Here is a 57,671-nt window from a genome sequence, read left to right as displayed (position 1 = left end):
ATTGGTAATAATATTGTCCAGCATACGCCGGAACCACTTCGGATTGGCCATGATCCTCAGTTCATCATCATATTCCTCATAAGAGAAGGTTGCTGTTTCAATCGTAGCGTCATTGACATACCGTAGGACAGAACGACGAACGAACTCGTTCATCTCAATCGGCTCCAGCACCATTTGCTCTGCATTATTCTTAATCTGGAAGGTTAACGAGAAATCCTGGAGCAGCTCCAGCATAAAGTCGCCTTTTTCCCGGATGACCTTGCCCATTTCTTTCAGTTCGGCTTCATTCCAAGTGAATTGTCCGCTCTCCAACAGATGGCCATATCCTTGGATCGATGATAGCGGCGTCCTCAGATCATGGGATATACCGACCATCCACTCCTCCCGAGTCTGTTCCAGCAGCCTGCGATCCCGCTGTGAGGCATCCAGCTTGGTGGCCATTTCGTAAAATCCAGCGATAACCTCTTTATAAAGTCTGTAGCGCATGCGGATCTTGCCATTACGCCGGAATACCTTTTTACGTTCCTTCTCCGTCAACGCTTCACTGTATCTCCCCTCACTCATCCGTTCGAACCAGCTGGCGAATAGGGTTAGTGGCTGCCCGTAGCGATATCCATGCCAAATCGATACCCCCAACGTCACCACCATGACACCGGCTCCCAAAATAACAAGCGCCCGGATAAGGTCATAGAAGATCGACTGTCTTTCTACAGCGCGCCCTGGTTTGCCTTGATGCAGTAGCCAGGTATAACCCGTACCGCCATCATATTGAGCCGATAATTCCGTCGGATAGTTGCCTGGCTCCGAGCGAATCGACACCAAATCAAGCGGATAATATTTGTTGATTTGGCTATTGTCCGAGTGCCCGATAGATTGCAGTATGGTCCCGTCTTTATCCACGACCTGCAAATAATCGTCATTGCCATTCAGCTGCTGCTCCAGCTCCGCCATGGCATCCTCCCGAACTAGCCCGTTCCGGTTATACTTCTGATACCATTCATCCAGCCGCTTTGTACCCAAATCCTGTCTTCCCATTAAATAAAGGACGGATTTCGAACCATCCGTTTCCGGTTCCAGCGAGGCCATCACCCGGTAGGAGTCAAGCCTCCGCGTCTCCTGAATATTCAGCAGCTCCGCAGCCCCGTATTTCGTCTTCAAATCGGCAGGTGCGTTCAGGGAATAAATTACACGCCCCTCCTCATTGACAACCTGGAGCCAATATCCCTGCTGGTTCAATAAATTTTTCCAGCGACGATTCATGTTCACTTCATCCTGATGGATAAAGGTCTCCGACTTGATCGCATCCACGGCCCCTGTAGAAAAGGTCCGCTTCAAATCGTTGTTGGCTATATAATTGAACAAGATGAGCAACAGAATCGTCATGGTCAGTATAATCAACACCCACTGCAGCAACAGCTGATAGGTAAAATGCAGGGCAAGACGAGTTTTGATCCTCCTCATAGGTTCACCTTAACCAGCTTGTAACCAAGGCCGCGAACCGTCAGCAGGCATTCGGGATTGCCCGGGTCCTTTTCAATCCGCTCGCGGATCTTGCGAATATGCACCATTACGGTGTTGTCATCCCCAAGCCCATCCATGCCCCATACCTCTTCATAGAGCTGCGCCTTCGAGAAGACGATGCCGGGATGCTTGCACAGGAACAACAGTAGCTGATAGGCCTGAGCAGGGCAAGGAACCTCCTGGCCTTCTACAAGCAGCATGCCCGAAAACTCATCGAGAACAAATCGGCCAAATTCGTAGCGGCTGCGGCTCTCCTCCAATCTGGACGGTGCAGGCGTTGCAATCCCTCTGCGCAATCTGGCCTTCACACGGGCAGCAATCTCCAGCGGATTAAACGGCTTGGTTACGTAATCATCCCCGCCCGTCGCAAAGCCTGTTAATACATCGAGATCCGAAGTTCGGGCTGTCAAATAAATAATATGAGCATCCGAAGCATTACGAATTTGCGGACATAAATCGAAGCCCGTCTGATCGGGCAACATGACATCCAGCAAAATAATATCCATCAGGTGGCGCTTAACGATCTCCAAAGCCTCTTTACCGTTATACGCCGTATAAATATGGCGGAAGCCCTCCTTGCGCAGCACCATTTCGATTAATTGAACAATCGCCTTTTCATCATCAACCAACAGAATCTTGGCATTGTACATCTGATAACCACCTCAGACAGCATTGTACCAGATGGATCTTAATTCGAGCTAAACATATTCCGGACTGTTTAACAAATATTAAGCTGAACTTTACTTCTGCTTTAATGCGCACTGTTAGACTGATTCCGAGGTGATTCATATTGACTAGCAAAAGGATACGTATGATCGATTGTTTACGCGGATTCAGCCTACTTGGCATTCTACTTGCCAATATGCTGATTTTTCAGTACGGGATGCATGGGAAGGATATGCTTCAGTTATTTCATGTAACGACCGTCGAATCAACGGCTCATCAATTTGTGCAACTGTTCGTAGAAGGAAGTTTTATGCCGATTTTTACGTTTGTGTTTGGATTTGGCATGATCAAAATGAAAGAGAGCCTAAACGCAAAGAAAAGAAAAGCCGGCTTGCCTTTGCTGCGCAGATTCGCTTTACTAGGGGGGATCGGGTTCCTTCACAGCACCTTTCTGTGGGAAGGGGATATTTTGCTCTATTATGGCATGATCGGGATTTTGCTTCTCATCTTCATGAACCGTCAACCCAAGACACTGATCATTTGGTCCTGTGTTCTGCTCACATTGGTGGGGTTATTAGGGTTATTTCCGGAAAATAAAGAAGACAAAAGCGCAAAGGAAACGAAGCAGCATATAGAGGCATATGTCAAAAGCACTGTTACGCTTTATGCTGAAGGAAGCTATACGGAGATCAAGCATGATCGTGCAACCGCTGATCCTATGGGCAAATCGCCAACAGAAATGCTGGTTCTAACCATGATTGCACCGATGCTGCATATGCCTTTATTTTTGCTTGGCATGTATGCCGCGAAAAGGCGTTGGTTTGCCGACCCCGCACAGAAAAGCGCTATCTACCGTAAATATATGCTGATTTTCCTGCCGCTTGGACTTCTGTTCAAATCATACAACCTCCTGTATCCGGCGCAGATCGGCGCGGGAACCGGGCTGCTGGTTGGAGGGAGCCTGCTGTCCATCGGCTATATGATGGCTTTTGCCTTAACCTATTCCAAATTTTCCTCGTCACGGCTATTTGAATATTTTGAGGCTGTAGGCAAGCTGTCGCTCACCAACTATTTAATGCAAACGGTAATCTGTACAACAATTTTTTATGGCTACGGATTAGGCTGGTTTGGTAAAATCGGCATCATTCTGGGCTGCGTTCTGGCGTTCTTGATCTATGCTTTACAGATGTCTATCAGTATCTGGTATAACTCACGCTTCAAATCTGGCCCGATGGAACGGATTTTGCGAATGTGGACCTATTTCTCTTTCGACGGCAAGGCCAAGCGGAACAAGCGGAAGAAGACCACTCCAGCTATAGAGATGTGAGCTTCTTTTTATGTTATATATCCTGGACTAAACTCAAAAAGGCCCTCCCTCAGCAGACATAACTGCTTAGGGAAGGCCTCTTCTTATATCCTGTTGGTGATTTATTCCCGACCGCTCTTCAGCTCAGTCCAGAAACGGTCGTACAGACTCAATTTATCGCCTACATCACCGAGCCATTCTGTACGTGACAATTCATCCTCAGACAAGTTAATCATCTTGTCAGCATTGTATTCCGCACTATGGAACGGGGTGGCATTCTTATTCGGATCGCTGTATCCGATGGATTCATAGTTCTTCGCGCTTACTTCAGGCTCAAGCATGTAGTTAATGAACTTCTCAGCCAGTTCCTTATGCTTGGCATCCTTAGGAATCGCGTAATTATCCGCGAAGATCGTGCTGCCTTCCTTCGGAATAACGAAAGCGACATCCGGATTATCCTTAGCGATAAAGGAAGCATCCCCGGACCATACAGTACCAATCCAGCCCTCTTCTTGAATCATTTTTTGCTTAATATTATCTGTATCAAAAGCGAGCACGCTTGGCAGTAGTGTCTTCAGATCGTTAACGGCTGCGGTAACTTCCGACTCGTCCTTCGAGCTATTGGAATGTCCGGCTTTCTTCAATGCCATTCCGATGATCTCACGGTTATCGTCGAGCAGAATCACCTTGCCTTTATATTTAGGATCCCATAGATCCTCCCAGCTATTGATTTCATCCTTAACGTATTTGGTATTGTAAGCAATACCTGTTACGCCTGACATATAGACGATGGAATATTTGTTTCCAGGATCAAAAGTAGGATTCTTATAGGCTTCAGCCAGATTCTCAAAGTTCGGAATGTTGTTCATATCGAGTGGAGCGAGCAAATCCTGCTTGATCATCGTCTCAACCATGTAATCGGAAGGCTGAATCAGATCATACCCCGTACCCCCTGCCTTAATCTTGGCCAGAAGGTCCTCATTGTTCGCAAACACATCATACTTCACCTTGACATCGTATTGCTTCTCGAAATCCTTAATGACGTCCATATCGAAATTGTCAGCCCAACTGTAGATATTCAGCGTCTCCTTCGACGATCCGCAACCGGACAACAAACCAACTACCATCATTACTGCCAGCAACAAGCCAGCCCACTTCATTCTTTTCAATTCCTTTATCTCCTCTCTTTCATGAAACTTTATTATATTTAAACCATTTTCTTACTTCGTAATCAAAAGTAGCTTTGGGAACTTCCTCTTCAAAATATAGGTTCAAAAATTGGTTTTCAGCACCGAAGCCGATACTTCTGACGTGCGTTTTTCAAACGCTTAAGTTGAATGAAACTTAAGGCATAAGGGAGCGTAGCTACGTAGTTGGTACATAAGCACGGAAAACCCGGCTGAATTCAAGATTCGATGTCGAATAAACCTTCAGTGTTGCTTCGTGATCAAAAGCGACTTTTTGAAATTCCCCCTCAAATAAAGGTTCAAAAAGTCGGTTTTCAGCACCGAGAAGGTTGAATGAAGCCTAGGGCGTGAGGAGCGCAGTGTACGTAGTTTGTACATGAGCACCGGAAGGCCCGGCTGAATTCAAGATTCGATGTCGAATAAACCTTCAGTGTTGCTTCGTGATCAAAAGCGACTTTTTGAAATTCCTCCTCAAATAAAGGTTCAAAAAGTCGGTTTTCAGCACCGAGAAGGTTGAATGAAGCCTAGGGCGTGAGGAGCGCAGTGTACGTAGTTGGTACATGAGCACCGGAAGGCCCGGTTGAATTCAAGATTCGATGTCGAATAAACCTTCAGTGTTGCTTCGTGATCAAAAGCAACTTTTTGAAATTCCCCCTCAAATAAAGGTTCAAAAAGTCGGTTTTCAGCACCGAGAAGGTTGAATGAAGCCTAGGGCGTGAGGAGCGCAGTGTACGTAGTTTGTACATGAGCACCGGAAGGCCCGGCTGAATTCAAGATTCGATGTCGAATAAACCTTCAGTGTTGCTTCGTGATCAAAAGCGACTTTTTGAAATTCCTCTCTAGAAAGGAAGTACGGATTGCTTCTTTTGGCCCTTACCCTTATTCAAAATAAACTGAGCCAGGAATATCAATGTCACGCTGACGATAATCAATATCGTACATAATGCGTTAATTTCCGGGGAAATACCCCGTTTGACTTGTCCATAGATATAAATCGGCAAAGTTGTCGAATTCGGGCCGCTAACGAAGAAGCTGACCATGAAGTCATCGAGCGACATCGTAAAGGCAATAATTGCCCCGGAGATGATGCCCGGCAAAATCTGCGGCATCGTTACAAAGCGGAACGTCTGCCATGCTCCAGCGCCCAGATCCTGCGCTGCTTCCTCCAGACCATCCTTCATTCCGGCCAGACGTGTAGAGACAACGACATGCACATAAGAAATACTGAATGTAATATGGGCAATAATGATCGTCAATCTTCCGAGCGGAATATGGAATTGGGTGAACAGCATTAATAGCGACAAACCCATGATAATATCCGGAATAATGATTGGCAAGTATATTAAACCGCCCATTCCTGCCTTTATTTTCTTGCTCACCTTGCGCATCGACAACGCGGACATCGTTCCTAGCAGAGTAGATACCAAGGTAGATACCACTGCCACAATCAAAGTGTTCGTCAAAGCTTCCATCACATAGCTATTGTCGAACAAAGAGATATACCAATCAAACGTAAAGCCGCTCCAGTTCGAAGCCAGACGAGAGCTGTTAAATGAGTAAACAATGATGATAATGATCGGGATGTAAATAAAGATCATCATCAGTAAGGAGTGGATGCCGAGAAGCGGATGATTCTTGCTTTTCATTAGCTCTCCTCCTTCACTTTCAAATGTCTAGATGTCATCGCCCGATTAAAGAGAGCGATCATAATCAGCGAAGTAATGACGAATATCACGGACAAGGCTGACCCGAACGGCCAGTTCCGAGCCCCTAAGAATTGACTCTGAATGATGTTGCTGATCATCGCCGATTTGGCCCCGCCGAGAATGTCGGTAACGACGAACATCCCAGTTGTTGATACATACACGAGCACCGCACCTGTCATAACTCCCGATTTAGTCTGCGGCAGAGTAATATGCCAGAACGATTTCCAAGAGGTAGCCCCCAGATCGCTGGCCGCCTCCAGCAGCTTCTTATCCATTTGCTCGAGCGCCACATAAATTGGCAGCACCATAAACGGGATAAAGGTATACACCATCCCGAGCAGCACGGCCCCTTTAGTATACAGCATCTGCAACGGCTCATGAATGAAGCCCAGATCAAGCAGCAATGAATTCACAACGCCCTGAGTTCTCAGCAGCAGGACCCAAGCATACGTACGAATCAGGAAATTAATCCAGAATGGAATCGTAATGAGTACGAGTCCCCAGGTTTGCATTCTCGGGCCCGCGTTCGCGATATAATAGGCAAGCGGATAGCTCAGCAGAAGACATATCGCCGTTGTCACGACCGACAATACGATCGTATCCCAATAGATACCCAGATATAATGGATCGAAGAACGTCGCATAAGAGTCCAGATTGAAATGATAGACTACATTCCCGAGCTCATCGCGGTCCATGAAGGAAATGCCTACCACCATCAGCATCGGTAAGATCAGGAACAGGGATAACCATAAAAATACCGGCAGGAGGCTTAGGTTTGACTTCCTCATGATCCGATATTCACCTCATCCCGAATGTTCCAATGAACTCCAATTCTCCCCCCGACTTCCCACATATGGTTGTCTTCAGAATCGAGTACAATCGACACGGTCATTGGTTCCTCATCAAGCTGGACGATGACTTTATGGACACTTCCCAAATACTGTACATCAATAATCTCACCGGTACGCTTCGCACCATTAAGATCAGGAGTACCGTGAAGCTTTTCCGGCCGCACGGCGAACAGGCGTCCATCCTCGGAAAATATGTTGTTCTCCCCGATGAAGGTAGCCGAGAAAAGTGTCGTTGGCGTAGCATACACCTCGCGAGGTGTGCCAATTTGCTCCACTTGCCCGTTATTCATAATGACGATCCGATCTGACATCATCATCGCTTCATCCTGATCATGCGTTACATATACAAACGTAATCCCAAGGCTGCGCTGCAAATGCTTCAATTCAGACTGAAGATTCTTACGCAGTTGCAAGTCAAGTGCACCTAGCGGTTCGTCCAGAAGCAGTACCTTGGGTTTATTTGCAATCGCGCGGGCAATGGCAACACGCTGCTGTTGTCCGCCCGATAATTGATGGGGATAGCGTTTCGTAAGCGGGGTTAATTGCGTCATCGCCACCGCTTCTTCTATTCGTTCACGCCGCTCTTTAGCAGGCAGCTTTTTCATTTTTAGTCCAAAATCAATATTATCTTCCACCGTCATATGCGGAAATAGAGCATAATGTTGAAAGACAAGGTTCAAATCCCGTTGATTTGGAGGCAGCTTCGTCAGATCTGCACCATCGAGTAATATTTTGCCTTTCGAAGGTTGCTCAAATCCTGCGATCATGCGAAGAATCGTCGTCTTGCCACAGCCGCTCGGACCCAACAAGGTCAGGAATTCCCCTTCCTTAATCGTAAGCGATAGCGGATGCACTACAACTTGTCCTGCAAAGTGCTTCTCAACCCCAGCCAGTTCAATCATGTATGCATCAACTCCTTTAGAAGTAATGGAATGTCTCAAAGTCCTCTTTAAATGGACAATCAGATATCGAGATTTAGTGTTCTGAACTGCCTCATTAAGAAAAAAAAGCCATATCCATTGGTATGGCTTTTACAGGTCTATTGATTCATTTTTGCAATATACACTATACCTTTTTTTAGACTGAGTTACAACACTTTTCTAAGCTATCGGACAGGATTTCCCTGAATCATTGCCCGAATCGACAAAATATTTGCCCACATTATGCGCAAAATGGATTTACCCCTCTCGTTTGCTAATAATATCCCCTGTCCGTTCAAAAAATAAGCGGAAAAATAGCGAAATAGCCAAAACATAAAAAGGAGCATGCCGCGTTTTCATCGCCGCATACCCCTTTTTAAACTCGCGATAGCTTCTTATTTCATCTCATAAGTAATACTTAAAGAAGTAGAAACCGTAATCTCACCTGGCTCGACAGATGTCCCTGCGTCCGAAGCCGGCATCGCCATATCCTTCATGACATAATTCTGTGCGTACATCGATACGTTGCCACCCGATTGAGTGATATTCAACGCCGCACCCAGCTGACGGTTTGCTGCCTTAGCAATGGCGTTTGCCTTCATATTGGCATTGTTCATCGCCTTCTGGATTGCCTCGGCCAAATACTGGTCCGAATTTTCTACACTGAAGTGGATATTGTCGATACGGTTAGCTCCTGCCTCTGTAGCTGCGTCGAGCAATGCTCCGACCTTCTCCAGATCACGATAAGTCACGCTCAAGGTATGCGTGGCCGTATAACCCGTCAATTTCTGACCGTCCTTCTCGTTATACGTATAATTCGGCTGTACATAGAACTGCCCTGTTTTCAGATCCTTGCTATCGATCTTCCAAGTTTCTTTGAGCAGCTTATTCACTTGAGCAACCTTGGCAGCATTGGCGCTTTGCGCTTCTTTGGCTGTCTTGGCCTGCGTCTCCACACCGATTGAGAGGTAAGCAACATCCGGCTTCACCGTCATTTCTCCATTGCCGACTACATTAATCACGTTCTTCTGCACCTCGTCCGCATAAGCTGGAGTGGCCTGGAATACTCCGCCGAACACCGGTCCTCCAAGCAGCAGCGCTCCTGTAATCATAACTACTCCTACGGGCTTCAACCATTTTCTCATCATTATACCCTCCATTACTTGGTGAATTCTAACTACTAAACGAAGATGGCTGAGAAATGTTGCAGGATTATAAATTTAATTAAAAAGACCTCCATTCAATAGTTATGAACAGAGGTCCTTCTAGTTCTTGTCGTAGCGAAAAGGCGATTATTGGTTCTCCAATTCTTCCTTGCTAACCAGGTTGATTAAAGCGTTTGCAGCCTGTTCGGCGTCCGCACCTTCAGCACTGATGTAGATTTCCGTACCGGTACTGATCGCGAGACTCATAATGCCCATGATACTTTTAGCATTCACTTTTTTATCGTCTTTCTCAACGAAGATTTCAGAAGAATATTTATTCGCTTCCTGAACGAACAACGCCGCTGGACGGGCGTGCAGACCAGTCTTCAATTTTACAACAACTGGGTTCTTGATCATAAACCTATACCCCCCTATTACATTATCAATCAACAGTTTTTATTATATTATTATAGCATACAGACCAGTAGCACACTAGCAGAACAAATTCAGGCGTTGCGAATTTTTTCCGCCATCTCATCAATTTTGCGCAGACGGTGATTTACGCCGGATTTACTAACCGTTCCTTTGAGCAATTCACCGACTTCCTTCAGATTCATATCCGGGTGGGCCAGCCTTACCTCGGCTACCTCACGCAGCTTGTCCGGCAGATTCTCCAGACCGATCTCCCGCTCCAACAGCTTGATATTATCGATTTGTCTTACCGCTGCCCCAATCGTCTTGTTCAGATTCGCCGTCTCGCAATTGACGATTCGATTGACCGAATTACGCATATCTCGCATAATTCGCACATCCTCGAACTTGAACAACGCTTGGTGCGCGCCGATAATATTCAGCAGCTCAATAATCTTCTCACCTTCCTTGATGTAGAAGATGAAGCCTTTCTTGCGTTCAATACAGCGCGCATTCAGATGAAATTCATTAGCCAGATCGACCAGCGCCCGGCAATGCTCTTCATACATCGAAGCAATCTCCAAGTGATAGGAGGAGCCCTCCGGGTTATTCACCGACCCGCCTGCCATGAAAGCGCCTCGCAAGTAAGCTCTCTTACAACAGTTTTTCCGAGTAAGCTGCGGATTAATCCCCTCTGTGAAAATAAAACCCTCAGATACGATGTGCAATTCCCTCAAAATCTCTTCGACTCGAACTGGAATACGTACAATGTATACATTGTTCTTCTTCAACCGCATCTTCTTGCGGACCAGCAGCTCCGTATGGATCTGGAAGTGCTTCTTCAACAAGGAATATATTCGCCTAGCAATCGCGGCGTTTTCCGTAGAGATATCCAAAACAACCTTTTTATTCGAAACCTGAACCGAACCGTTCATGCGAATCAGGGCGGATAACTCAGCCCTCTCGCAGCAGGGTTCTGCCTCGACCAAGGTTAATTCTTTTTTGGTTTGCGCCGCAAACGACAAGGAACTCACCCCTTCCGTGTAATCCAGTCCTGTACAAGCTGATATATATGATGGCTTAGTTTGTCCGCATCATGCCTTAAATATCTGCGGAACATGACTAGCGTATCAGCAATCACCTTATAGCCGCGGCTCGTGACGACATCCCAGTCGATCTGAACCGGCTTGGCGCCCTTCTCGGCGTAATAGTCCTGCACCTGTGTAGGAATCTCGCCGTCATTCACGATGACATAATCGAACAAATGATGTCCGACATGCTCATATACGGCCTTCAAATGGTCGCTGACCGTATAGTCATCCGTCTCGCCTGGCTGGGTCATCACGTTACAGACAAAGATCTTGATCGCATTCTTGTTCTCCAGCACCGCCTCAGCCAGCTTCGGTACGAGCAGATTCGGAATAATACTCGTGTACAAGCTGCCCGGGCCAATCAATATCGCATCGGCATCCCGAATCGCCTCTACAGCCTCCGGCAGAGGCTCAACGATTTCCGGCTCCAGGAAGATTCGTTTGATCTTGCCTCCAGCTTCGGGAATCTTCGATTCCCCAGTAACGATCGTACCATCTTCCATCTCCGCATGTAAAATGACCGCTTGGTCCGCCGCCGGCAGCACCCGTCCACGGACGGCAAATACGCGGCTAAGCTCGCGTACGGCCGTTACGAAATCACCGGAGATGTCCGTAATAGCAGCAAGAATAAGATTTCCCAAACTGTGTCCTGCAAGTCCGGAGCCTGATGAGAAGCGATAATTCAACATTTCAGACAGCAGCGGCTCTACATCGGCCAGCGCCGTTAATACGTTGCGAATATCCCCTGGAGGAGGCATATGCAGCTCGTTCCGTAAAATACCGGAGCTGCCCCCATCGTCGGCGACAGTTACAATCGCTGTTATATCTATAGGTTTGTGCTTTAATCCGCGGAGCATGACAGATAGGCCAGTTCCCCCGCCCATCACCACAATTCGTGGAATTCTTCCTTCATTCTTTCGATTGGCCACTAATTGACTCACCTCTTACTGTCGGTCCCTGCCTGCATCGCGATGGCTGACACGAACCGTCTCTGTCTCACTCGCTCCAAGCATACGGCCCAGATATTCGGCTATTGCTACAGAACGATGCTTGCCTCCGGTACAGCCAATCCCGATAATCACCTGACTCTTTCCCTCTTTACGATACTGAGGCAGCAAGAAATGCAGCATGTCTAGCAGTTTCGTTAAGAAAGCTTGCGTCTCCGGCCACTTCATAACATAATCATATACATCATCGTCTTGTCCCGTGTGTGGACGAAGTTGCTCAATGTAATGAGGGTTAGGCAAGAAGCGAACATCAAACACAAGATCGGCATCGATCGGTATCCCGTATTTAAACCCGAATGAGGTCACGTTCACCGATAGACTGCCGTCCTCCGAATGTGAGAATCTGGAGATTATCTTCTCCTTCAATTGCGAAGGCTTCATATTACTGGTATCGATGATTTGGGTCGCTGATACCTTCAATTCATCAAGCATTTTGCGTTCAAGCCGGATCCCGTCAAGCGGCATGCCTTCCGGAGCAAGCGGATGACGCCGCCGACTCTCCTTGTACCTCTGTACAAGCACCGAGTCCGTGGCATCCAGGAACAGAATCTCACTGTTCATGGTGAAATGCTCCTTGATATAGGCAAGCGACTCCGACAATGCCGTGAAAAACTCCCGGCCACGCAAATCAATCACAAGTGCGACCTTGGCGATCTTGCCTTTGGATTGTTCAATCAACTCAGCAAACTTGGGAATTAACACTGGAGGTAAATTGTCCACACAGAAGAAACCTAAATCCTCCAGACTACGGACAGCAAGTGACTTTCCTGCCCCCGACATGCCAGTGATGATTACAAGATTGGCAACGGAAGCTCCTTCTTTATCCGACATAAAATTCCCTCCTCGCAATTCTCCATTCCCTTATCTATATTTAACTTTTATAGCACAAGAGCACAAGAAAACCTGCCGTTGAATTACGGTCGCTCGTTCTTGGGGTAACTTCGATCGCTTTCTTATCAAAAGCGGACCTCTTGAGCAACCTCTATATGAATCTCTGCTTCTTGTAATATTTTATGCAGCTGATAGATGCATGTTGCCCCTATTTCTTATGAACGGAGAAATAGACCGGCTGCACCGACCATACCCGCATCATTGCCAAGTGTAGCAGGTTCAATCCTTAGTCCGGCCTGTACAGGCTCCGGTGTAAGCTGTGCAAATACACTGCGAACTTCATTAAACAAAATATCACCGGCTTTCGATACCCCGCCACCGATAATAAATACTTCCGGATTAAGCACTACAGCTACAGCTGCAAGAGATTTGCCAAGATAGAAGGCTGCGCGATTAACGATTCGCATGGCAACCTCATCACCAACCTTAGCTGCATCAAATACATCCTTCGCCGTGATGTTCTCAACCAGCGCCAGTTCTGTACGGTCGCCACGAGCTACTGCATCATTGGCCATACGGATAATTCCGGTCGCCGAAGAGACCGTCTCCAGACAGCCCATTTTGCCGCAGCCACACTGAATCGCTTCCAGATCCGGAACTACGGACATATGGCCAAGCTCCCCAGCCAAGCCGGAGAAACCTTGATATATTTTACCATCGATAATAATACCGCCGCCAACGCCCGTACCAAGCGTATAGCACACACAGTTATCAATTCCTTTGCCAGCGCCGCCCCAGGCTTCACCGAGAGCCGCTACGTTAGCATCGTTGTCTATTTTAACAGGCTTGTCCAGACGCTCCTCTAATATTTGGCGAATATGGAAGTCTTTCAAACCTACATTCGGCGCAAAAATAATGATCCCTTCGCGTACATTGGTAAAGCCAGCTACACCAGCACCAACACCTGCTACCTGTTCCCAATCGAATGGAGATTGCTCTACAACGAGACGCACATAACGCTCGATATTATCTACAATCGTCTCCGGGCCCTTATCCACTTCAGTCGGTCCCTCATACGTATGCAGAAGCTGTCCTTCTTCATTACAAATTCCGACTTTAATCGCCGTTCCGCCCAGGTCCACGCCAATGTAGATTTTTTCAGACATGATACAAGCCACCTTTTCCTCTATAATGTTCCTTAAGATTTAATTAAAATTATGACTTTTATGAAGATATACCTACGTACCAACTATAAGCGAACCCTTCTTTTCGGTCAAGAAGGGGACCACCGTAAGAGCCTATAAGGACAAGGCTTTTTACGGACGTGATCCGATTCACATATTGTGGAAATATAAAAAACCGCCTTGGAATTCACGCTTGTGAACTCTCTAAAGCGGCTCTTCATATGATCCAGTCCATCGGTTCAAGACATGATTCTTTTCTGTCCGGAAATAGCCTGGATCGGCGCGATATTCTGGGTAAACTCCAAGGTTCCCATGTACTCCCCAGCCTCGCTGCGCACGGCAAAGTAACGAATCAGAACGAATTTATCCTTCAATGGAATCCAGAAATCCTCGGCATCCTTCTTCCCGGATTTGAAATCCTCCAACAATTGATTGACAACATGTACACTTTGCGGCGGATGGCAATTCTGGACCGTACGACCGATTACCGCCTTCGTGCGAGCAAAAATCCGTTCCTTGCCATGCGAGAAATAACGAACCACATCGTTCTCGTCAATAAAGGTAAGATCTACTGGAAGATGATTCAACACCGCTTCAAGCTGTTGTACAGAGAGAATCCCTGTCTGGAACCTTACATAACCCTGGGGGATTTCGTTGCTCTGTTCTGGCTCTACAGCTGTATTCTCTATTTCCAGAGGAACCCGCTCGGGAATCCACTCCTGCTCCGGCGCCGTCAGACAGAATCCAATCTGATCGCTCTCCCGGGCGATCTTCAGCCATTCATCCTCGGTCAGCTTCTCCAAAGCCATAGGAAGCAATATATTCTCTTCTTTAAAGATCATCTCATTAACTTCCCTAATAACGAGCTCCAAATCGGTAATCAATTCCTGCTGATTGCCTTTATAATCGCTTAGCTTGCCTTTCACTTCTTTGATCATGGCGCGAATGACATCATCCACTCCCCACATCACCTTCGTCGGGCCGAAAATCCCGTATTTCTCCAGATAAGGGAAGAGCAAATTCTCCTTGCGGCTATAATGCTTGTCAAGATCAAGCAGCAGCCCCAAATCCTCGAGCAGCTTGATAATCGTCCCGGGAGCATCCTCCTTGCGGAACTGATCCAGATGCAGCTCCAGCTTGAAGTTAACGAGCCGTTCAATCTCCCGATTCTCTAATTTGAAGGTATGCACAGGATGGCCTGGCTGATCCTCAGGTCTGCTGGAACGGTGAATCTCCTCGATCGATCCTTTGAATATTGCCGTATGAACCGAACACAGCCGCTGTACCTCCGATACCGGAATACCTTCTTCCTCCATAAGAGCATGCTCCATAGCCGAGATCTCCGCAACCGTTACGTCGCCTACCGCCTCTTCAAAGCGGGCCTTCACTTCCTCGACACTCTTGCCCTGATGCAGCTGCTTGATGATCTCTTTCAGCATCTCCTGCCTCTTCGTCTGCTCCGATATTCCTTGCTCGCGATTATTAATGAGTTCGCTCACGATTCTTCCCCTCCGATTTATACTGATCTAGGCCTATTGGTTTAGCGCTATTCCTCTATGCTATAGCCTCTGTCTAAAAAGGCCTTCTTAATTACATCCATATCCAGCTTTTTCAATCTGGCTCCCTTGGGAATGGTCATGAAGCGACCGGCACTCTGCAGCATGCCAGGCTGGGTAATTTGTTCAAAGCCAAGCTCCGCCATAACCTCGATTACTTCCGGATCGGATGAGCACAGCTCGTAGACCGTCTTGCTTAAATCGATAACTTTGCCCATGTCTCTATCCCACCTTAGTCAATGTAAATAGAAGCTTTGGTGCTGGAAAATAAGTCTTCTTAAACGCAAACCTATTATCAAAAATCATTGAGAACTGTTCTCAGCTAAAACTTAACATACCTTACCTGGCCTCCTTGTGACTGGGATCACAAATTGTTTTATAATGATGTATGTTTATTTTTAGGCTTTGTTTTGCCACAATAGAGGCGGGAGGGATTTTACATGTCAGTATCAAATGCAAACTTACTATATATAGAAGATGATCAGGAGATTGGAACCTTTATTAGCGGTGAATTAAGCAGCCGGGGCTATGAAGTTACCTGGTTAACTAGCGGAGAGCGTGCCATGGAGCTAGCAGAGACAAGCAATCTGGTTATTCTCGATGTCATGCTGCCGGGGCTTGATGGATTCACCGTCGGACAACGTCTGAAGAAGCAGTTCCCGCATCTCCCGATCCTGATGCTATCGGCTCGGGCCTCGATCGATGACAAGCTTCATGGTCTGCAGTTCGCTGATGATTATTTGACGAAGCCGTTTCATCCTGAAGAATTGGCAGCCCGGATTGAAGTATTGCTGCGCCGCAGCGGGGCTCCATCGGCTGCGCCATTACAGCTGCGCCACTTACTCATTCACGAGAAGGAGAATATCATCGTGAATCAGGATACCGGAAAAGAGATTATTTTGACCGGTAAACAGTTTCACATCTTTCAATTCCTACTGCAGCATCTCGGACAAATTTTAACCAAGGAACAAATATACGAAGGCGTCTGGGGAGAGCCCTATCTGGACGGAGACAAGACATTAATGGTGCACATCCGCCATCTGCGGGAGAAAATCGAACGCGACCCAGCAGCCCCTGAGATTATTGAGACGATTCGCGGCATCGGTTACCGGGTGCGGTCATGAGACAGCATCACTGGAACAAGCCGAAATTTCGCAATTCGCTGCTATCCAGATACGTTCTGATCATCGCGATTGCTTTTCTATTCATTCCGGTGGCGGTTCCTGCCGGTCTCGTTCTGTCCTTCACTGTGAATTACTATTTCTTCCCTGAGCACCAGGTGGAACAGCCTCTAGGATACAATTCAGATGATCTGGAAAAGATGTGGCATAACGAAGCCAAGCAGCTTGGCGGTCATAAAGCTCCGGAAGAGATAGATGCCAAGCTGCGTGAGATTAAGGAGAAATATCCCCAGGCCTCTCTATTCTGGGTGGATGGTGCAGAGAGAACGCGTCTGCAGTTACCCGAACAGAGCGATCTGCCCGCAAAATGGTCTACCGAGAATACGATTCAATTCATGAAGACGGTATCCAATAAAAAAAACTTTGGCGTCGTTGCTTTTATTGGTGATGATAAGACTGGAGGGGAAGGGTTCATGGTTTTGAAGATTCCTCGCCATTATTTGATGCAGGGCAGGGAATTCGAAAACCGTTTCTATGGTCTCTTCTTGCTGATCTTGCTATCGATATTCCTGCTCCTCTCCTATCTCTTCTTCCGGAATATCCGCAAGCGGCTGCTTAACCTGGAGTCAGGCATGATGCGTACGAATAAGCATGGATTGCCAATACGAATTGATGAAGGGCGCGCGGATGAAATCGGCAGCCTGGAGAAGGCTTTCAATCATATGGTTGGCAAGCTGGAGGAAGGTAAACGGCGGGAACAAGAGGAAGAGAAGCTGCGCAAGAACTTGATCAATAATTTATCGCATGATTTACGGACACCGTTAACCGTACTGTCCGGGCATATCTATGCCCTGGATAAACAACCGCTGCCCGAAGAGGCACATGAGTCCGTACAACTCATGAAGACGAAGATCAGCGACCTCGATCATCTGATTGACCATCTGCTATCCTACAATCTGCTTACTAGCGGACGGTATGCCATGTCGGCGAAAACTCAGGATATACTCCGCATAGTCCGGGTAAGCGCCGCCGCTTGGTATCCGATCTGGGAGAAAGCAGAGCTTACGATCGACATTGATCTTCCCGATGAACCGCTGGTGTGGGAAGTGGACGAGCAGGCATTCCGTCGGATTCTGGACAATCTGTTCCAGAACTTGTACCGCTATGCAAGCTCCGGTAAATATGTAGGCATTGCTACTGTACAGAGATATGGACGGATGGCCCTGGTCATCGCCGATCACGGCCCCGGCTTTCACGCGGACGCCCCTTCCAAGGGAGCGGGACTTGGACTGGCCATCGTTGACCTCTTAATGAAGCAAATGAAACTAGTTCTGGATATAGACTCCACAGATTCAGGCACGCGCATTTATATTTATCCGGTCAGCCACTCATCTTAGGCGGTTTAAAAAATCCACTTTAATAGCAAGGTAATCATGAAGCCATTTAACATCGGAACCTTAGTTCAGCCGGACCTTTTAAACACGCGCTTATAAGGATCTGGCGGCTTCCAAATAATTAAACCATTCTTAAACTTCGGCCTTCTTTCATTTAAACTTGCCCCGGTAATATGATAGCCGAGGTGATTAATTGTGAATGATATGGTCATTCAAACCAAGGGACTAACGAAAAAATATCGCGCACGAGCCGCAGTCAATCAATTGAACCTTGAAATCAAAAAAGGGGATATATATGGCTTCCTGGGACCCAACGGGGCTGGCAAGACAACGACGATTCGAATGCTGCTCGGTCTGATAAAGCCGACATCGGGCTCCATCTCCATCTTCGGCCGCGATTTGCGTAAAGATAAATTGGCGATTCTGAAGCGGATCGGCTCTTTAGTTGAATATCCTTCCTATTATGGCCATCTAAGCGCTATCGACAATCTGGAAGCACTGCGCCGGATCCTGGACGTACCCAAATCCCGGATCGACGAAGTGCTGGAGATTGTCTCATTAACTTCAGAAGCACGCCGACCCGTTAAAGGCTATTCACTCGGGATGAGACAGCGCCTTGGCATCGCCGCTTCCCTGCTGGGCAACCCGGAGATGCTTATCCTTGACGAACCGACGAACGGCTTGGATCCATCGGGGATTCATGAGATCCGTGAGTTAATTAAAAGAATGCCGGAGCAGTATGGCATTACCGTTCTGGTCTCCAGTCACTTACTGAGCGAAATTGAGCAAATGGCCGGAACGGTTGGCATTATTCGGGAAGGCCAAATGGTGTTCCAGGATACAATCTCTAATCTCCAAATGAAGGCTTCCCATCATATCAAGCTTGTGGTTTCCGAGCCGGAATCGGCGCTTTGGCTTGCCCGGGATCTCGGTTCTATCGGCGGCCTTGAGGAGAATACATTGGTCTTCCCGGATATGCAGGACGCCAGGATCGCTGCGTTAGTCAAACGTCTGGTAGAGAATGGCCATGATATATACAGGGTAGAGCAGGAGAGAAAATCACTCGAGGATATCTTCATGCAGGTTATCGGGGAGGGGAATTAGCCATGATGCTTCGTTCGCTATCGGCTGACTTCCTGAAAATCCGCGGCAAAGGAATTTGGCTTCTCATCATTCTTGCGCCGCTCGGAGTGGTAGCTATTGAAGCGCTGAACTTCGGGCTTCGCTTCGACTACCTGGGTAAAAGATATGCCGACGACCTCTGGGGAGGTCTTATCGGGGAAACCGCCATGTTCGTTCCAATCTCCTTATATTTAGGCTGTACATTAGTCAGCTCGCTTATCGCTAATGTCGAGCATCAGCTCAATTCCTGGAAGCAACTGCTCGCACTGCCTATCTCGCGTACAGCGGTATTTGCCGGTAAGTTTACACTTAGCGTGCTTCTCCTATTTGTATCCTGTATTGTTCTGTCGATCGGAACGATCATACTCGGGATGTCGCTGGGATTCGATGCACAGTTGCCTTGGAAAGACCTGCTTACCATGGGCTTCTTCCCATTCCTGGCGACTATGCCGGTCTTGTCCCTGCAGCTATGGCTTTCACTTACGTTCCAAAATCAGACGTTGCCGGTATCGCTAGGCGTCCTAATCTCATTGATGTCGCCCTTCCTCATGCAATTCTCCGAATGGTTCCCGTTGAACTGGCCCATAATGGCCCTTCGTTCCGAGCATCAGCTCTGGTTCATCGGTACTGGCATTGGGGTAGGGATGATTATTATGCTGATTGGCCTTGTTCATTTTAATAAAAAGGACGTGGATTAAGATGCAGACTTATGCGCGAATACTATCTTCCGAACAGCTTAAAATGTCGAAGTCGCGTCTGTGGCTTATTTTGATCGTCAGTCCCATCCTCGCCGGTCTGATCGGGATCTTCGCCAATCTGCCGCCAGGTCCGGTAGCATGGCCGATGTTAATTGCCTCCATGGTTATGCTCCATGGCATGCTGATCCTGCCGATCATAACCGGGGTACTCTCAGCCTCTATTTGCCGCTATGAGCACAATGGCGGAGGCTGGAAGCAGCTCTTGGCCATGCCGGTATCACGCGCATCCGTATATTTCGCCAAGCTAACTATCGTTGCCGGCTTGTTAGCATTCTGCCAGTTGCTTATGCTCGGGGCTTTCCTGATTACCGGAGCGTTCCATGGCATATTGGGCGATATCCCCTGGGGAACCTTGGCTATCAGCCTGATCGGCGGATGGATCGCCTGCTTGCCGCTGGCTACCCTACAGCTTGGTGTCTCCCTGGGCTGGGCCAGCTTCGCTGCTCCACTTGCCGTGAATGTCTCATTAACAATACCGAACATGCTCATCGTGAATTCACCGACATATGCTCCATTTTATCCATGGGCACAACCTTTGTTAGCCATGATGCCTACGGGGCAAAAGGAATTCGGAGCCTTCAACCTCCCGTTAGAGAGTCTGATGATCACCGTGTTAGGCAGCTTGATCGTCTTCATGATCATTGGCCTCGTCCATTTTCAGCGTAAAGAAATCTAATCGTCGGGGTTGTCCGATAAGTCGCCAGAGATGACTTGGGACAACTCCGTTTCCCTATATAAAGAGATCAAAATAACGTAGTACCTGCTTTAATATTTAATGAGCACAATGACGGCTTATTTAAAAAGATCGCTTCTACATGCTTGTTTTCGGCATAGTCGCGGCAAGCAAAGCCCCCTTAGATACGCAGCATAGTACACATAAAAAAGGCTACCCTACACCAAAACTTTGTGCAGGATAGCCCGTTTTATTTTTAGCGTTTGGCGTATTTCTTTGTCCGTTCGTCCTCGATTACGCCGCTCCAGTTCAGCCCATAAGCGAAATCATATACATGCTGCTCATAATCCACATGGCACTCCATATCATGCGCCACATCCTCAAGCTGCTCCTCCACCGTCTTCATATGGGCCGGCATCTGCATCGGCAGCAAGCCGGAAGGTTCAAAGACCCCGCTTATCACATCCATGATCGCTTGATCCTGCAAGCCGAAGTTGACCAGAATCGCCTCGACCTCAGGCTCAAACTCCGCCACAACCGCCGGGTTAGAGAGGCGCAGGGATACGATGACAGGCTTGCCATTCATCCGTTTCTTCGTCTCCAGCACCATATCCAAATCCGACTCATTTTTAGACGATACCGTCTTACCTTTATAGGAGCGATTCAATACATCGCCATCACGAGCATCTCCCGCCAGACTCGTCTCGCGTGCATGTTCGGCTGTATATGGACGATATTGAAGGCTTAATGGCACATATCCGTTGCCCCCCTGCTCCACATCCTCACGGCTGTATCCGGTCATCCCGGAGCTTGGGCCTTCGATAAACACTAACGCGAAGTCCGCTTCTTCCGGATTCTCCGTGACTGTAAAATAACGACTCACAATATCGAGATTCACCGGGTCCACCAGCTTCTCTGCAACCGGGTTTCCGAACCAGTCATGGCCCGCTGCGATATACCGTTTTGGAATATACACTTTGCTCTTTGCTGCTAATGGCAGCACACTCTCCTTATTCTTAAGCATAACAACGGATTTCAACTGTGCATCATAACCGGCTTGCATAAATTCAGGTCGGCCGACCGTCTTGGAGCTTAACACCGGATCCAGGTACGGATTCTCAAACAACCCCAGGCGGAAAATATTAAGCAGCAAACGCACTGCGGATTGCTCAAACCGTTCGCGCATATAGGCTTCGCCGTGCTCGGCCACACCCATCCGGTAAGCCTCCAGCACAGGCCCTTTATCATTGTTTCCGCCGAATTGATCTGCCCCCGCCATCAGCACCTTATAATGACGCTCAGCTACCGTAAGACCTTCAACCCCCCATGACTTACCGCTCAGGAACTCATCGCGACTCGTCTCATCGCCAGTAATCATCCAGTCCGTACATACTACACCTTCGTAACCATACTTATCGCGCAGCAAATCCTTGATCAGATAACGGCTATATGAATTGCCGACATTCTCATAATAGACTGGATCCTGATCCGTCGAAATCGTATAATACGGCATCACCGCGGAAGCTTGCCCTGTCTTGCCATCCAGCTTAAAGGCTCCATCTACAAAAGGAAGCAGATGCTCTTCAAAGTTATTGCCCGGATAAACTGCATACTTCCCGCTGCCGAAATGCGCATCCCGGCCGGACTCGCCAGAACCGCCGCCAGGCCAATGCTTCACCATCGCATTAACGCTATCATAGCCCCAGCCTTCGACCAGTTCACTCTCGCCTTCGGAATTCTGAAAGCCATCTACATAGGCCCTGGCCAAATCCGTCGAGAGTTTAGAGTCCTCGCCAAAGGTACCGTTGAAGCGGAACCAGCGCGGATCAGTCGCCATATCGATCTGCGGCGACAATGCTGTGGTCAGACCAAGCGCTCGGTACTCCTTGGAAGCAACCTCGCCGAACTGCTTCACGACGTCCGAATCGAAGGACGCCGCCAGGCCCAACGTCTCCGGCCACATGGAGATCGTGCCGCCTGAACCGGCATTGAACTCGGAACTCGTCTGTGTCCCATGCCGCGGATCAGAGCTATTGTTGGCCGGAATCCCCAGGCCCACTCCCTCAACAAAGGCCTGAACCTGGTTGTTCCAACGGGCCGCCACCTCCGGGCTCTCTACCGCAGCGACGAGAATATGACGCAGATGATCCTTGGCGAGAAAACCCATCTGCTCATCTGTCATCTCCCAAGGCTTGGCACCGCTCTCCTCGTAACTCTTTCCTCCATAAGTGCCTGAGAACCAACCGCCGCTGGCTGCCGGCACATTCTGGTGACTGCTGTACAGCATCAAACCGGCGATTTGCTCTATGGTCATTTTTGAGGCAAGGTCCTTGGCCCGCTCTTCCGCTGGCAATCTCCAATCCTCATATTTATCCAGCTTGCCGTCCTTGCTCAGGTCCTTGAATAAGAGACCGTCCTGTTCCAGAATCCGGACACCCGACGAGGTAGAATACCCAAGCGTTGGCCCTCCCGAATTTTGTACATACCTAATTTGCTTGATAGTATCCTCTTGCTCTCCCATCGTTTAAACTCCTCCTATCACGTATTTATCTATTTTGTCGACGGGCTCAACAGTTGGCCCGGATCATTTGCTTACAGACCTAGCTTCTGATTCAAATCATCAATGAGCTTCTGAAAATCCGCTTCCGATGTACCTGAGCCAAAGAAACTGATCATGGAACGCAGTCCGTCATATTTCTTCCATTTCGCTACTTCTTCAAATAATAGAAGCAAACCTCCGTCCTCCATACTCTCCGCGAAGAGTGCTCCCATATGCTTAATGCTCTCGAGACTGTCATTCATCGCTTTCTCGGCAAATTCAACGGTCTCTGGGATAGCCAACAGCTCATAGAACTTCGTATTACGGGTCACCTTGCGGAATGGAACCATCGTGGATACCACTTTGATCGTCGCTCTGAGCGGCGTTACAGCAGAAGAAGAACCGATGACGATATCATAGGAGCCCGTTTCCGCGAACCAGTCATGGATTTCCGTGTTGAAATAAGCAAAGGAGCGTTGGTCGAGCGTAAAGCTTACCTCTGTAGATTCTCCCGCTTGCAGTTCCACCTTCTCGAATCCTTTGAGCTCCTTCACAGGTCTTACCACCGTGCTGTCCAGCGGCTGTACATAGAGCTGCACGATTTCTTTCCCCGCGCGATCTCCGGTATTGCGTACAGTAACGATAACCTCAGCCGTATCGCTATCCTTCATAATCTCTTTGCTTAATCTGATATTTTCGTAAGCGAAGCTGGTATAACTAAGGCCATAGCCAAATGGGAACAACGGCTGCTCCTCCTTGGCCTCGTAATAGCGGTATCCCACAAACAAGCCTTCGCCGTAATTAACCTCGCTCTTCCCTCCCGGGAAGTTCAAGTAGGCCGGAGTTTGCTTCAGGCTGGCCGGGAAGGTCTCAGCCAATTTACCGCTAGGGTTCACCTTGCCGAAGAGAATATCCGCTGCGGCGCCTCCGCCGGCTTGCCCGCCCAAATACCCCTCAAGAACCGCTTTGGCGGAATCCAGCCAAGGCATAACTACCGGTGCGCCGTTGGATAGTACCACGATCGTATTCGGCTGTACCTCGGCAACCCTGCGGATCAGCTCGCAATGGGATTCCGGCATATCCAGATGCTTACGATCAAAGCCCTCTGATTCGAAGCTGTCTGGCAGCCCCGCGAATATAATTGCTGCATCCTTGCCGGCTGCAAGTTGAACCGCTTCAGCGATTAGAGCTTCATCAACGACATCTTGATTCAAATGATAGCCCTCTGCAAACCCGACCCCGTCGCCGACGATTTCACGGATTGAATCCAGAGCATCGTCCAACTGCGTCGGGGAAATATGCGAGCTTCCTCCGCCTTGATAGCGAGGTTTTGCTGCAAAGGCGCCGATCACAGCCACCGACCGCTGCGGATCAAGTGGCAGCAGCCTATCTTCATTCTTAAGCAAAACCATACATTCAGCAGCCGTTCGCCTTGCCAGCGCGTGATGCTCCTGTTTGTTGTAAGAGAAGCCTTCCTTCCGGGCATCATAGGTCTTGAAGATGACGTTCAGTAGCCGTTCAACCGCTTGATCAAGCACGGCTTCATCCATCTTGCCTGATTTTACAGCGTCAACGATCATCTGATCGCGATCCGGCCCGCTATAAGGCATTTCCAGCTCAAGTCCCGCTTCAAGCCCTTTGACGCGTTCGTTAATAGCGCCCCAATCGGTCATCACAAACCCTTGATGGCCCCATCTTTTCTTCAATACATCCGTCAGCAGATATTCATTCTCCGAGCAGAACTCCCCATTCACGAGGTTATAGGCGCACATAACCGTCCAGGCAGCGGCCTTGGTAATCGTCCCTTCAAAAGCCCGTAAATAAATCTCGTTCAAAGTACGCTCATCCACAATCGTATTGATCGAGTTGCGCAGCGTCTCCTGGTTATTAGCTGCAAAATGCTTCACAGAGGTGCCTACGCCTTGCTCCTGCACACCCAATACATGATGGGCCCCCATTTCCGATGCGAGGAACGGGTCCTCCGAGAAATACTCGAAGTTGCGTCCGCAAAGCGGTGAACGCTTAATGTTTACAGCCGGGCCGAGAATGATCTGAACGTCCTCCGCCTGACATTCCTCGCCGAGCGCGCGTCCGACTTCTTGAATAAGCTCACGGTTCCAGGATGAGGCCAATGCCGCACCGCTAGGAAAACAGGTTGCCGGTACGCTCTTGCTGGACATATCGCCCGGATTTGCCTGCTTGCGAAGACCATGTGGACCATCGGTCATCACGATGGAAGGAATACCAACCCTTTCCACCGCTTTGGTCTGCCACATATTCAGGCCGGAGCAGAGACTTGCTTTCTCTTCTGTTGTCATTTGAGAGATGATCGCCTGTATATTTCTATCTAAATTTTGTGTCATAACTTAAGAATCCTCCTTCATAATTTACTCTGGTTCCATCGATACGGAATAATCGCCGAATTACTTCTGCCCAATTTCAGGCAATGGCTTAACCGCCATCATGCTAAGCACTACGCAGAGCGCCAGTACAACGTAGAAGAATGACCAACCGCCGATGCCCAGCAGAACCGGCGCGATTGCAGGCACAATCGATTGCGGCAAGGCATTAGCGACATTCATTAAGCCGAAGTCCTTGGCCGAATCCTCTTTGCGAGGCAAAATGCGAGCGACCAGAGCCATATCGACTGCCGTAAAGCAACCTCCGCCTAAACCGATAATCGCTGCAGCGATAACAAACATGATGTAGTTCGGAACAAAGGCAAACATCAGCAGGCCGATAATCATAATAAAAGCGGAGCCATACAGGAACGGTTTCTGCTTGCGGTATTTATCGGATAGAACACCGCCGAAGATACTTGTTAACGCCATAGCCAGCATGGATATAATGTTGATTGTCCCCACGCTATTCGTTGCTTGTGTCTCCGAGAAGCCCATTCGATTCACCAGCATGACCGTCAAATAAAGAGTGCTGCAATAGCCCATCATAAGCAGAAACTTCGAAACCAGCGCCCAGGTGAAATGCGGAAACTTCCGCGGACTTGGATAAATTTTGCTCAGCTTCTCACCCAGGGGAATCCGCTCTTTAGGAGCCCGTTCGATCTCTATCTTGCCATCGCGGATGAAGAAGCAGCTGATTACCGGTCCGATAATTCCCAGAGAACCCAGCAAAGTCCACTTCGTAACCGAGGATACGTTAGGCATCAACATCATCAGTACCATGCCCACCGTCATAGCAATTGGCAGAATCAGGCCAATAAGGCCCGAGATTGTCCCCTGCTTCTCCTGCTTGACCTGGTCAGGTATGAGCGCGGTATAGGCCGCCATAGCAAAGTTGAAGAACAATTGCGCAACGGACCAGCCAATGATAATCTGCCACACCTGAGTAGCTGTGCCTACCCAGAGCAAGGCCAGACTACCGATCACGGAACCGATAAAAATCCAGGTGCGGCGGCGGCCAAACCCGATATTCGTCCGGTCGCTGATCGCACCGCCAAGCGGATTGCCAATCAGGGCAAAGAAAGCACCGATACCGGCGACCAGGCCGTAGGATGAGGTATATCCATCGGGGTCAATCTCTATCATTTTAAAAGTAAGCAGCAGAACTGCCGGAGTCATTAGCGCTAACATCATTAACCCGTAACCCAGCATGATGCCGGTTGTTAATCTTCCTAACGGTGTTACGACCTGCCCTTTTATTTTGGACTCAGCCATTTGAAGGACCTCCCTTATGATAAATAAATATTTGATAGCGCTTTCATACTTCTATGATATAAAACAACGCCCGTCTTCTGACAGGCGCTGAATTAGCTTCTTGTATGTTCATATTTAATCATTTTTATGCAAGCGCTTCACTCTGATTCGGAAAGGACATTAAATAACGACATACTCCCGATAAACCTCCTTGTCCGTTAAAGCAGAGGCGTCAGCACCATCAATTCTATTGCATGCGGCTCAAGCTGCGCTATATAAGTCATTCCGCCATGAATTTCAAGCTCTTGTACATGCCTCCGGGGACGTGAAGCGGCGGTCAAATAGATACGATCCTCTTCCGTTACATAATCCGGCGCTCCCATCCTGACCCATTCATCATAGCTGCTGCCTTGCTGACGTGATACCGAGTAGGTTTCCATCCGGTATTTGCCTTCCGGAACCCCTTGAAGATCCAGCTCCAGCTTAATGACCTTCTCATGCTTAAATCCGTTATAACGATTCGTTGCGTTAATAAATGAGTTATCCCCCATCGCATACAGATCATCGAAGTGGCAGTAATTATAGCTTAACACTTGATAACTGCCGCTAGCTTCGGTTACGACATAACCATTGCCTTGAACCAGCAGCCGATCCCCCAGCCTGGCCAAAAGCTCGTAAGCTGTCATCGCAGCCTTGGGAATTCCGTATTGGGCAATCAGACCAAGACCTCCATGGAACAAATGCTCCGAGGCCGGCGTCTCTTCGATATTATCACTAAGCACCCAGTACCCGAAGCCTTCGATACTATCCAGATTCTCAACGATATTCTTCGCGATATAAGCCGACTTATATAGCGTATCATTCGTGAGCTCACGATGGTATGCCGTAGAGTTCCACTCTGTCAAATAGAGATCGAGGTGAGATAATCCCAGATCATCCAGCATCCTCTTCTCATGCTTCAACATATCGCGGAGAATATCCGGGTTCGGTGATATCGACACAAATTGCTCCATGACAACGCGGAAGGACAAGTCGTTTACGGTATACAAATGCTCTAATTTGCGATGGTCATTCTCGATCAGATCCTCATGGGGGTAGAAATGAACCGGAAGAAAATCAGGCAAACAATCATGCTCCTGGCAAAATGAAATGAAATTGTGAAAATACGCCGCCGTGTCCATCGAGATAATCCGCCCTGGAGCACCGATCTGCAACCTGTCTGAGACCCGTTTTAATGTACGATACGAATGCAGGTAGAATTCATTGTACTCGTCCACCGTCCCCGGCCAAAATACGGCCAGCTCCGGTTCATTCCAGAATTCCAGCTTCCAGCTCTCCACTTCTTCACGGCCATACCGATTAATGCAGTGGCGCAGAAATCGATCCAACAGCTCACACCAGCGTATTATGGAGCTTGGTCCGCTCACGAAGCTGGGGATGAAGAATACCGACTTGCTCTGTTCAGCCGCAAGCTCAGAAGGCATAAACCCTAACTCGATAAACGGCTTCAAACCGATGGATAGCAGGAAGTCAAACAGCTGGTCTACAAAGCGAAAGTTATAATGAGGCTGCCCCTCATCCTCGCGGTAAATCATCATGCTGTCATCAAAAATCCCGTGGAAGCGAATTTCTCGAAAAGGGCAGCGCTGCTGTAAATAACGCAGCTGATTCTGTACATCCTCATGCAGCCCTTCCTTGGCCTTTCCGATCGTAATGAGATTCCTCCAGGTATGCCGCAGCTGACGCCCCTGTACCGACAGGTCAACAGTCTGGTTCATTGCTTCGATTCCCAGAACCTGCAGCTCCTGACCGGATTGGCTCCGCTGCAAATACTGGTTGATGATGCCCAGCGCGCTGGCCCTATTGAAGGCGAGATAGCCCTGCGATATTCTCTCATTCGCCTTCCCCATGGCTGGATTGTACTGCTTGCGGTATTCGCTTGGGGTCATGTGATAGCGATTCTTGAACACAGTATAGAACGATTTCGAATTGGGGAAGCCGTGCTCCAGCGCAATTTCATGGACCGGCGTCTCCATATGATTAAGCATGTCGTCCACCGCATTTTTCAAGCGTATTCCACTTACGAAGGATTGGAAATTGAGGCCGATCTGCTCGCTCAGGAACTTCGATAAATACGGCACCGATAAAAATTCCTGCTCCGCAATTTCCTGCAGCGTAATCGGTTCTTGATAATGCTCTTCTATGTAGTTGATAATGCGCAGCATGCGATCCATATATTTCTCCTTAATCGCACCTTCCCCCTCCGACTCTTCTGCCCGGAAACGCTGCATCAGAATCGAAAACACACTCAGCATACGAATCCGCATTTCCAGCTCGTATACCTCGCCTCTTTTATATGTCATCTGTACCATCTCCGCCAGCAGCTGACGAATACGATCCAGAGCAGGGCGCGATTCCTTGCCCGCTGTACTGGAATCACAATCGAAGTAAACATGCTCCACGCCTTTGATATTCCCCTTAATAAAGGTATCCGGAATTAAAAAGGTCGCGATGATATTGTTATGGAAGCCAATGACCTCATGCACATGCCCGGAATTAATCAGCTTTACATCGCCCTCTGACAATGTCTGCTGCTTATGACCTACCGTCACTTCCAGGCTTCCGCGGAGGACAAAGATCATCTCCACACTGTTATGCCAGTGGCTCGGTACATAATTCACACTATGCAAGGAGACATCAAACGGTAAAGTATCGCTTGTCTCCACCAGTTCGTAGATCGATTTTCTCGTCTTCATCATTAGCCTCCTCGAGAATCAAGTTAAAATAGAGCATCCGATTCATATTTATGACATCTGTCACTTTGAAGTCATGACAAAGCTTACTACTAAGGTTTTTGAAAAATCTATATCTTTAGATTATAGAGATTAATCAAAACGAATGCGTTATGCAAAAACGCACACCGGGGGCATACAATTTTATGCTGAAAGCCTGATTTGAAACAGGCATGCACAGGCATCAAAGCTAAACAAGTACCATAAATGATGGAGGCGAATATCTTGAATCCTATTATTGAACTGCATCACACGAGCAAAACCTTTAACCATAGAATAGCGGTAAATGGTGTATCATTTCAAATCGAACCGGGCTCGGTTACGGCGATCCTTGGCCCTAATGGAGCCGGCAAAACGACCACTCTCTCGATGATGCTCGGCCTGCTGGAGCCATCCCGGGGAACGGTCAAGCTGTTTGGCCGCTCGCCCAAAGAACGGTCCGTCAGAGAACGGATCGGAGTCATGCTGCAGCATGTCAGCATCATGGATCGCTTGAAGGTGCGAGAGATTCTCGAACTGACTCGCAGCTATTATCCGAATCCCATGGACATGGAATTCCTTATTCACCTCACCGGTCTAACCACCGGCGACCTGAACCGCTATACCGAGAAGCTGTCCGGCGGACAGAAGCGCAGCCTGGGCTTCGCCATGGCATTGGCCGGCGATCCGGAGGTACTGTTCTTCGATGAGCCTACCGTGGGTCTCGATACCATGGCAAGACGCCGTTTCTGGGAGACGGTGCATAAGCTGGCCAAGCAAGGTAAGACGATTCTGTTCACTACCCATTATTTGCAGGAGGCCGATGATACGGCGAACCGCATCATCCTGTTCAACCAGGGCTCGATCGTTGCTGATGGAACTCCAGGGGAGATTAAATCAAGGATTATCCATAGCTCTCTATCTTTTCTATCTGACCAGGACGGACCGGAACTTCGGTCCAAGCTCAGCTTATTGCCACCGGTTACGAACTGTTATGACCGGGACGGAAGAATTTATGTATCCGCCGACAACACCGATGCCGCGCTTGCAGCCATTTTTGCAGCCAAACTGCCTGTCCGGGATATAAAGATTCATTCAGGAAGCCTTGATGAAGTATTTGAACAGTTAACGACGACCCAGGAGGAGACCGCTATATGAAGCTGGTAATTACGCAATTTAAAATGGAGCTGCTGCGGATATTTCGCAATCCCTATTATGTATTCTGGTCGCTGGCTATGCCGATCATCTTCTATTTTCTTTTTACACGTATTATAAGCACCGGAGCTACCGATGCTGCGGCCTGGAACAATCACTACCTCATGTCGATGGCCACTTTCAGTGTCATGGGCTCGGCGATTATGACCTTGGGCATACGCATCGTCCAGGAACGCAACCATGGTTGGAGCACCTATATGCGTGTAACTCCGCTGCCGGGAGCGATATATTTCCTGGGCAAAATGTTCGGACAGACGATTATGCATCTGACCTCGATTATCTTCATTTTTGCAGCAGGTTACCTGATCAACGGCGTCTCTTTGCCTGCATTAACCTGGATTTATTGCGGGCTGTGGATTCTCATTGCCTCCCTGCCCTTCCTGGCGCTGGGTACGCTTGTCGGCTGTATGAAGCGGGTCGATACCGCTTCTGGTATAAGCAATGCCATCTATCTGGTGATGGCCCTTCTGGGCGGAATGTGGATGCCGCTCGAGATATTGCCCAATATTATGCAAAATATCGGTAAATGGCTGCCTTCCTACAACTTCGCCAATGGAGCCTGGGAGCTTGTTCAGGGAAATCCACCGGAATGGAGCAATATCCTCATATTGGCAGGTTACTTCCTCCTATTTATGATAATATCCATATATACAAGAAAGAAGCAGGAAGCCATCTAATCGTAAATGCTGCGGTAGGAAGGAGTTCTCTGAATGTTCCCCAGAAAATATGGATTCTTCCCTTATATATGGCTCATTTATATCATTCTGCCGGTCATCAACATTCAGAATGAATCCGGGATCAAGCTGATGATCGGTTATATGATGATCGGCTTGTTCGTCCTGACGTATCGTCAATTGTATTTCGCCACGGGGAGAAGCTTCTCCTTTTGGCTTGCACTGCAGATGCTGATTATCGCCATTATGAGCGGATTCTACAGCTTCTATAACCTCTATATGGGCTTCTATACCGCCAATTTCATCGGCTGGTTCACCGATAAGCGAAAATTCAAGATCGCAATGATCGCCTTTGCCGCCGTAGAATTAATACCGGTAGCCCTTCTAGTGAAGCAAGTTCATCTTCAAGAGCTGGTGTTCAGCCTCCCCTTCTTCCTTATTATGCTGGTCTCTCCGTTTGGCATTCGCTCCATGAACCGGCGGCAACAGTTGGAGAAAGAGCTGGATCAAGCCAATGAGCGAATTAAGGAGCTTGTCAAGCGGGAAGAACGGGTTCGTATCGCTCGTGACCTGCATGATACATTGGGGCATACCTTGTCGCTAATTATATTGAAGAGTCAACTGGTTGAGAAAATGACGATCAAAGATCCACAGCGTGCCCAAAATGAGGCGAGGGAAATCTATCAGACCTCACGGGCCGCGCTAAAGCAAGTGAGGGAGCTTGTCTCCGATATGAGAGCTATCACCGTTGTCGAGGAACTGGCTGAAGCGGCTGAGTTATTAAAGGTGGCGAATATTAAGCTGGAGATCGAAGGAGATGCAACGCTGGAGGATGTCGCCCTCTTGAATCAGAATATCATTAGCCTCTGTATCAAGGAAGGGATTACGAACATCGTCAAGCATAGCCAAGCAACGCATTGCCAGATTACGATAACAAGAACAGAGCGGAAAATTACAGTTCAAATCGAGGATAACGGAGTTGGTCCTGTACAGCAGGATGTTGCAGAGATCAGATATGGCAATGGACTGAATGGCATGTGTGAGCGGCTGTCTCTTATTGAAGGCTCCCTGTCGGTCGCATCCGGAGCCGGACAAGGAACGATTATGACGGTGACGATACCGCAAATTATTAAGGAACGGGAAGATGGTGAGACCGCATGATTAAGATCCTTATCGCAGAAGATCAGCGCCTTCTGCGCGGCGCCCTGGCTTCACTACTTGACCTTGAGGACGATATTGAGGTTGTTGGACAGGCATCGGACGGCGCAGAGGCGCTGGAGCTGATCTGCCAGCTTCAGCCGGACATCTGTCTCATGGATATTGAGATGCCGCAGCTTAGCGGTCTGGATGTCGCAGAAAAGATACAGGCCAAGGCTCTGCCCAGCCGCGTTATTATTCTAACAACCTTCGCGCGCCCGGGCTATTTCGAGCGGGCCATCAAGGCGAATATCCATGGCTACTTGCTTAAGGATGAGCCCAGCGACAGAATAGCTGAAGCGATCCGCCGCGTTATGGCAGGGCATCGCGAGGTCTCGCCAGAACTCATCTTCGGCAGCTTGCACAATGAGAATCCATTAACAGCCAGAGAGATCGATATTCTCAAATTGGCTGCCCAAGGAGGCAGCGCCGCGGATATTGCCAAGTCGATGCATCTATCCTACGGTACGGTGCGCAATTATATATCCGAGATCATTAATAAACTTGAGGCCAAAAATCGCATGGAGGCTGTCCGAACCGCAGAAGAAAAGGGTTGGATATAAAGCTCCTCCTTCATTTTTGCAATCCCTCTTATCGCACTAGAGCATCTTGCTCCAGTCATGGACCATATCTCCTTCCAGGTACTTCTCGCAATCCATTGCAGCCATGCAACCTGAACCTGCGGCCGTAATCGCCTGGCGATAGTGGGTATCCTGTACATCGCCGCAAGCGAATACCCCCGGACTGCTTGTTCTGGTTGTGCCTGGCGCAACGATGATGTAACCTTGTTCATCCGTCTTTACCGCACCCTCCAGGAACTTTGTATTCGGAGTATGACCGATGGCGACAAATACTCCTTCCGCTTCAATCAGCTCCTCCTGCCCGTTCGCGTTATTACGCACCTTTAAGCCAATCACGGCGCCTCCAGCATCTGTAGCAACCTCGAGCGGTAGTCGGTTCAGCGCCCATTTCACCTTCTCATTCTTCCGTACCCGTTCCTGCATAATCTTGGAAGCGCGAAGCTCATCGCGGCGGTGAACCACCGTGACGCTCGTAGCGAACCGAGTCAGAAATCCCGCTTCCTCCATGGCTGAATCACCGCCCCCAACGACGATAATTCGCTTGCCGCGGAAGAAGAAGCCGTCGCAGGTCGCACAGGTGCTTACTCCACGTCCGACATTATCCTGCTCTCCGGGGATGCCCAGATATTTGGCTGAAGCCCCCGTAGACACGATTACCGTCTCCGCAGTAAGCTCTTCTCCACCTTCCAAAGTCAGTTTTAATGGCTTATTTGAGAAATCCACCTTCTCCACCCACCCATTTCTGAACTCTGCGCCAAAGCGCTCAGCCTGTTTGCGCATCCGTTCCATCAGCTCCGGTCCCAGAATGCCCTCGGGAAAGCCGGGAAAGTTCTCTACCTCTGTCGTCGTCGTTAACTGTCCTCCAGGCTGAACCCCCTCGATTACCAATGGATTCAGATTGGCTCGCGCCAGATAGATCGCTGCCGTCAGGCCGGATGGACCTGTGCCAATTACAATTGATTTATACATGGTTAATCCCCTCTCGATCAAGAGATATATTCATTTGGCATACATAGACTCAGATATAGAATAGGATTGTTCCGCCAGGCGTTTTATATTCTGCCCGGACATAAGTTTCATCCCATTCTCCCTCATGGATACATGGAGACGTAAAAAGCCGATCCTTCGCTCCCCATAAAATCAGGAGGAAGAAATCGGCTTATATTAGGATACAGAATGATTTCAATTGTTATTTACACATCGGGAAGATCGTCTTCAATGCGTCCTCTGCCCCGCATACCTCATCAATCCGGCGGCAATATCTCCTCACCGTCGAAGATGAAATACCGTACCGTTCCGCGATCTTCTCATAGGACATCGAACGGTGATTCATTTTCGCTGTGAGATATTCCAACGCGGCGGCCCAGCCCTCAATATGTGAAATCGATGGGGTATCAGGATAAGATAAGTTCAAATATTGCACCCATAATGATTCCAAGTCATGCTGCTGCTGGATATCTGCGCTGCTGCGCATATGCTCACTAGCCAAGTCCAATACGGCCTGCCACTCGCGCTTCCAGATTGGAAGCTGCGGCGAAGTTCGGCTCGGGTCTATCATAAGCGTGGCTTCCCCGGTACATACGGGCAATTCATAATTAACGCCGAGACTACGCAGTACATAAAGCGCCAGATCCTTTAGATACAGGTCTTCATTCGGCTCCAGCAGGAACGACTTCAGCGCCTCTTCCACTTCATGATCACCTATAAGTCCAAAAGCTTGAATCACTTGAAGCTTGGTTCGATTATCTCCATAACGCAGGGCCCAGAAGAAAGAGGATCGGACCAATGGATTATCGGCTAGATCTGCGGGAACCCCTTCCCCCGGCAGCTCCCATTGCTTGATCTGCTCCTCAAACGGGAGATGATAATGATAATGGGTCGGTATCGGTATCGTTCCTGCCTTCATCTCTTCCATCTGGCTTAAGTAATACTCGGATACTCCACTGTCCGGGTCAAGCCTGTCTACGTGACGCCATAACACCCTGGCCTCCGTAAACCGCCCGATATTGCAGGCGGCTACAGCGGTATAATGATAAAGCGCAGGATCCAGCCTTAAATCCTCGTCCTTGAGTAGACGCCGAAAATGTCTGTATGCCACATCATGTGAGCCAAGCACTCCCATCGTCGTCGCTATTTTAAAGAGATGCTCTTGATGGAAGGGAATAATCTTGCGAAGCTTATGCTCAAGCTCCTGCAGCAATGCAGTCTCTCCCTCATGCTGATACAGAATAGCCAAATTGCATAAAGCGTGCAAATTGCCAGGTTCCTGCTCAAGCACCCCGTATATTGTCTCAATCGCTTTAGAACATTGCCCCATATAGTAATAGCCCAGAGCCAGGTTATTGCGCGCCGCCCAGAAATCGGGCTGATCCTCCACGATGCTCTCCAGCAGCTTCACAGCTTCGGTGAATTTCCCCTGCTCTAACAGATCGCGGGCTCGGTCATGCTCCAGAACGCCGGCCAATGACTTGATCTTCGTCACTTTTGCAGGACGTTCAAGCTCGTACTGAAGCAGCTCCATCATTTCCTCAGCTTCGGCCAGAAATTGTCCGTTCGGGTCCTCTTCCAAATAAGTAATCAGGGCGTTCTCCGCTTCTTCAAACATATCCATATTCGCATAATTATTTGCCATATAAAAATAGCACTCTGTCATCGCAGGATCGATCTTCTCCAATATAACGGACAAAGCATCGTTTGAAGCCTCGTAATCGCCCATCTCCGACAGGATGCCTGCCATATTGCAATGATTGACCGGATTATCCGGTTCATACTCTACTGCTTTGCGAAAATACTTCAATGCCTTGTCATAGTGAAAACGATCCAACGAAGAGACAGCTCTCTCAAAGAAAAAGCCAGCATCCATAGATATAGGCAGCACTTTGGACCTGTTGCTTCTCCCAGGTTGCCTGGTCTCCTTCAAACAAGGCACCTCCTTCTTCATTCATTCTTGTAAAATACTTGTTCAAAATGACCTATTCTTATAACTATCCATTTCACAGTATAACACAGCCAGCCCCGTCCTCCCATGATAAATACTGCTGGAGAATTACGGGTGTTAACTGAAAAGGCATGATAAATCTAATATTTAAGCGTTGTAGCCCAACCTAAATGGGAAAATAATTATTAGCCATAGATTTATAAGAAAGGGTGGAATAATTTGTGGTAGAGGTCTTCTGGGGAAATATAATTATTATTCTAATCGCAATCGCGTTCTTAGTAGCATGTATGGGTGGCTTGGTATACTGGCTAGTAAATATTTAGAAATATATGGGGGTTCCAAAAATAGCGGGGATTTTTACGGCAGCGATATTGCGATAATCAGGCACTATTGCTACGGCCCGGATTCTATACGATTCCAAAGAGGAATGAAGTCCACTAAGTCCGGGAATCGAATACTCTACAATACTTGTATTCGATTTCATAATAGAACATGCCAGATTTTACTGCAAAGCCCAGGGTAGGCTTATATGTCAGCTTATTATATGCCCTGGTCTTTGAACAGCGTAGCGATCGAACCGCCATCAAGAATATATTGCGTTGCCCGCGCCAGCATGGGAGCTACGGATAGGACAGTAACATGCGGACCATGTTGATCCGGTTGAGCAATCGAGTCCGTAACAACCACTTGGGAGATCCAAGGATGACGCAGCCGCTCCTCCGCATGGTCTGAGAACAGGCCGTGCGTCGCACACACTATAGCTTCGCTTGCTCCGCGATCCTTCAATCCCTGGGCCACATTGACAATCGTTGTACCCGTATCAATCAAATCCTCGATAATGATGGGCGTATAGCCCTCTACATCACCGATGACATGCGTAATGACCGACTCGTTATGAGCTGGACGCTTCTTGATCATGATCGCAAACGGAGCATCAAGACCGCTGGCCAGTTTCTCTGCCATCGAGGCTCGTCCTGCATCCGGAGATACGACGACCGGGTTAGCGATATTTTGTGACTTCAGATAATCTGTCATTAAATCCAGCGCGGTTAAATGATCGACAGGAATGTTGAAGAAGCCCTGGATGGCCGCCGCGTGCAGGTCGATAGTTACAACCCGACTTGCTCCGGCTGTAGTAAGTACATCGGCTACCATCTTGGCCGAGATCGGCTCGCGCGGAGCCGATTTGCGCTCCTGCCTCGCATAGCCGTAATAAGGCATAATGATATTGATCGTTCGGGCCGATGCCCGCTTGGCAGCATCTATCATCACGAGCAATTCAACAAACAGCTCATTAATCGGATGTGCCAGAGATTGGACCAGGAACACATCGCAATTGCGGATGCTCTCTTCATAATGAACATAAATCTCGCCGCTCTTGAAGCGGGACAAAGTGATTCTACCTGGTTCAACCCCCAGCCGCTCGCAAATTTGCCGCGTCAGTACCGGGTTGGAAGAGCCTGCAAAAATCCGTAACTTGCCTTCCATAATGCCCTCCTAAAGTTCATTGAATTGCTTGCTCCATGTCCTTAAGCTGTACCACTATTATATCACTACTGCCGAACATTATTATGGCCGTTCTTGAGCTGCAAGGGGACCATCACCCTCTGCCGCTGTTCGAATGTCGCCAATTCGCGGACTCCCAGCTTGCACAATGTATTTCGAGCGATATCCAGGTTCTCGCTCAGCTTCTTCGGATCGTGGGCATCGGAGCCGACCGTTAACGGAATGCCTAATTCTATCGCAGCCTGCAATATTGTGTTGCTAGGAAACATCTCTGCGCACGGCTTCGTTAATCCCGAAGCGTTCAATTCCATCGCTATCCCCGCCTCAGCGATAGCGGTGAGGGTCTTTTGCTCCAGTTCAACTATCTCTGACTGATGCCCCTCCGGCTTATAATTGAACCGCTTAATCACGTCCAAATGCCCCATGATATCATAGAATCCCGTTTTGGCCGCTTTTTGCACAGCGTCATAATAGGTCTGGTATACCTCGAATATGTCCCGTCCTTCCCAATGATGGACTTGGCGAAAATCCGAGACATCCCATTCCCCAAGGAAATGCACCGAGCCAATGACGTAATCCCACGGGTAATCATTAATGATCTTCGCAATCTCGTTCTCCCAGCCTTCAATATAATCGGCCTCAAGCCCAACTCGAACTGAAATCGAAGAAGCGTATTTCTGCTTCAGCTCAAATGCTTCCTCCACATAGTTGGGCAGTTCCTCCATTGGCATAGCCATCTCCGGATAATAAGTCTGCGGGTTCACATGCAGAAGCGGCATATGATCGGATACGCCGATCTGGGACAAGCCGATTTGGATACCGCGCCGGATGTACTCTTCAAGTGTTCCAACGGCATGCCCGCAGCGGGCATGATGCGTATGGTAATCTATAAGCATATTGCCTCACCTCTGCCTTTAGTCGCGGCGCGGACGCTCATGTCGGCGTTCCAGCTCAGTCATAATATCATCCAGGGGCAGATTCCTCTCCCGCAGCAGCACCAGCAAATGATAGATGAGATCACTGACCTCGTATCGCAGCTCGTCGTTATCCTGATTTTTAGCGGCGATAATCGATTCCGCGGTCTCTTCGCCTACCTTCTTCAGAATCTTATCAATCCCTTTTTCAAATAAATAAGTCGTATAAGCCCCTTCAGGACGTTCCATATAACGCTGGGCGATCAGGCCTTCCAATTCAGCTAATACGGCAAAGCGGCGATCTGCTTCTGCTTCGGAAATGCCTGAGGCTGCCTGTGACAAAGCATTTGAGGTTGGTCTGGCCGACGGATTCAAGCTCCCCCTCATCGAACCCTCTGTTGCTATTCCCTCTTGATCTGCAACAGCCAACGACCGATAGAAACAAGTTGTCTCCCCCGTATGGCAAGCCGGACCTTGCGGGTTCACAAGTGCCAGAAGGGTATCCCCGTCACAATCATAATTCAGCGAGAGTATTTGCTGCGTATTGCCTGAAGTAGCCCCTTTATTCCACAGCTCGGAACGAGAACGGCTCCAGAACCAGGTTTGGCCCGTCTCAATGGATTTCTGCAATGACTCTTCATTCATATAAGCGAGCATCAGCACTCCCTTTGTTGCAGCGTCCTGGACGACCGCAGGGACAAGCCCATCCGCATCCCATTTTATATTTTGCTTCAGCTCCGTGTAGGATAACGCCAATTGCAGCGGCTGATTCATCGTCATCTTACTTCCACCCCTCTGGCCTTCAAGTCTGCCTTAAGCTCAGGTACTGCTATTTCTTTATAGTGAAAAATTGTCGCTGCCAGCGCAGCGTCCGCCTGCCCTTTGGTGAATACATTGAAGAAATCCGCCAGCTTGCCAGCTCCGCCGGATGCGATCACCGGTATGCCAACCTGGCTGCTGACCGCCTTTGTTAGCGCAAGATCGAAGCCATCCTTAGTACCGTCCGCATCCATACTCGTCAGCAGGATCTCGCCCGCTCCCTTCGCCTCTGCCTCCTGAATCCAGGCTAATGCCCTCATCCCTGTAGGCTTGCGGCCTCCGTGAGTGAATACTTCCCAATCTCCCCAATCTGCATTGTACTTGGCGTCTACAGCTACTACAATGCACTGCGAGCCGAATCTTCTCGCTCCGTCCGAGATCAGCTCGGGATGGGTTACAGCGGCGGTGTTGATGGCAATCTTGTCAGCTCCAGCCCTCAAAATTCGCTTCATATCGTCCACATGCGATATGCCTCCGCCGACCGTGAAAGGAATAGCGATCTCGCCAGCGGTCTGACGCACTACCTCAATCATCGTAGCCCGACCTTCATGGGAAGCGGATATATCCAGAAATACGATCTCATCGGCTCCCTCCCGGTCGTAGAGAGCAGCCAGCTCCACGGGATCTCCAGCATCGCGAAGATTCACGAAATTAACGCCCTTGACTACCCGGCCATCCTTCACGTCGAGGCAAGGAATAATACGCTTTACGAGCATGTTCATCGCTCTCCTCTCCAAATTTTACGGTGTATCAGCCAGCCTTGTTGAACACGCACTTACAATGCAGAGACTGCCTGAATGGCCTTGGCCAGATCAATATTGCCGGTATAAAGCGCCTTGCCGACAATGGCCCCGCCGATACCTTGCTTGGCATAAGCTGCGAGCTTCAGCAGATCATCCTGTACCGTCACCCCGCCGGAGGCGATCACCGTCCGTCCTGATACTTCAGCCAGGCGGCGAATCGCTTCTACATTCGGTCCCTGCATCATACCGTCGCGCGATATANGTGCACCACGCGGCGTTGTACACCACTCTTAAAAATCGCAGCGTCTGAGTGAGTTGTTTTGGCAAGATAAATCTGGCGGATAAAACGCCCCTGGCGAACAAGGCCCCCGCCGATACCTTGCTTGGCATAAGCTGCGAGCTTCAGCAGATCATCCTGTACCGTCACCCCGCCGGAGGCGATCACCGTCCGTCCTGATACTTCAGCCAGGCGGCGAATCGCTTCTACATTCGGTCCCTGCATCATACCGTCGCGCGATATATCGGTAAAAATAAACGTCTCGGCTCCTTTGGAGGCCAATTCCTTGGCCAGTTCCTCTGCCTTAACCTCCGATGTCTCCAGCCAACCGCGTGTGGCAACAAGTCCGTCCCGGGCATCGATACCAATCGCCACTTTATCGCCATAAGCACCCAGCACCGACTCGGTAAACTCCCGATCTTCAATCGCTGCCGTCCCGATAATGACCCGGCTAACCCCAAGGGACAGCAGGCGTTCCACATCCTGAACCGAGCGCAGCCCGCCTCCAACCTGAACCGGAACCTGCACCGCCCGTGCGATCTCGCCGATCAGCTGGTCGTTCACCGGATGACCGGCCTTAGCTCCATCAAGATCAACCAGGTGGATGAACTGTCCGTCCTGCTTCTCCCATGACTTGGCCACTTCAACCGGACTATCGTTATATACCGTCTCCTGGTTATAATCGCCCTGAATGAGGCGAACGCATTTCCCGCCACGGATATCAATCGCCGGGTAAATTATGAATGATGACATTTTCCCTTCCCCCTGCACTGGTTAGTAGATTCTAAGCAACAATATAAGTTCAACTTGACCCTTCGGTCTCCGCACCAATTTACCTCTTTAGCTTATCGCTGCACCTGACGCAACCAGCGCAAGGAAATTGCGCAGCAGCGCCATGCCGAGCTCACCGCTCTTCTCGGGATGGAACTGCATCCCGAACACATTACCGCGACCTACAATCGCGGTAACTGGCTGGCCGTAATCGGTCACGGCCAGAAGATCCTGCTCCCGCTCTGGCAGTACATGATAGGAGTGAACGAAGTACACATGTCCTTCGTCCAATCCTGCCAGAAGCGGGTGCTCCGGCTGCTTGAACTGCAGCCGGTTCCAGCCCATGTGCGGCACCTTCAGGCCGCACTCCGGGCTGAAGCGCACGGCATGGCCGGGCAGCAGGCCCAGGCCGTCATGCAAGCCATGCTCTTCGCTGGCGGAGAAGAGCAGCTGCATGCCGAGGCAGATACCGAGCAGCGGCTTGCCGCTGTCCGCAGCCTGCCTCAGCGTGCCATCGAGCCCGGAGGCGGTTAGCTGCTCCATCGCGTCGCCGAAGGCGCCGACTCCAGGCAGCAATATGCCGTCCGCAGCCAGAAGCACAGCTGCCTCGCCGCTCACGACGGCCTCGTAGCCAAGGCGCTCGATAGCTTTGGCAACGCTATGCAAGTTGCCCATCCCATAATCGACAATCGCGAGCTTCATAACTAGAGGACTCCCTTCGTCGAAGGCACGCCGCTTACGCGCGGATCGATGCTCGTCGCCTCATCAAGCGCCCGTCCCAGAGCCTTGAATACCGCCTCAATCATATGATGGGTGTTCTGTCCATAATGTACGATGACATGCAGCGTAATCCGCGCTTCCAGAGCCAGCTTCCACAGGAACTCCTGCACAAGCTGTACATCAAAGCTGCCGACGCGATCCGAAGGATATTCGGCCCGATATTCAAAGTGCGGGCGGTTGCTGACATCGATGACTACCTGAGCTAATGCCTCATCCATAGGGACGAATACACTGGCATACCGTTTGATCCCCCGCTTGTCACCCAGCGCATGATATAGACATTGGCCCAGACAAATTCCGATATCCTCCACCGTATGGTGATCATCGATTTCAATATCCCCCCGGGCCTGTACTGACAAATCAAACTGGCCGTGCTTCGTGAGCAAGTCCAGCATATGGTTCAAAAACGGAACATCCGTCTCCAATTCGGACTTGCCGCTGCCATCCAGGCCAAAGCTCAGCTGAATCTGCGTCTCATTCGTGACACGGCTGATCTCCCCTTGCCTTACTGCTACCTTCTCTTTATTTGTCGCCATCGTATGCCCCCGCCTTTCCTTCTAATGCAGTGTCAGATTGTATTTCTTCCTTGCGAAGCCGGACCTCAATTGCTCGGGCGTGGCCCTCCAGCCCTTCGCGACGCGCCAGCTCCATAATGGTCTCTCCGTTCGCAAGCAGAGCTTCCTTGCTATAGTAAATCAAGCTTGATTTTTTCATATAATCATCCACATCGACTGGCGACGAGAAGCGAGCTGTACCATTGGTCGGAATAATATGATTCGGTCCGGCAAAATAATCTCCAACCGGCTCCGAACTGTACGGTCCCAGGAAAATTGCGCCCGCATTCTCTATCTTGCCGAGGTGAACAAGCGGGTCTTCCACGATCAGCTCAAAATGCTCCGGTGCGAGCCGATTTATGACCGCGATTCCCTCATCGATCGAGTCTACTATAATGATCGCGCCGTAATCCGTGATGGAGGCCGCCGCGATATCCCGGCGCGGCAGCTCTGCCAATTGACGTTCCACTTCAGCCTGGCAGGCGGATGCGAACGAAGCGGACGGTGTGACCAGAATAGCTGATGCCATCTCGTCATGCTCTGCCTGGGACAGCAAATCCGCGGCAATATACGCCGGATCGGCGCTGTCATCGGCCAGCACAGCAATCTCGCTCGGACCAGCGATACTGTCGATATCTACGACTCCATACACTTCCCGCTTGGCCAAAGCTACGTAAATATTGCCTGGTCCACAGATTTTATCTACCGGGGCGATCGTGTCCGTACCGTAGGCCAATGCAGCGATCGCCTGTGCGCCGCCAATCCGGTAGATCTCATTTACACCAGCCTCAGCCGCAGCAACGAGAATGTAGGGGTCAATTCCTTCCTTTCCGCCTGTTGCAGGCGGAGTTGCCATGACGATCTCGGGAACGCCGGCGACCTGGGCAGGGATGACGTTCATCAGTACAGAGGATGGATAGGCCGCCTTGCCGCCAGGGACGTATACGCCCACCCGCTTCAGCGGGCGGATGATCTGTCCAAGCAGACTGCCATCCGGCTGTAGATCCATCCAGGAGTTTCGCTTCTGTCTGGCATGGAACGCGCGGATATTTGCGGCAGCCGCAGATATCGCCGTGACGAACGAAGGCTCAACGTGATCGTATACGGCCTGCAGCTCAGCTTCAGTAACCCGCAGCGCTCCCGCGTCCAGTCTCACCCTATCAAACTGCTCCGTATATCGGAGCAGCGCCGCATCGCCTTGCAGCTTCACATCCGCAACGATTTGACGCACCGCAGCATTCTGCTCTGCTGAGCCATACTCCACTTCCCGCTTCAAATCAAAATCCTGTGCCCTTACGATCTTCATCCTGGCTCCTCCTCATCAATACTGCTTCGCATTCATCCTGCCCATGGGGCTGAAAGGTCTCTGTTACTATCTATCCCAATCGCTCGAGCGGCTTCCTATTCCCGTTCGATCACCAAGGCCAAAGCATCACATAGAGCCTGGATCTCGGCGTTTTTCATCCGATAACTGACCCGGTTAGCAACAAGCCGACTCGTAATTTCAAATATACGCTCCATTTCAAGAAGTCCGTTCTCTCGGAGCGTCTGCCCCGTCTCTACCATATCCACAATCCGGTCGGCCAGTCCGATCAATGGAGCAAGCTCAATCGACCCGTTCAGCTTAATCACTTCTACCTGCTGCCCCTGTTCCCTGAAGTATCTCGAAGCTACGTTTGGATATTTGGTAGCCACCCGCTGATGGATACCCGGCTTCCAGTCCGGCAGCCCGATAACCGACATCCGGCAGCGCGCAATGCCCAGATCGAGCAGCTCATATACGTCACGATCCTCCTCCATCAGCACGTCTTTGCCAACGATACCGATATCTGCTACACCGTACTCTACATAAGTGGGCACATCTACCGGCTTGGCGAGAATAAACTCCATACCGATCTCCGGCAATGGAATAACCAGCTTCCGGGTCTCATCCACATCGTTCGGGATATGGAAGCCCGCCTCTCTGAACAGTGCCGAAGCTTTTTTATAGATACGCCCCTTAGGCATGGCAACCTTAATAATCTCACTCATGAAGACCCGCCTCCTCTCATCAGTACTGCCTTATCTCAAATTGATATTATCTCAACCTGGTCAAGTTCTACTCTAACCTGAAATGCCAGCCTGTTTAAAAATCTACCCATGTTATAACGTCGTCCCCAGTCCTTAATTCATCAGGCCCAGATACAAGCCGCATCCGCACGCTTTTCCCCTCACTGCGCAGTCGCTCGGCCTCTATATAAGCCCTTCTGCGATTAGATGCATCATACTGCATCAATAAAGGCAGCTCGCGTCCAACCTTCAAACCATCGACCCCATCCAGAATCCGGTTCGTCTTAAGAGAGAAGCCCGTGGCTGGGGCTGGGCGGCCAAATTGTTGCAGCAGCTTATCATAACGCCCCCCGCCACAGACAGGGAAGCCGATATCGGCCGCATATCCCTCAAAGATCAACCCTGTATAATAAGAGAAATCCCCAATCATCGTCAGATCGATGATGACATGTCTGGCCACATCGAAGTCCTCCAGAGCCTCCCACACCGCACTCAAATATTCAATCGAGCTCCGAACGAGTGAATTATTGCTTAGCTCCAGCGCCTCACGGCAAACTTCCTTGCCGCCGCGCAGCTTCAGAATGCCAGTCAACTCGTCACGCTGGCCTGCCGATAGATCAAGCCGGGCCAAAATCTCACGATATCCTACGAAGTCCCGTCCCAGCAATCGATCCTTTAGCTCCTGCTGCACATCCTCACGCCCCGGAATCGCCTCTTCCAGCAGACCATTCAAGAAACCAACATGCCCGAGGGCAATCTTGAAGGAAGATACCCCGGCAGCTTGCAGGGATGCTACGGCAAGCGCCACCACTTCGGCATCCGCCTCGGCGGAGTTATCCCCGACCAGCTCAACCCCGGTCTGATAGAACTCCGCTTCCTTGCCCGCTTCTTCTTCAATAGAGCGGAAGACATTCGCATGGTAGGACAAGCGCAGCGGCAAAAGCTCCTCCTTTAACAGGGAAGATACAACCCGGGCAATCGGCGTTGTCATATCGGAACGAAGAACCATCGTCGTCCCCCGATTGTTAAGCAATTTGAACAGCTTTTGATCCGACGTAGAGCTAGCTACCCCAACCGTGTCATAGTATTCCATCGTTGGCGTCATGATCTGACGGTAACCCCAGCCAGCCATGCAATCCAGCACGCGACGCTCAATCTCCCTTAGCTTCTCGACTGCAAACGGTAAATAATCCCGTACGCCAGCCGGTTTCTCAAAGCCCTTCGGTTTTGACAATGTCCTCACCTCTCACTCGCTTAAAATAAAGCCATTATAAGTTCATTTATTTTATCGCATTAAAGTACTACCATACTACCAAAATAAAGAATATGGCATATCTTATCATACTTTATCTGGAACCGTCAACGATCAATCCCCTGAGTATTTTAGCGTCAGGCCCCTAGCATATTATTGCAAAATCCATTAAATTTGCAGGTATTTTATCCTTATCAGATTATAGCGGTTATAAATAGATCATTAACTCCGAATATATCAATTTTACATAAATATAGTGATATATGCTCATTATTTTTCATCTGTATAAACAAATAGCCGGCTGGGATTTCCCCAACCGACTATTCTTTTTATCCATTCATCTTCACTGTACGGTCCTGGCCAGGTCCGTGCATGCCCGGTGCTTTCTTCTTTTTCTTGAGTGAATATGGAACACTGCCCAAGAAAACAGACGCAAAAGGAAGCCTTCTGAAGCAAACCTGGGTAAAAACCCATGAAATGGCCAGCGCACACGCCGAACCACCGATGATGTACAGGAAATACATCGCAGAGTCGCCAGGGATCGTAAAGTGATCCCTTAGTTTCCGGTAGTAGAGCAGCACAACCGGATGGAATAAATAAACGGCGAAGGATAACTCGCCCAGGCGAGTCAGCGCCTTATTCCAGAATGCTGAGCCCTTCCGCTGAATCAAGAAGGAGGCTCGCATCAATACTAGTGCCGACAGCAGGGTATGAACATTCCACAGCACTTCAAACCAGGTAGAGTTCGGACTGCTCCAGTGCTGGCGATAAGAGAACCAGATCTGGACATGGGTAAAGGCGACAATCAGCCAGCTCCCCCATAGCAAGCCGGTCCACATTTTCTGCTTTCCGGACATATCCTTCCAGTCGCTCTTCAGCCAGCCTTTGAGATGTTCAAAATAGATAGCGATGCCCGCCCCCATGAAATAGTAGGCCATATAGGACGGAGCATAGCTCCCTTTATTAGGAATATGGAGCTCAACCTTGTTCCAGAAATAGAAGCCGTACTGAATTGCCAAGCCAAGCGGTATGATTAAGGCTAACAGTATCTTGCTCTTCCGGAACGATTGGAATAGCCATAACAGCAGCGGGAACAGGATATAGAATTGAATGCTGATGAATACGAAATACAAATGCGTATAAGACGTACCCGTGAGCAGCTTCATGCCAAGCTGCTGCAGCTCATACATTTTGGAATTGCTGGCCAGCTCCCCGCGCTGCCAAGCGACCAACAAGAAATAACAGCAAGAGACCAATATATAAGGGAGAATAATATACGTAAGACGTTTCTTATAGAAATGTCCAATCAGTTCCTTGTTTACAGGTCGATCATAATAGTTATAGAACAATACAAAGCTGCTTAGAAAGATAAAGCAAGGGGTACCAATTTTGAAGAAAATATTCATCCAATTATAAAAATAATAGATTGGTGAGTTCAAGGCTTGCTCCGCTGCCGCAAAGGAAGAAGAGTGTACCTGAATAACACAGAAGATAGCCATCGCCCTAAACAGATCAAGCTGAGGCAGTCTCTCCTTTTTGATGCTTTGACTCACTGTATCAACTCCCGGTAATCATAGTTTCCATCGTCTTGCTACCATCCTTTATGATACCTTATCTAGGACGAGTTGGGGAGAGCGTTTGCAATATTACCTCATTTCCCATTTCTTCAGCACGCTGAAAATCTCAGTAAAGCCTAATAAAAATAAGCAATTAGAGCGCCTGTTCAGACTGCTCCAATTGCTTATTTATTGCAAGTATCTGTGCCTTGTAACATTCATCTGGATATTCTATCCGTTATTCCTGACCTCGGATTCACGGACTCCCTCCGGGCTTTTACGCTCGATTTCTCGCAGCGGATTCCCGCCAACGAAGCTTCCGGGCGCTACATCCTTGTGAACCACCGAGCCGGCTGCGACAACTGCACCATCTCCAATTGTTACACCCGGCAAAATCGTCGTGTTGGCCCCGATCATCACTTCATTACCGATATGGACCTCCCCAAGCCGATACTCGCGAATTAAGTATTCATGGGCCAGGATAGTCGTGTTATAGCCGATGACCGAATTACGACCGATCGTCAGCTTCTCCGGGAAGAAGACATCCACCATAACCATCAGGCCAAAGGCCGTATGCTCTCCGACCTTCATCCCGAGAATATGGCGATAAATCCAGTTCTTCAGCGATAAAATCGGACAATATCTGGCGATTTGTATGAAGATGAAGTTTTTGACGCCCTTCCAGGGGCTGACGGTCCGGTACAACTGCCATAACGCATTTGGGCCGTTCACTGGATAACGCTCCACTTTCCTCACTTAGTTCCTGGCTCCCATCCTCACAAGATCATATAGATCAGTCATATCATGAAGGATATAATCCGGATCATACTTCTGCAGCTCCTTAGCGCCTTTCAGCGACCATGCTACCGCCGCAGAGCGTACGCCTGCCGCGTGAGCAGACTTCAAGTCCGCGGCGCTATCTCCAACCATCAACGTGCTGGCTGGATCTGCATCCAATTGACTCATCGCCGTTAGAATGGGTTCCGCATGCGGTTTAGGATGCTGGACATCCTCCACAGTAATGATCGCATCCATATATTGTCTCAGATCGAACATCTCCAAGGCACGCATCGCCGTTCGCCGAATTTTCGTCGTCACCACGCCAAGCTTGATGCCCTTCTCATGCAGCTCGCGGATCACTTCCAGAACATGAGGGAACTCCTGGATCAATTCATCATGATGCTCGCTGTTATAGGTACGATACTCCTTCACCAGATGGCTTACTTCCTCGTTGCCTGAAAATATCTGCAGCTGCTCCTCCAGCGTCATCCCCATGTAAGGAATAATCTGCTCACGCGTATACGGCTTGTCCAGATGCTTGTCTATTACATGCATAAAAGTCTTAATAATTAACTCATTTGTATTTACAATTGTTCCATCCAAGTCAAATAATACTGTGCGTATCATGCAGTCTTTTTACTCCTTTTTATCCTCTGTACTCTCCGGCTCATTCAGCGTATTCGCTTCTTTAGCCGAGGTTGTACCGTTGTCTTGCTCAGCAGCAGTCTTAGCTGCCGGAGCAGGCATTTGCAGGGTAGCGCTATCGATTTCCGCAGCCTTGATCGATACAATCGGGTCAAGATAATGCGGCAAATTCGGGATCGTCTTGCGTCTAACAATGATGAACAGGGCGGCAGCGACTACAATTAGAAGGGCCAGCAATTGCGATATCCGCACATTCCCATAAGACGGTGCCAGATATCCCTGTTCAAATCCGATCCATTGCATCGGAGCCCACAGGCCGTTCACAAAGGATGCCAGCCAAGCGGCACCTTGGAAGGCCAAGCTGTCCGTACGGAGTGCCTCAATGAAGAAGCGACCGATCGAATACCATATAAAGTAGGAACAGAACAGTTCTCCGGCACGCAGAAATTTGCGTCTGCGCAAGACTAGAAGCAGGAGCAAGCCTACCAGGTTCCATACTGATTCATAGAGGAATGTTGGATGACGGAAGATGCCCTCCACATTCATTTGATTTACAATAAATGAAGGCAAGTGCAGATAATCTCTCAGGAATGCCTCTGTTGTCTCGCCGCCATATGCTTCTTGGTTGACGAAATTCCCCCAACGGCCAATCAATTGACCGACGAGCAATGACGGTGCGCAAATGTCCGCTATCCGCCAGAAGTTATAACCGCGCTTCTTCACGAAGATCAAGGCGCAGATAATGGCCCCGATCAGCGCTCCATAGATAGCTATGCCACCGTTCCAGATTTTAAAGATATCCCAGAGATTATGCTTATAATCCTCCCATTTGAAGGCAACGAAATAAATCCTTGCCCCGACAATCGCCGATGGAACCCCAAACAGAAGCAAGTCCATGAAGAACTCCTGCGGGATTTTGAATCTCTTCCCTTCCCAGATGGCGAAGAGCAAGCCCATTAGCGCACCTGTTCCCAGGATCAGACCATACCAATGCACTTCCAATGCACCGATAGAAAAAGCTATCGGGTTTAATAACAAGGTACCCATCGTTCACGCTCCTAATCTAAATCATCGATATCTTCAGCAATCGTCTCTGTCAGCTTTGATGTAAACTGCAAGGCCGCATTATAGCCCATTCGCTTCAAGCGGAAGTTCATGGCTGCTACTTCGATAATGACCGCGAGGTTACGCCCAGGACGTACAGGGATCGTTACTAACGGTACGTCCGTATCGATGATGCGCGTCGTCTCTTCATCCAGTCCAAGCCTGTCATACTGCTTCTCTTGCTGCCAGGCCTCGAGCTTGACGACGAGAGTAATTCTCTTATTGTTGCGGATGGCTCCTGCACCGAATAACGTCATAACATTAATAATACCGACGCCGCGAATCTCAAGCAGGTGACGAATCAATTCAGGCGCTGTACCATGCAGCTGATTGTCCGATGTTTGGCGAATTTCAACGGCATCATCCGCAATCAGTCGATGGCCACGCTTCACCAGCTCAAGCGCTGTCTCGCTCTTCCCGATTCCGCTGCTGCCTGTAATCAGCATACCTACGCCATACACATCGACCAATACGCCGTGAATCGTGGCGGTAGGAGCCAGCTTCTTCTCCAGGAAGCTCGTAATGCGGCTAGACAAAATTGTCGTAGCCATACTGCTGCGCAGTACAGGAAGATTCTTCTCTGCACTGATCTCGATCAGTTCCTCAGGCACCTTCCATGCTCTCGTTACAATAATACAAGGTGTCTCATCGTTGCTGCACAACAGCTGCATCCGTTCCCGACGCTGTTCCATCGTCAATGTCTCGTAAAAAGCGAGTTCCGTCTTACCTAAGATTTGAACGCGTTCTGGTGGATGGTATTCAAAATAACCGGCCATTTCCAGACCCGGACGATATAAATCGTCAACCGTAATCACACGTTTTAGCCCTTGTTCACCGGAAATGACCTCGAGTCCAAATTGACCCACCAATTCCGATACCTTAACCTTTTTTGCCATGGTGTTCTTCCTTTCCTATCAGGCATCCGGGCCCAGGGGATCTACCTCTGAACAGGATGTCTGCCGATTATGTTAAGCTGTAAACAAAATCCAATTTATACCGTGCTAATGTATTCATCGTAAATGAAAATGCCTCGTAAATCAATCACAGCTGCGGACTGAACTTGTAACTATAAACAAAAAGCCGCCCTAGGGGACGGCTCTTTGAGAGATAATCCGAGGATTACCTTATTTGTTAAAGAATTAGTTGTAGAAAACGTTTTGTTCTGTTTCCTTGTCAAAGATATGAATCTTGTTCATATCGATAGCAAGTTTAACCTTGTCGCCTTCACGAGTGTTGGAACGACCGTCAACGCGAGCGATCAGGGAGTCAGTACCTACACCGTTCAAGTACAGTTGCATTTCATGACCAAGGTTCTCAGTCAAATATACGTCTGCAGTGAATGCAGTATGTGGAGAAGCTTCCAAGAATACTGGCTCTTCATGAATGTCCTCTGGACGAATACCCATAATTACTTCTTTGCCAATAAATCCTTTTTCTTTCAATACCGTAGCTTTGCCTTGTGGAACCACTACGTTCAGGTTAGAAGTCTTGAAGCGAACTTCTCCGCCTTCTTCAGACAATGTACCATTTACAAAGTTCATCGTAGGGGAACCGATAAATCCAGCTACGAAGATATTATTTGGTTGGTTATACAATTCTTCCGGAGAAGCAGCTTGCTGAATGATACCGTCATGCATAACAACGATACGGTCACCCATGGTCATAGCCTCGATTTGGTCATGTGTTACGTAAATGCAAGTGGTTTCCAGACGTTTAACCAGCTTTGTAATTTCCGCACGCATTTGACCACGAAGTTTAGCGTCCAAGTTGGAAAGAGGTTCGTCCATGAGGAACACTTGAGGATCGCGGACGATCGCGCGGCCCAAGGCAACCCGTTGACGCTGACCACCGGAAAGAGCTTTTGGCTTACGATCAAGCAAATGCTCGATATCGAGGATCCTAGCAGCTTCGCGTACGCGTTGGTCGATTTCTTCCTTCTTCACTTTGCGAAGTTTCAGACCGAACGCCATGTTTTGATACACGTTCATATGCGGATACAAAGCGTAGGATTGGAATACCATCGCGATGTCACGGTCTTTCGGAGCTACGTCGTTCACGACGCGGTCGCCGATGTACAATTTACCTTCTGTAATTTCTTCAAGACCAGCGATCATACGAAGAGTTGTGGATTTACCGCAACCGGAAGGACCTACGAGTACGAGGAACTCCTTATCTGCGATATCAAGGTTAACGTCCATAACGGTTGCTTTATCAGCACCTGCATATTTCTTGTAAATGTGTTCTAAGCGTACGCCTGCCATTTGTTTTCCTCCTAATATAAATGATTTATAAACTGTCTTTGCTTAAATGTAATCGGATACAACTTCTGTATATATAGTAACCCATAAGCCCAATAGACTACCATCCACAAACTGCACAAAAATACTATAGCCTTTTCGTAACTTTATACAATAGGATCCTCAGCTTCACCAGAACCGCATCCTGAAAGCTTCTGACATCAAGCCCCGTCTCTTGTTTGAACTTATCCAGCCGGTACAGCAAGGTATTGCGATGGATATACAGGCGCTTTGCTGTCTCGCTTACGTTACAATCCAGCTGAAAGAAAGTCTCAAGTGTAATCAGCGTCTCTTCATCCTCAAGCAGATGGGAGCCAACCCCGCTCTCCTCAATAAATTGCTGTCTCCGGTCGTCCGGTATATGGTATATAAGCCGCTCAAGCTCCAAATCCCAAGGCAGATAGATATGCTCTGACACCTGGAAGATCCGCCCGAGCAGCATTGTCTCTTGCAGGGCGATCGCCGCCGATACAAGCCGCCCCTGGTTGATCAGCTTGTCCCCTACTGTCAAGCGGAATCCTCCTCCGCCCCATTCGTTGGCGATTAGCTCGTACAATCCCTGACAAAGCGCACCTAACATATCGCGTTCTGTCTCAATCCCCTCATTGCTCTCATCCTGCACATCCAGCAGCAGAGCCTCCCGAACCAGGACAAGCCATGATTCCGTCATCGGAACGAGGACAATCTCGCCCCCAAAATAACTGCGCAGTAATTTGTTTAGCTTGGAATATTGGACATCCTGACCCAGGCGATCCTCGCAGCTTAACAGAAAGGGGAATAAGTTCTCCGCTAGTTTAGGCTTAATCGCCATATCCTCCGGGATAGCACTTTGCAGGTTGCCGCTACTGATCTGTTCCCTCAGCCATTTGCCCAGCTCGATGCAACGGGATTCATCATCTCGTTTGGACGAAAAAGAGGGATGGTTCGATTTCTCACGGGCTGCTGACAGCAGAAGATCAATTAATCTAATTTCCCGTTCGCTTAACGGTGTCTCGGCCACAAAAACATGGACCTTGGAGGAATCTGTTTTCCATAACCATCGAGGCTGGTCGTGCAACCGAGCCATTCCGGAAGCGGGTTGATCCAAGCTATTGTCATTTGCCAAGCCAGTCCAAATCTCTGGATCCATCTCTAATAAAGTTAAGGAGGATCCTATAATCTCCTCTAACTGTTGCTTCAGCTCTTTTATATCCATACCTCGATTGCCTCTCTGATCTATAGGTTTTGGTTGTATAAATTCATTGTATCACAAACAAGGCGGCAAAAATTTTCTCCGGTTTGTAATTGAAATCACAAAACACCCTCTAGCTCAATCCTATGCTTGGAGTGAAAAGATGAACGAAAGGAGAAGGAGCATGAAGAACAATAAAGCTCAAAACTCATTTTTAAAAGGTGTATTGATATCCACCCTAATTATATGCTTCACTGTACTGATTGCCGGCGGATTCTGGATTTTCAAATCCCAGGCCCCTATCCCGCTAAAAGTAGTAAATAGCCAAGGTGATGTGCTTACTACGCAGAAACAAATCACCGGCGGTCAGGCAGTATTCCAGAAATACGGGCTGATGGACTATGCTACGGTGCTTGGATATGGTTCCTATCTCGGCCCGGATTATACTGCAGAGTCACTTAAAATTATGGTCGATGCAATGCATGATCAGCATGCCCAAGCCGAATACGGGAAACCTTATGCAGAGCTCACTCAAGATCAACAAACCTCGATATTCGATCAAGTAAAGCACGAGATGAAGCAAAATCGCTACGACAAGCCAAGTCATACCTTAACCCTGACAGATGGCCAGGCAGGAGGGCTAGCCCAAATAAGGGCCTATTACGAAAAAATATTCACGCAGGGAGACGGACTGGGCGTTCCAGCGAATCTGATTAAAGATGTTGATGCTTCTGAGGACAGCGCTGCCTATATTGCCGCTGGCGATATGAAGCAGCAAATGGCCGACTTCTTCTTCTGGACAGCATGGGTTTCCGGTACAGAGCGGCCAGGCGATACCATCACCTATACGAACAATTGGCCTTATTTTGAAGACGCGGGAAATACCATGTCCTACTCAGCTCTCTTATGGAGTGGCGTTAGTGTCACCTTGCTGTTATTAGTCCTGGGCTTTGTACTGTTTGTATATAACCGGTATAAGCTTCATATGCATGAGGCGTATACGCCGGATCGGTTCCCGGTCTTCAATCTTGATAAGCAGCCAGTTACACGAAGTCAGGTGAAAACGGGCAAGTTCTTCTTGGTTGTTGTGCTGTTGTTCCTGATTCAAGCTGCTTTTGGCGGCCTGCTGGCCCATTATTATTCTGAACCGAATAATTTCTACGGTATGAACTTTATCGCCGATCTGTTCCCCTTTAATATCGCCAAGTCATATCATCTCCAGCTGGCTATTTTGTGGATTGCTACTGCTTGGCTCGGGATGGGGATTTATGTTGCTCCACTGGTAGGTGGCAAGGAGCCTAAACGTCAGGGACTGCTCGTTGATATTCTTTTCTGGGCTTTGGTTGTGCTCACTGCCGGCAGCTCTATCGGTGAATGGCTGGGTGCAAAAGGCTATCTCAAAAAAAGCTGGTTCTGGCTTGGTCATCAAGGCTGGGAATATCTTGAGTTAGGCCGTTTCTGGCAGATCCTGCTTGTGATCGGAATGTCCATCTGGTTATACATCGTTTATCGGGCAATTCGTACGGCGCTGAAGAAAGAAACGGATAAAGGCGGTTTAACACACCTGCTGTTTTACTCCGCAATCGCTGTTCCGTTCTTTTATATCTTTGCATTCTTTTTCAATCCGAATTCATCATTTACTTATTCTGATTACTGGCGTTGGTGGATTATCCACCTTTGGGTTGAGGGCATCTTTGAAGTGTTCGCGGTTGTAGTCATCGGCTTCTTGATGGTACGAATGAATCTGGTTACGAAACAATCGACGGTACGCGCCCTATTGTTCCAGTTCACATTGCTTATGGGCGGCGGTATCCTTGGTATCGGTCACCATTACTATTACAACGGTTCCTCCGAAATTTGGATCGCCCTTGGTGCGGTGTTCTCCGCACTGGAGGTTATACCGCTTACCCTTTTGATCATGGAGGCGTACGATCAATACAAAGTCATGAAAGACGGCGGAACGAACTTTCCGTATACTTCGTCCTTCCGTTTTCTGGTTTCAACTGCGGTTTGGAATCTACTCGGCGCCGGAGTGCTGGGCTTCCTGATCAATCTGCCTGCGGTTAGCTATTTTGAACATGGATCAACGTTAACCACTGCGCATGCCCACGGCTCCATGATGGGGGTTTATGGTATGTTTGCCGTTGCCGTCCTGTTATATTCACTGCGCAATATTGTGAAGTCGAATGAATGGAATGATAAGCTATTGCGTCTCTCCTGCTGGGGGTTAAATATCGGATTGACCGGCATGATCGTCATTACCCTTTTGCCTGTCGGATTTATGCAACTCAAGAGAGCTTTTGACTTCGGCTTCTGGTCTGCGCGTGACATCTCATTCTATCAAGATGGGACAGTTAACCTGCTGCTCTGGATTCGGATGATTCCGGATACTATCTTTATCGTTCTTGGAATTTTGCCATTGGTGTATGTAGTTGCGCGCTCCATGTTCCATTTACGCAAGCCAAATGTTAATGAAGAAGAGAACTTTTAATAGAAATCCAAATAAACCACCTTTCCTTGTAGTCAAAATGGAGGGGTGGCTTTCTAATATTTAAAAATGTAACCATTTTGGATTATTTGCTGTGACCCCCCTCACGATTCACTCCCTTTCTACGTTTTTATAATGAAGTAGTAAGGTTCTTTTTAGCAAAAATACATTTGTTGAGGGGGTATCCTCATGGATATTACTATAGATGCACTTCGGTCGGTCAATCTACTCCATGACCTTAATTCTGATGAATTGGAGCGAGTCCGAAGCATGGGTGCTACCCGTACCCTGCCTAGAAGATCTACCATCTTTCGTGAAGGAGAAGAGGTCACCTCCATCTACTTCATTATTCATGGACTCATTAAAACCCATAAAATTGATGAAAAAGGCAATGAACAGATTCTCTCTTTATTAAAAACAGGAGATATGTTTCCCCATACCGGGCAATTTGGCTCTAACCCTTACCCTACCACGGCTACTACTGTCATTAACACAGAACTGTTTACATTGCCTATTTCTTCTTTTGAGCAAATTTTGGCGGGCTCGCCGGGTATTGCCTTCAAAATGATGGCGGTTATGGCCAGTGAAATTAGAGAGTTGCAAAATAAACTACAAGGATTTACTTCAAGAAATCTAGAAGATCGAGGCATCTCTTTCTTGATTAAATTAGCTGAGGATTTTGGTATCAATATCGAGGGAAAGGTGCTGATTCATGTTCCTATGACGCATCAGGAAATTGCTAATCTGATCGGATTCACCAGAGAATCGGTCACCCGTTTATTAAGCAGCTTGTGTAAAGAAGGACTACTGGCCGTTAATCGCAAAGGTTTTCTGATCCACAATCTTCAAGCTTTGCGAGAGCGAGTATGTGTCAAGGAGAACTGTGCCTACTGCCGCGAACACAAACTATATGAGCGATCATAAGCAAAGAACCCTTTCCTTGTAGCATAATAGCTACTTGGAAAGGGTTCTTGTTGGAATGAGCCATGAAGGACTCGAACCTTCGACACCCTGATTAAAAGTCAGGTGCTCTACCAACTGAGCTAATGGCTCATAAAATGGTGGAGGCTGATGGATTCGAACCACCGAACTCGTAGAGAGCAGATTTACAGTCTGCCGTGTTTAGCCACTTCACTAAGCCTCCATATATTATGCCAGCTTTAGGCTTGTCCTAAAACTTGCAAAGTGGCTCGGGACGGAATCGAACCGCCGACACGAGGATTTTCAGTCCTCTGCTCTACCGACTGAGCTACCGAGCCATATGTAATTTGGTCAAAAAAATAATGGGTAAGTCTTGATAACTTTCCCACTTCTTGGTGGAAACATTCATTTAAAATAAATGGCGGAGCCGACGGGATTCGAACCCGCGGTCTCCTGCGTGACAGGCAGGCATGTTAGGCCTCTACACCACGGCTCCGCGCTGTGATACAAATGGTGCCGGCGAGAGGACTTGAACCCCCAACCTACTGATTACAAGTCAGTTGCTCTACCAATTGAGCTACACCGGCATATAAAATTAAAATGGTGGAGGCTAACGGGATCGAACCGCTGACCCTCTGCTTGTAAGGCAGATGCTCTCCCAGCTGAGCTAAGCCTCCAGGTAAATATGGTAGCGGCGGAGGGGATCGAACCCCCGACCTCACGGGTATGAACCGTACGCTCTAGCCAGCTGAGCTACACCGCCATATTATAATTTATAGCTTGTATACTAATGGCGGAGAGAGAGGGATTCGAACCCTCGCACCGCTTACGCAGTCTAACCCCTTAGCAGAGGGTCCCCTTATAGCCACTTGGGTATCTCTCCAAAGCCATAAATTCAAGGTTAATCCTTGAAAACTGGATACGAAACTCATTTTGCATATTTAGATGTTTTTTGGATAAGCCCTCGACCGATTAGTACCTGTCAGCTCCATACATTGCTGCACTTCCACCTCAGGCCTATCAACC

49 protein-coding genes, 8 tRNA genes and 1 pseudogene (1 of these 58 running past the window's edge) are annotated in these 57,671 nt (G+C 48.8%); 12 read left to right on the top strand and 46 right to left on the bottom strand.

Features of this window, described 5'->3' with window-relative positions:
• Both BN1360_RS07130 and BN1360_RS07125 read right to left on the bottom strand, forming a co-directional pair.
• Positions 1-1,461, bottom strand: partial view of a HAMP domain-containing sensor histidine kinase gene (locus tag BN1360_RS07130; RefSeq protein WP_068779191.1) — the 5' portion only. The gene continues 330 nt to the left of window position 1, outside the view; only the first 1,461 of its 1,791 coding nucleotides appear in the window; it begins with the start codon at positions 1,459-1,461; its stop codon lies beyond the left edge, outside the window.
• Positions 1,458-2,171, bottom strand: a complete 714-nt coding sequence (locus BN1360_RS07125; RefSeq protein WP_068779190.1) for a response regulator transcription factor — start codon at positions 2,169-2,171, stop codon at positions 1,458-1,460. Before BN1360_RS07125 ends, BN1360_RS07130 begins: the two co-directional genes overlap by 4 nt.
• A gap of 248 nt (positions 2,172-2,419) precedes the next feature.
• Here BN1360_RS07125 and BN1360_RS07120 point away from each other — a divergent pair, with 248 nt between their 5' ends.
• Positions 2,420-3,514 (top strand): DUF418 domain-containing protein, encoded by a 1,095-nt coding sequence (locus tag BN1360_RS07120; RefSeq protein WP_229520876.1) that lies wholly within the window; start codon positions 2,420-2,422, stop codon positions 3,512-3,514.
• A 101-nt stretch (positions 3,515-3,615) separates the two neighbouring features.
• Here BN1360_RS07120 and BN1360_RS07115 read toward each other — a convergent pair whose 3' ends face one another.
• The 12 genes from BN1360_RS07115 to BN1360_RS07060 all read right to left on the bottom strand — a co-directional run bounded on the left by BN1360_RS07115 (position 3,616) and on the right by BN1360_RS07060 (position 15,600).
• On the bottom strand, positions 3,616-4,653 hold the full coding sequence (locus tag BN1360_RS07115; protein WP_179013277.1) for an ABC transporter substrate-binding protein: 1,038 nt from the start codon (positions 4,651-4,653) through the stop codon (positions 3,616-3,618).
• 866 nt (positions 4,654-5,519) lie between these two features.
• A complete protein-coding gene (locus BN1360_RS07110) occupies positions 5,520-6,326 on the bottom strand; it encodes an ABC transporter permease (RefSeq protein WP_068779187.1) in 807 nt (268 codons plus the stop codon).
• Positions 6,326-7,174 carry an ABC transporter permease gene (locus BN1360_RS07105; protein WP_068779186.1) on the bottom strand — a complete coding sequence of 283 codons (849 nt, stop codon included), beginning with the start codon at positions 7,172-7,174 and terminating at the stop codon, positions 6,326-6,328. The genes BN1360_RS07110 and BN1360_RS07105 overlap by 1 nt, the downstream gene beginning before the upstream one ends.
• Positions 7,171-8,139, bottom strand: coding sequence for an ABC transporter ATP-binding protein (locus tag BN1360_RS07100; RefSeq protein WP_068779185.1), 969 nt, complete (start codon positions 8,137-8,139; stop codon positions 7,171-7,173). The genes BN1360_RS07105 and BN1360_RS07100 overlap by 4 nt, the downstream gene beginning before the upstream one ends.
• A 413-nt stretch (positions 8,140-8,552) precedes the next feature.
• Positions 8,553-9,302 carry an SIMPL domain-containing protein gene (locus BN1360_RS07095; protein ID WP_068779184.1) on the bottom strand — a complete coding sequence of 250 codons (750 nt, stop codon included), beginning with the start codon at positions 9,300-9,302 and terminating at the stop codon, positions 8,553-8,555.
• Between the two features lie 147 nt (positions 9,303-9,449).
• Positions 9,450-9,719: an HPr family phosphocarrier protein gene (locus tag BN1360_RS07090; RefSeq protein WP_068779183.1), complete on the bottom strand. Its 270-nt coding sequence runs from the start codon at positions 9,717-9,719 to the stop codon at positions 9,450-9,452.
• 89 nt (positions 9,720-9,808) lie between these two features.
• Positions 9,809-10,738 carry a DNA-binding protein WhiA gene (whiA, locus tag BN1360_RS07085; RefSeq protein WP_068779182.1) on the bottom strand — a complete coding sequence of 310 codons (930 nt, stop codon included), beginning with the start codon at positions 10,736-10,738 and terminating at the stop codon, positions 9,809-9,811.
• Positions 10,739-10,743: 5 nt separating this feature from the next.
• On the bottom strand, positions 10,744-11,688 hold the full coding sequence (locus tag BN1360_RS07080; RefSeq protein ID WP_068779236.1) for a gluconeogenesis factor YvcK family protein: 945 nt from the start codon (positions 11,686-11,688) through the stop codon (positions 10,744-10,746).
• A 60-nt stretch (positions 11,689-11,748) separates the two neighbouring features.
• Positions 11,749-12,642, bottom strand: coding sequence for an RNase adapter RapZ (gene rapZ / locus BN1360_RS07075; protein WP_068779181.1), 894 nt, complete (start codon positions 12,640-12,642; stop codon positions 11,749-11,751).
• Positions 12,643-12,857: 215 nt separating this feature from the next.
• Positions 12,858-13,808, bottom strand: a complete 951-nt coding sequence (locus tag BN1360_RS07070; RefSeq protein WP_068779180.1) for an ROK family glucokinase — start codon at positions 13,806-13,808, stop codon at positions 12,858-12,860.
• Positions 13,809-14,065: 257 nt separating this feature from the next.
• A complete protein-coding gene (locus tag BN1360_RS07065) occupies positions 14,066-15,325 on the bottom strand; it encodes a DUF438 domain-containing protein (protein ID WP_068779179.1) in 1,260 nt (419 codons plus the stop codon).
• A gap of 47 nt (positions 15,326-15,372) precedes the next feature.
• On the bottom strand, positions 15,373-15,600 hold the full coding sequence (locus tag BN1360_RS07060; protein WP_068779178.1) for a DUF1858 domain-containing protein: 228 nt from the start codon (positions 15,598-15,600) through the stop codon (positions 15,373-15,375).
• Between the two features lie 222 nt (positions 15,601-15,822).
• Here BN1360_RS07060 and BN1360_RS07055 point away from each other — a divergent pair, with 222 nt between their 5' ends.
• From BN1360_RS07055 to BN1360_RS07035, 5 genes are all read left to right on the top strand, one after another.
• On the top strand, positions 15,823-16,506 hold the full coding sequence (locus BN1360_RS07055; RefSeq protein ID WP_068779177.1) for a response regulator transcription factor: 684 nt from the start codon (positions 15,823-15,825) through the stop codon (positions 16,504-16,506).
• Positions 16,503-17,900, top strand: a complete 1,398-nt coding sequence (locus tag BN1360_RS07050) for a HAMP domain-containing sensor histidine kinase (protein WP_068779176.1) — start codon at positions 16,503-16,505, stop codon at positions 17,898-17,900. The genes BN1360_RS07055 and BN1360_RS07050 overlap by 4 nt, the downstream gene beginning before the upstream one ends.
• Before the next feature lie 192 nt (positions 17,901-18,092).
• Entirely contained in the window at positions 18,093-19,001 is a 909-nt protein-coding gene (locus BN1360_RS07045) for an ABC transporter ATP-binding protein (RefSeq protein WP_068779175.1), read from the top strand.
• A gap of 2 nt (positions 19,002-19,003) precedes the next feature.
• Entirely contained in the window at positions 19,004-19,717 is a 714-nt protein-coding gene (locus BN1360_RS07040; RefSeq protein ID WP_068779174.1) for an ABC transporter permease, read from the top strand.
• 1 nt (position 19,718) lies between these two features.
• Positions 19,719-20,453 (top strand): ABC transporter permease, encoded by a 735-nt coding sequence (locus BN1360_RS07035; protein WP_068779173.1) that lies wholly within the window; start codon positions 19,719-19,721, stop codon positions 20,451-20,453.
• 253 nt (positions 20,454-20,706) lie between these two features.
• On the opposite strand, the gene BN1360_RS07030 is transcribed toward BN1360_RS07035, so the two are convergent.
• The 4 genes from BN1360_RS07030 to BN1360_RS07015 all read right to left on the bottom strand — a co-directional run bounded on the left by BN1360_RS07030 (position 20,707) and on the right by BN1360_RS07015 (position 29,398).
• Positions 20,707-22,971: a glycoside hydrolase family 3 protein gene (locus tag BN1360_RS07030; protein ID WP_068779172.1), complete on the bottom strand. Its 2,265-nt coding sequence runs from the start codon at positions 22,969-22,971 to the stop codon at positions 20,707-20,709.
• A gap of 71 nt (positions 22,972-23,042) precedes the next feature.
• Entirely contained in the window at positions 23,043-25,352 is a 2,310-nt protein-coding gene (locus BN1360_RS07025) for a beta-glucosidase family protein (protein WP_068779171.1), read from the bottom strand.
• A gap of 60 nt (positions 25,353-25,412) precedes the next feature.
• Positions 25,413-26,663, bottom strand: coding sequence for an MFS transporter (locus tag BN1360_RS07020; protein WP_068779170.1), 1,251 nt, complete (start codon positions 26,661-26,663; stop codon positions 25,413-25,415).
• A 197-nt stretch (positions 26,664-26,860) separates the two neighbouring features.
• On the bottom strand, positions 26,861-29,398 hold the full coding sequence (locus BN1360_RS07015; protein ID WP_068779169.1) for a GH39 family glycosyl hydrolase: 2,538 nt from the start codon (positions 29,396-29,398) through the stop codon (positions 26,861-26,863).
• Between the two features lie 261 nt (positions 29,399-29,659).
• Here BN1360_RS07015 and BN1360_RS07010 point away from each other — a divergent pair, with 261 nt between their 5' ends.
• From BN1360_RS07010 to BN1360_RS06995, 4 genes are read left to right on the top strand one after another with little or no spacing between them, the layout of a single operon-like run.
• Positions 29,660-30,571 (top strand): ABC transporter ATP-binding protein, encoded by a 912-nt coding sequence (locus BN1360_RS07010; protein ID WP_195714238.1) that lies wholly within the window; start codon positions 29,660-29,662, stop codon positions 30,569-30,571.
• Positions 30,568-31,305, top strand: a complete 738-nt coding sequence (locus BN1360_RS07005) for an ABC transporter permease (RefSeq protein ID WP_068779168.1) — start codon at positions 30,568-30,570, stop codon at positions 31,303-31,305. The genes BN1360_RS07010 and BN1360_RS07005 overlap by 4 nt, the downstream gene beginning before the upstream one ends.
• 33 nt (positions 31,306-31,338) lie before the next feature.
• Positions 31,339-32,463, top strand: a complete 1,125-nt coding sequence (locus BN1360_RS07000) for a sensor histidine kinase (protein WP_068779167.1) — start codon at positions 31,339-31,341, stop codon at positions 32,461-32,463.
• Entirely contained in the window at positions 32,460-33,062 is a 603-nt protein-coding gene (locus BN1360_RS06995; protein ID WP_068779166.1) for a response regulator transcription factor, read from the top strand. Before BN1360_RS07000 ends, BN1360_RS06995 begins: the two co-directional genes overlap by 4 nt.
• A gap of 36 nt (positions 33,063-33,098) precedes the next feature.
• Here the strand turns inward: BN1360_RS06995 and trxB are convergent, their stop codons facing one another.
• The 20 genes and pseudogenes from trxB to BN1360_RS06895 form a co-directional block, all read right to left on the bottom strand.
• Positions 33,099-34,049 (bottom strand): thioredoxin-disulfide reductase, encoded by a 951-nt coding sequence (trxB, locus tag BN1360_RS06990; RefSeq protein ID WP_068779165.1) that lies wholly within the window; start codon positions 34,047-34,049, stop codon positions 33,099-33,101.
• 220 nt (positions 34,050-34,269) lie between these two features.
• Positions 34,270-36,009: a tetratricopeptide repeat protein gene (locus tag BN1360_RS06985; RefSeq protein WP_324254255.1), complete on the bottom strand. Its 1,740-nt coding sequence runs from the start codon at positions 36,007-36,009 to the stop codon at positions 34,270-34,272.
• 549 nt (positions 36,010-36,558) lie between these two features.
• Positions 36,559-37,506 (bottom strand): ribose-phosphate diphosphokinase, encoded by a 948-nt coding sequence (locus BN1360_RS06980; protein ID WP_068779163.1) that lies wholly within the window; start codon positions 37,504-37,506, stop codon positions 36,559-36,561.
• 65 nt (positions 37,507-37,571) lie between these two features.
• A complete protein-coding gene (gene hisJ / locus BN1360_RS06975) occupies positions 37,572-38,420 on the bottom strand; it encodes a histidinol-phosphatase HisJ (protein WP_068779162.1) in 849 nt (282 codons plus the stop codon).
• Positions 38,421-38,438: 18 nt separating this feature from the next.
• Complete coding sequence (hisIE, locus tag BN1360_RS06970; RefSeq protein ID WP_068779234.1) at positions 38,439-39,212, bottom strand: bifunctional phosphoribosyl-AMP cyclohydrolase/phosphoribosyl-ATP diphosphatase HisIE; 774 nt, start codon at positions 39,210-39,212, stop codon at positions 38,439-38,441.
• A gap of 2 nt (positions 39,213-39,214) precedes the next feature.
• Positions 39,215-39,973, bottom strand: a complete 759-nt coding sequence (hisF, locus tag BN1360_RS06965; RefSeq protein ID WP_068779161.1) for an imidazole glycerol phosphate synthase subunit HisF — start codon at positions 39,971-39,973, stop codon at positions 39,215-39,217.
• A gap of 59 nt (positions 39,974-40,032) precedes the next feature.
• Positions 40,033-40,260: pseudogene (locus tag BN1360_RS06960) on the bottom strand (HisA/HisF-related TIM barrel protein); the annotation flags it as partial.
• Positions 40,242-41,030 (bottom strand): 1-(5-phosphoribosyl)-5-[(5-phosphoribosylamino)methylideneamino]imidazole-4-carboxamide isomerase, encoded by a 789-nt coding sequence (gene hisA, locus BN1360_RS06955; protein WP_068779159.1) that lies wholly within the window; start codon positions 41,028-41,030, stop codon positions 40,242-40,244. The pseudogene BN1360_RS06960 and the gene hisA, both read right to left, overlap by 19 nt.
• Positions 41,031-41,117: 87 nt before the next feature.
• On the bottom strand, positions 41,118-41,750 hold the full coding sequence (gene hisH / locus BN1360_RS06950; protein WP_068779158.1) for an imidazole glycerol phosphate synthase subunit HisH: 633 nt from the start codon (positions 41,748-41,750) through the stop codon (positions 41,118-41,120).
• Between the two features lie 2 nt (positions 41,751-41,752).
• Entirely contained in the window at positions 41,753-42,364 is a 612-nt protein-coding gene (gene hisB / locus BN1360_RS06945) for an imidazoleglycerol-phosphate dehydratase HisB (protein ID WP_068779157.1), read from the bottom strand.
• On the bottom strand, positions 42,351-43,688 hold the full coding sequence (gene hisD, locus BN1360_RS06940) for a histidinol dehydrogenase (RefSeq protein WP_068779156.1): 1,338 nt from the start codon (positions 43,686-43,688) through the stop codon (positions 42,351-42,353). The genes hisB and hisD overlap by 14 nt, the downstream gene beginning before the upstream one ends.
• Before the next feature lie 95 nt (positions 43,689-43,783).
• Positions 43,784-44,413: an ATP phosphoribosyltransferase gene (hisG, locus tag BN1360_RS06935; RefSeq protein ID WP_068779155.1), complete on the bottom strand. Its 630-nt coding sequence runs from the start codon at positions 44,411-44,413 to the stop codon at positions 43,784-43,786.
• Positions 44,414-44,507: 94 nt separating this feature from the next.
• On the bottom strand, positions 44,508-45,665 hold the full coding sequence (locus BN1360_RS06930) for an ATP phosphoribosyltransferase regulatory subunit (protein WP_068779154.1): 1,158 nt from the start codon (positions 45,663-45,665) through the stop codon (positions 44,508-44,510).
• Positions 45,666-46,012: 347 nt separating this feature from the next.
• A complete protein-coding gene (locus tag BN1360_RS06925) occupies positions 46,013-47,236 on the bottom strand; it encodes an acyltransferase (RefSeq protein WP_229520875.1) in 1,224 nt (407 codons plus the stop codon).
• Positions 47,237-47,470: 234 nt separating this feature from the next.
• On the bottom strand, positions 47,471-47,995 hold the full coding sequence (locus BN1360_RS06920) for an acyltransferase (RefSeq protein WP_068779153.1): 525 nt from the start codon (positions 47,993-47,995) through the stop codon (positions 47,471-47,473).
• Positions 47,996-48,646, bottom strand: coding sequence for a pyrophosphatase PpaX (gene ppaX / locus BN1360_RS06915; RefSeq protein ID WP_068779152.1), 651 nt, complete (start codon positions 48,644-48,646; stop codon positions 47,996-47,998).
• A gap of 9 nt (positions 48,647-48,655) precedes the next feature.
• Positions 48,656-49,711 carry a prolipoprotein diacylglyceryl transferase gene (lgt, locus tag BN1360_RS06910; RefSeq protein ID WP_068779151.1) on the bottom strand — a complete coding sequence of 352 codons (1,056 nt, stop codon included), beginning with the start codon at positions 49,709-49,711 and terminating at the stop codon, positions 48,656-48,658.
• 11 nt (positions 49,712-49,722) lie between these two features.
• Positions 49,723-50,664, bottom strand: coding sequence for an HPr(Ser) kinase/phosphatase (hprK, locus tag BN1360_RS06905; RefSeq protein WP_068779150.1), 942 nt, complete (start codon positions 50,662-50,664; stop codon positions 49,723-49,725).
• Between the two features lie 243 nt (positions 50,665-50,907).
• Positions 50,908-52,029, bottom strand: a complete 1,122-nt coding sequence (locus BN1360_RS06900; protein WP_068779149.1) for an ABC transporter ATP-binding protein — start codon at positions 52,027-52,029, stop codon at positions 50,908-50,910.
• A gap of 124 nt (positions 52,030-52,153) precedes the next feature.
• Complete coding sequence (locus tag BN1360_RS06895; protein WP_068779148.1) at positions 52,154-53,260, bottom strand: PucR family transcriptional regulator; 1,107 nt, start codon at positions 53,258-53,260, stop codon at positions 52,154-52,156.
• A 139-nt stretch (positions 53,261-53,399) separates the two neighbouring features.
• On the opposite strand from BN1360_RS06895, the gene BN1360_RS06890 reads away from it, so the two are divergent.
• Together BN1360_RS06890 and BN1360_RS06885 are read left to right on the top strand one after the other, a co-directional pair.
• Positions 53,400-55,727, top strand: coding sequence for a nitric-oxide reductase large subunit (locus BN1360_RS06890; protein ID WP_068779147.1), 2,328 nt, complete (start codon positions 53,400-53,402; stop codon positions 55,725-55,727).
• A 186-nt stretch (positions 55,728-55,913) separates the two neighbouring features.
• Positions 55,914-56,648: a Crp/Fnr family transcriptional regulator gene (locus BN1360_RS06885; protein WP_068779146.1), complete on the top strand. Its 735-nt coding sequence runs from the start codon at positions 55,914-55,916 to the stop codon at positions 56,646-56,648.
• 56 nt (positions 56,649-56,704) lie between these two features.
• Here the strand turns inward: BN1360_RS06885 and BN1360_RS06880 are convergent.
• From BN1360_RS06880 to BN1360_RS06845, 8 genes are all read right to left on the bottom strand, one after another.
• Positions 56,705-56,777 (bottom strand) — tRNA-Lys (locus tag BN1360_RS06880).
• A gap of 6 nt (positions 56,778-56,783) precedes the next feature.
• Positions 56,784-56,868 (bottom strand) — tRNA-Tyr (locus BN1360_RS06875).
• 42 nt (positions 56,869-56,910) lie between these two features.
• Positions 56,911-56,983 (bottom strand) — tRNA-Phe (locus BN1360_RS06870).
• 81 nt (positions 56,984-57,064) lie between these two features.
• Positions 57,065-57,141 (bottom strand) — tRNA-Asp (locus tag BN1360_RS06865).
• A 15-nt stretch (positions 57,142-57,156) separates the two neighbouring features.
• Positions 57,157-57,232, bottom strand: a tRNA-Thr gene (locus BN1360_RS06860).
• A 14-nt stretch (positions 57,233-57,246) separates the two neighbouring features.
• A tRNA-Val gene (locus BN1360_RS06855) sits at positions 57,247-57,322 on the bottom strand.
• Between the two features lie 9 nt (positions 57,323-57,331).
• A tRNA-Met gene (locus tag BN1360_RS06850) sits at positions 57,332-57,408 on the bottom strand.
• A gap of 28 nt (positions 57,409-57,436) precedes the next feature.
• A tRNA-Ser gene (locus BN1360_RS06845) sits at positions 57,437-57,528 on the bottom strand.
• Between the last annotated feature and the right edge of the window lie 143 nt (positions 57,529-57,671).

The sequence above is a fragment of the Paenibacillus sp. GM2 genome (assembly GCF_900069005.2).
In the GTDB taxonomy this organism is placed as follows: domain Bacteria; phylum Bacillota; class Bacilli; order Paenibacillales; family Paenibacillaceae; genus Fontibacillus.
Note: the sequence above shows the minus strand (reverse complement) of the source record. Positions and strands in the feature narration are given on the sequence as shown.

Bases quoted from the DNA above. Each gene is read 5' to 3' on its own strand.
- BN1360_RS07125 (WP_068779190.1), bottom strand. From the start codon at position 2,171: ATGTACAATGCCAAGATTCTGTTGGTTGATGATGAAAAGGCGATTGTT.
- BN1360_RS07120 (WP_229520876.1), top strand. From the start codon at position 2,420: ATGCTTCAGTTATTTCATGTAACGACCGTCGAATCAACGGCTCATCAA.
- BN1360_RS07115 (WP_179013277.1), bottom strand. From the start codon at position 4,653: ATGAAGTGGGCTGGCTTGTTGCTGGCAGTAATGATGGTAGTTGGTTTG.
- BN1360_RS07110 (WP_068779187.1), bottom strand. From the start codon at position 6,326: ATGAAAAGCAAGAATCATCCGCTTCTCGGCATCCACTCCTTACTGATG.
- BN1360_RS07105 (WP_068779186.1), bottom strand. From the start codon at position 7,174: ATGAGGAAGTCAAACCTAAGCCTCCTGCCGGTATTTTTATGGTTATCC.
- BN1360_RS07100 (WP_068779185.1), bottom strand. From the start codon at position 8,139: ATGATTGAACTGGCTGGGGTTGAGAAGCACTTTGCAGGACAAGTTGTA.
- BN1360_RS07095 (WP_068779184.1), bottom strand. From the start codon at position 9,302: ATGAGAAAATGGTTGAAGCCCGTAGGAGTAGTTATGATTACAGGAGCG.
- BN1360_RS07090 (WP_068779183.1), bottom strand. From the start codon at position 9,719: ATGATCAAGAACCCAGTTGTTGTAAAATTGAAGACTGGTCTGCACGCC.
- BN1360_RS07080 (WP_068779236.1), bottom strand. From the start codon at position 11,688: ATGGGCGGGGGAACTGGCCTATCTGTCATGCTCCGCGGATTAAAGCAC.
- rapZ (WP_068779181.1), bottom strand. From the start codon at position 12,642: ATGTCGGATAAAGAAGGAGCTTCCGTTGCCAATCTTGTAATCATCACT.
- BN1360_RS07070 (WP_068779180.1), bottom strand. From the start codon at position 13,808: ATGTCTGAAAAAATCTACATTGGCGTGGACCTGGGCGGAACGGCGATT.
- BN1360_RS07060 (WP_068779178.1), bottom strand. From the start codon at position 15,600: ATGGGCAAAGTTATCGATTTAAGCAAGACGGTCTACGAGCTGTGCTCA.
- BN1360_RS07055 (WP_068779177.1), top strand. From the start codon at position 15,823: ATGTCAGTATCAAATGCAAACTTACTATATATAGAAGATGATCAGGAG.
- BN1360_RS07050 (WP_068779176.1), top strand. From the start codon at position 16,503: ATGAGACAGCATCACTGGAACAAGCCGAAATTTCGCAATTCGCTGCTA.
- BN1360_RS07040 (WP_068779174.1), top strand. From the start codon at position 19,004: ATGATGCTTCGTTCGCTATCGGCTGACTTCCTGAAAATCCGCGGCAAA.
- BN1360_RS07035 (WP_068779173.1), top strand. From the start codon at position 19,719: ATGCAGACTTATGCGCGAATACTATCTTCCGAACAGCTTAAAATGTCG.
- BN1360_RS07030 (WP_068779172.1), bottom strand. From the start codon at position 22,971: ATGGGAGAGCAAGAGGATACTATCAAGCAAATTAGGTATGTACAAAAT.
- BN1360_RS07025 (WP_068779171.1), bottom strand. From the start codon at position 25,352: ATGACACAAAATTTAGATAGAAATATACAGGCGATCATCTCTCAAATG.
- BN1360_RS07020 (WP_068779170.1), bottom strand. From the start codon at position 26,663: ATGGCTGAGTCCAAAATAAAAGGGCAGGTCGTAACACCGTTAGGAAGA.
- BN1360_RS07015 (WP_068779169.1), bottom strand. From the start codon at position 29,398: ATGAAGACGAGAAAATCGATCTACGAACTGGTGGAGACAAGCGATACT.
- BN1360_RS07005 (WP_068779168.1), top strand. From the start codon at position 30,568: ATGAAGCTGGTAATTACGCAATTTAAAATGGAGCTGCTGCGGATATTT.
- BN1360_RS07000 (WP_068779167.1), top strand. From the start codon at position 31,339: ATGTTCCCCAGAAAATATGGATTCTTCCCTTATATATGGCTCATTTAT.
- BN1360_RS06995 (WP_068779166.1), top strand. From the start codon at position 32,460: ATGATTAAGATCCTTATCGCAGAAGATCAGCGCCTTCTGCGCGGCGCC.
- trxB (WP_068779165.1), bottom strand. From the start codon at position 34,049: ATGTATAAATCAATTGTAATTGGCACAGGTCCATCCGGCCTGACGGCA.
- BN1360_RS06980 (WP_068779163.1), bottom strand. From the start codon at position 37,506: ATGGAAGGCAAGTTACGGATTTTTGCAGGCTCTTCCAACCCGGTACTG.
- hisJ (WP_068779162.1), bottom strand. From the start codon at position 38,420: ATGCTTATAGATTACCATACGCATCATGCCCGCTGCGGGCATGCCGTT.
- hisIE (WP_068779234.1), bottom strand. From the start codon at position 39,212: ATGAATCAGCCGCTGCAATTGGCGTTATCCTACACGGAGCTGAAGCAA.
- hisF (WP_068779161.1), bottom strand. From the start codon at position 39,973: ATGCTCGTAAAGCGTATTATTCCTTGCCTCGACGTGAAGGATGGCCGG.
- hisH (WP_068779158.1), bottom strand. From the start codon at position 41,750: ATGAAGCTCGCGATTGTCGATTATGGGATGGGCAACTTGCATAGCGTT.
- hisB (WP_068779157.1), bottom strand. From the start codon at position 42,364: ATGGCGACAAATAAAGAGAAGGTAGCAGTAAGGCAAGGGGAGATCAGC.
- hisD (WP_068779156.1), bottom strand. From the start codon at position 43,688: ATGAAGATCGTAAGGGCACAGGATTTTGATTTGAAGCGGGAAGTGGAG.
- hisG (WP_068779155.1), bottom strand. From the start codon at position 44,413: ATGAGTGAGATTATTAAGGTTGCCATGCCTAAGGGGCGTATCTATAAA.
- ppaX (WP_068779152.1), bottom strand. From the start codon at position 48,646: ATGATACGCACAGTATTATTTGACTTGGATGGAACAATTGTAAATACA.
- lgt (WP_068779151.1), bottom strand. From the start codon at position 49,711: ATGGGTACCTTGTTATTAAACCCGATAGCTTTTTCTATCGGTGCATTG.
- hprK (WP_068779150.1), bottom strand. From the start codon at position 50,664: ATGGCAAAAAAGGTTAAGGTATCGGAATTGGTGGGTCAATTTGGACTC.
- BN1360_RS06900 (WP_068779149.1), bottom strand. From the start codon at position 52,029: ATGGCAGGCGTACGCTTAGAACACATTTACAAGAAATATGCAGGTGCT.
- BN1360_RS06895 (WP_068779148.1), bottom strand. From the start codon at position 53,260: ATGGATATAAAAGAGCTGAAGCAACAGTTAGAGGAGATTATAGGATCC.
- BN1360_RS06890 (WP_068779147.1), top strand. From the start codon at position 53,400: ATGAACGAAAGGAGAAGGAGCATGAAGAACAATAAAGCTCAAAACTCA.
- BN1360_RS06885 (WP_068779146.1), top strand. From the start codon at position 55,914: ATGGATATTACTATAGATGCACTTCGGTCGGTCAATCTACTCCATGAC.